At 43.5% G+C, this 57,671-nt stretch carries 51 protein-coding genes (2 of these 51 only partly in view); 20 read left to right on the top strand and 31 right to left on the bottom strand.

The annotated features are described in order from the left end of the window. The 3 genes from ACHUFN_RS06590 to ACHUFN_RS06580 form a co-directional block, all read right to left on the bottom strand. Positions 1-970, bottom strand: the 5' portion of a protein-coding gene (locus tag ACHUFN_RS06590) for a glycosyltransferase family 4 protein (RefSeq protein ID WP_394221514.1). Its footprint begins 110 nt before the window's first position; only the first 970 of its 1,080 coding nucleotides appear in the window; its start codon is at positions 968-970; its stop codon lies beyond the left edge, outside the window. A 219-nt stretch (positions 971-1,189) separates the two neighbouring features. Then, positions 1,190-1,531 (bottom strand): YraN family protein, encoded by a 342-nt coding sequence (locus ACHUFN_RS06585; protein WP_394221513.1) that lies wholly within the window; start codon positions 1,529-1,531, stop codon positions 1,190-1,192. Between the two features lie 4 nt (positions 1,532-1,535). After that, positions 1,536-3,536 carry a penicillin-binding protein activator gene (locus ACHUFN_RS06580; protein ID WP_394221512.1) on the bottom strand — a complete coding sequence of 667 codons (2,001 nt, stop codon included), beginning with the start codon at positions 3,534-3,536 and terminating at the stop codon, positions 1,536-1,538. 141 nt (positions 3,537-3,677) lie between these two features. Here ACHUFN_RS06580 and rsmI point away from each other — a divergent pair, with 141 nt between their 5' ends. Together rsmI and ACHUFN_RS06570 are read left to right on the top strand one after the other, a co-directional pair. Continuing rightward, positions 3,678-4,514, top strand: coding sequence for a 16S rRNA (cytidine(1402)-2'-O)-methyltransferase (gene rsmI, locus ACHUFN_RS06575; RefSeq protein ID WP_394221511.1), 837 nt, complete (start codon positions 3,678-3,680; stop codon positions 4,512-4,514). A 91-nt stretch (positions 4,515-4,605) separates the two neighbouring features. Further along, positions 4,606-4,869: a hypothetical protein gene (locus ACHUFN_RS06570; RefSeq protein ID WP_394221510.1), complete on the top strand. Its 264-nt coding sequence runs from the start codon at positions 4,606-4,608 to the stop codon at positions 4,867-4,869. A 64-nt stretch (positions 4,870-4,933) separates the two neighbouring features. On the opposite strand, the gene ACHUFN_RS06565 is transcribed toward ACHUFN_RS06570, so the two are convergent. From ACHUFN_RS06565 to ACHUFN_RS06545, 5 genes are all read right to left on the bottom strand, one after another. After that, positions 4,934-5,878: a mechanosensitive ion channel family protein gene (locus tag ACHUFN_RS06565; protein WP_394221509.1), complete on the bottom strand. Its 945-nt coding sequence runs from the start codon at positions 5,876-5,878 to the stop codon at positions 4,934-4,936. A gap of 304 nt (positions 5,879-6,182) precedes the next feature. Further along, a complete protein-coding gene (gene nspC / locus ACHUFN_RS06560) occupies positions 6,183-7,313 on the bottom strand; it encodes a carboxynorspermidine decarboxylase (protein WP_394221508.1) in 1,131 nt (376 codons plus the stop codon). Positions 7,314-7,487: 174 nt separating this feature from the next. Further along, positions 7,488-8,690 (bottom strand): saccharopine dehydrogenase family protein, encoded by a 1,203-nt coding sequence (locus ACHUFN_RS06555; RefSeq protein ID WP_394221507.1) that lies wholly within the window; start codon positions 8,688-8,690, stop codon positions 7,488-7,490. A gap of 306 nt (positions 8,691-8,996) precedes the next feature. Next, entirely contained in the window at positions 8,997-9,407 is a 411-nt protein-coding gene (locus tag ACHUFN_RS06550; RefSeq protein WP_394221506.1) for a hypothetical protein, read from the bottom strand. 175 nt (positions 9,408-9,582) lie between these two features. Beyond that, entirely contained in the window at positions 9,583-10,599 is a 1,017-nt protein-coding gene (locus ACHUFN_RS06545; RefSeq protein ID WP_394221504.1) for an AraC family transcriptional regulator, read from the bottom strand. A 98-nt stretch (positions 10,600-10,697) separates the two neighbouring features. Between ACHUFN_RS06545 and ACHUFN_RS06540 the strand changes: the two genes are divergently transcribed. Beyond that, positions 10,698-11,126 carry an SRPBCC family protein gene (locus ACHUFN_RS06540; RefSeq protein WP_394221503.1) on the top strand — a complete coding sequence of 143 codons (429 nt, stop codon included), beginning with the start codon at positions 10,698-10,700 and terminating at the stop codon, positions 11,124-11,126. Further along, positions 11,113-11,940, top strand: a complete 828-nt coding sequence (locus tag ACHUFN_RS06535) for a sterol desaturase family protein (protein WP_394221502.1) — start codon at positions 11,113-11,115, stop codon at positions 11,938-11,940. The genes ACHUFN_RS06540 and ACHUFN_RS06535 overlap by 14 nt, the downstream gene beginning before the upstream one ends. 52 nt (positions 11,941-11,992) lie before the next feature. Here ACHUFN_RS06535 and ACHUFN_RS06530 read toward each other — a convergent pair whose 3' ends face one another. Both ACHUFN_RS06530 and ACHUFN_RS06525 read right to left on the bottom strand, forming a co-directional pair. Beyond that, positions 11,993-12,238, bottom strand: a complete 246-nt coding sequence (locus tag ACHUFN_RS06530; protein ID WP_394221501.1) for a DUF4282 domain-containing protein — start codon at positions 12,236-12,238, stop codon at positions 11,993-11,995. A 171-nt stretch (positions 12,239-12,409) separates the two neighbouring features. Beyond that, positions 12,410-13,384: a 1-aminocyclopropane-1-carboxylate deaminase/D-cysteine desulfhydrase gene (locus ACHUFN_RS06525; protein WP_394221500.1), complete on the bottom strand. Its 975-nt coding sequence runs from the start codon at positions 13,382-13,384 to the stop codon at positions 12,410-12,412. Between the two features lie 107 nt (positions 13,385-13,491). On the opposite strand from ACHUFN_RS06525, the gene ACHUFN_RS06520 reads away from it, so the two are divergent. Together ACHUFN_RS06520 and ACHUFN_RS06515 are read left to right on the top strand one after the other, a co-directional pair. After that, positions 13,492-14,151, top strand: a complete 660-nt coding sequence (locus tag ACHUFN_RS06520; protein WP_394221499.1) for a chalcone isomerase family protein — start codon at positions 13,492-13,494, stop codon at positions 14,149-14,151. A gap of 58 nt (positions 14,152-14,209) precedes the next feature. Further along, a complete protein-coding gene (locus tag ACHUFN_RS06515) occupies positions 14,210-14,767 on the top strand; it encodes a DUF3833 domain-containing protein (RefSeq protein ID WP_394221498.1) in 558 nt (185 codons plus the stop codon). 202 nt (positions 14,768-14,969) lie between these two features. Here ACHUFN_RS06515 and ACHUFN_RS06510 read toward each other — a convergent pair whose 3' ends face one another. Continuing rightward, positions 14,970-15,710: a hypothetical protein gene (locus tag ACHUFN_RS06510; RefSeq protein WP_394221497.1), complete on the bottom strand. Its 741-nt coding sequence runs from the start codon at positions 15,708-15,710 to the stop codon at positions 14,970-14,972. 851 nt (positions 15,711-16,561) lie between these two features. Here ACHUFN_RS06510 and ACHUFN_RS06505 point away from each other — a divergent pair. The 3 genes from ACHUFN_RS06505 (at position 16,562) to ACHUFN_RS06495 (ending at position 20,332) form a co-directional block, all read left to right on the top strand. Next, positions 16,562-16,738 carry a hypothetical protein gene (locus ACHUFN_RS06505; protein WP_394221496.1) on the top strand — a complete coding sequence of 59 codons (177 nt, stop codon included), beginning with the start codon at positions 16,562-16,564 and terminating at the stop codon, positions 16,736-16,738. A gap of 445 nt (positions 16,739-17,183) precedes the next feature. Beyond that, positions 17,184-18,893, top strand: coding sequence for an ATP-dependent nuclease (locus ACHUFN_RS06500; protein ID WP_394221495.1), 1,710 nt, complete (start codon positions 17,184-17,186; stop codon positions 18,891-18,893). After that, positions 18,890-20,332, top strand: a complete 1,443-nt coding sequence (locus ACHUFN_RS06495; RefSeq protein WP_394221494.1) for a UvrD-helicase domain-containing protein — start codon at positions 18,890-18,892, stop codon at positions 20,330-20,332. Before ACHUFN_RS06500 ends, ACHUFN_RS06495 begins: the two co-directional genes overlap by 4 nt. Before the next feature lie 218 nt (positions 20,333-20,550). On the opposite strand, the gene ACHUFN_RS06490 is transcribed toward ACHUFN_RS06495, so the two are convergent. From ACHUFN_RS06490 to aceK, 4 genes are all read right to left on the bottom strand, one after another. Beyond that, complete coding sequence (locus ACHUFN_RS06490) at positions 20,551-21,990, bottom strand: alpha/beta hydrolase (RefSeq protein ID WP_394221493.1); 1,440 nt, start codon at positions 21,988-21,990, stop codon at positions 20,551-20,553. A gap of 222 nt (positions 21,991-22,212) precedes the next feature. Beyond that, positions 22,213-23,640, bottom strand: coding sequence for a sensor histidine kinase (locus ACHUFN_RS06485; protein ID WP_394221492.1), 1,428 nt, complete (start codon positions 23,638-23,640; stop codon positions 22,213-22,215). Continuing rightward, positions 23,637-24,317 (bottom strand): response regulator transcription factor, encoded by a 681-nt coding sequence (locus tag ACHUFN_RS06480; protein WP_394221491.1) that lies wholly within the window; start codon positions 24,315-24,317, stop codon positions 23,637-23,639. Before ACHUFN_RS06480 ends, ACHUFN_RS06485 begins: the two co-directional genes overlap by 4 nt. Positions 24,318-24,554: 237 nt before the next feature. Further along, the gene (gene aceK / locus ACHUFN_RS06475) at positions 24,555-26,285 is read right to left on the bottom strand and encodes a bifunctional isocitrate dehydrogenase kinase/phosphatase (RefSeq protein ID WP_394221490.1); all 1,731 of its coding nucleotides are present in this window, start codon (positions 26,283-26,285) and stop codon (positions 24,555-24,557) included. A 179-nt stretch (positions 26,286-26,464) separates the two neighbouring features. Between aceK and ACHUFN_RS06470 the strand changes: the two genes are divergently transcribed. After that, on the top strand, positions 26,465-26,863 hold the full coding sequence (locus tag ACHUFN_RS06470; protein ID WP_394221489.1) for a response regulator: 399 nt from the start codon (positions 26,465-26,467) through the stop codon (positions 26,861-26,863). 89 nt (positions 26,864-26,952) lie between these two features. Here ACHUFN_RS06470 and arsB read toward each other — a convergent pair whose 3' ends face one another. The 6 genes from arsB to ACHUFN_RS06440 all read right to left on the bottom strand — a co-directional run bounded on the left by arsB (position 26,953) and on the right by ACHUFN_RS06440 (position 31,483). Beyond that, positions 26,953-27,987 carry an ACR3 family arsenite efflux transporter gene (arsB, locus tag ACHUFN_RS06465; RefSeq protein WP_394221488.1) on the bottom strand — a complete coding sequence of 345 codons (1,035 nt, stop codon included), beginning with the start codon at positions 27,985-27,987 and terminating at the stop codon, positions 26,953-26,955. Positions 27,988-27,998: 11 nt separating this feature from the next. Further along, positions 27,999-28,682 carry an arsenical resistance protein ArsH gene (gene arsH / locus ACHUFN_RS06460; RefSeq protein WP_394221603.1) on the bottom strand — a complete coding sequence of 228 codons (684 nt, stop codon included), beginning with the start codon at positions 28,680-28,682 and terminating at the stop codon, positions 27,999-28,001. A gap of 83 nt (positions 28,683-28,765) precedes the next feature. Next, a complete protein-coding gene (locus tag ACHUFN_RS06455; protein WP_394221487.1) occupies positions 28,766-29,233 on the bottom strand; it encodes an arsenate reductase ArsC in 468 nt (155 codons plus the stop codon). A 130-nt stretch (positions 29,234-29,363) separates the two neighbouring features. After that, complete coding sequence (locus ACHUFN_RS06450; RefSeq protein WP_394221486.1) at positions 29,364-29,696, bottom strand: metalloregulator ArsR/SmtB family transcription factor; 333 nt, start codon at positions 29,694-29,696, stop codon at positions 29,364-29,366. A gap of 142 nt (positions 29,697-29,838) precedes the next feature. Next, entirely contained in the window at positions 29,839-30,618 is a 780-nt protein-coding gene (locus tag ACHUFN_RS06445; RefSeq protein WP_394221485.1) for a protein-tyrosine phosphatase family protein, read from the bottom strand. A gap of 94 nt (positions 30,619-30,712) precedes the next feature. Further along, on the bottom strand, positions 30,713-31,483 hold the full coding sequence (locus ACHUFN_RS06440) for a DUF2306 domain-containing protein (RefSeq protein ID WP_394221483.1): 771 nt from the start codon (positions 31,481-31,483) through the stop codon (positions 30,713-30,715). A 175-nt stretch (positions 31,484-31,658) separates the two neighbouring features. Between ACHUFN_RS06440 and ACHUFN_RS06435 the strand changes: the two genes are divergently transcribed. Both ACHUFN_RS06435 and ACHUFN_RS06430 read left to right on the top strand, forming a co-directional pair. Beyond that, positions 31,659-32,909, top strand: coding sequence for a sensor histidine kinase (locus ACHUFN_RS06435; RefSeq protein WP_394221482.1), 1,251 nt, complete (start codon positions 31,659-31,661; stop codon positions 32,907-32,909). After that, the gene (locus ACHUFN_RS06430) at positions 32,906-33,550 is read left to right on the top strand and encodes a response regulator (protein WP_394221481.1); all 645 of its coding nucleotides are present in this window, start codon (positions 32,906-32,908) and stop codon (positions 33,548-33,550) included. Before ACHUFN_RS06435 ends, ACHUFN_RS06430 begins: the two co-directional genes overlap by 4 nt. A 61-nt stretch (positions 33,551-33,611) precedes the next feature. Here the strand turns inward: ACHUFN_RS06430 and ACHUFN_RS06425 are convergent, their stop codons facing one another. Then, entirely contained in the window at positions 33,612-34,769 is a 1,158-nt protein-coding gene (locus tag ACHUFN_RS06425) for an S-(hydroxymethyl)glutathione dehydrogenase/class III alcohol dehydrogenase (protein WP_394221480.1), read from the bottom strand. Positions 34,770-34,957: 188 nt separating this feature from the next. Here ACHUFN_RS06425 and ACHUFN_RS06420 point away from each other — a divergent pair, with 188 nt between their 5' ends. From ACHUFN_RS06420 to ung, 6 genes are all read left to right on the top strand, one after another. After that, positions 34,958-35,836, top strand: coding sequence for a LysR family transcriptional regulator (locus ACHUFN_RS06420; RefSeq protein ID WP_394221479.1), 879 nt, complete (start codon positions 34,958-34,960; stop codon positions 35,834-35,836). Between the two features lie 82 nt (positions 35,837-35,918). Next, a complete protein-coding gene (locus ACHUFN_RS06415) occupies positions 35,919-38,426 on the top strand; it encodes an excinuclease ABC subunit UvrA (protein WP_394221477.1) in 2,508 nt (835 codons plus the stop codon). A 362-nt stretch (positions 38,427-38,788) separates the two neighbouring features. Then, positions 38,789-41,254: a bifunctional aspartate kinase/homoserine dehydrogenase I gene (gene thrA, locus ACHUFN_RS06410; RefSeq protein WP_394221476.1), complete on the top strand. Its 2,466-nt coding sequence runs from the start codon at positions 38,789-38,791 to the stop codon at positions 41,252-41,254. Between the two features lie 78 nt (positions 41,255-41,332). Continuing rightward, entirely contained in the window at positions 41,333-42,277 is a 945-nt protein-coding gene (gene thrB / locus ACHUFN_RS06405; protein ID WP_394221475.1) for a homoserine kinase, read from the top strand. Between the two features lie 47 nt (positions 42,278-42,324). Beyond that, a complete protein-coding gene (thrC, locus tag ACHUFN_RS06400; protein WP_394221474.1) occupies positions 42,325-43,608 on the top strand; it encodes a threonine synthase in 1,284 nt (427 codons plus the stop codon). Next, positions 43,608-44,279, top strand: coding sequence for a uracil-DNA glycosylase (gene ung / locus ACHUFN_RS06395; RefSeq protein WP_394221473.1), 672 nt, complete (start codon positions 43,608-43,610; stop codon positions 44,277-44,279). The genes thrC and ung overlap by 1 nt, the downstream gene beginning before the upstream one ends. Before the next feature lie 169 nt (positions 44,280-44,448). On the opposite strand, the gene ACHUFN_RS06390 is transcribed toward ung, so the two are convergent. The 3 genes from ACHUFN_RS06390 to tal all read right to left on the bottom strand — a co-directional run bounded on the left by ACHUFN_RS06390 (position 44,449) and on the right by tal (position 47,612). After that, positions 44,449-44,625 carry a DUF3545 family protein gene (locus ACHUFN_RS06390; RefSeq protein ID WP_012519516.1) on the bottom strand — a complete coding sequence of 59 codons (177 nt, stop codon included), beginning with the start codon at positions 44,623-44,625 and terminating at the stop codon, positions 44,449-44,451. A 363-nt stretch (positions 44,626-44,988) separates the two neighbouring features. Further along, positions 44,989-46,638, bottom strand: a complete 1,650-nt coding sequence (gene pgi, locus ACHUFN_RS06385) for a glucose-6-phosphate isomerase (protein WP_394221472.1) — start codon at positions 46,636-46,638, stop codon at positions 44,989-44,991. A 14-nt stretch (positions 46,639-46,652) separates the two neighbouring features. After that, the gene (gene tal, locus ACHUFN_RS06380) at positions 46,653-47,612 is read right to left on the bottom strand and encodes a transaldolase (protein ID WP_394221471.1); all 960 of its coding nucleotides are present in this window, start codon (positions 47,610-47,612) and stop codon (positions 46,653-46,655) included. Between the two features lie 383 nt (positions 47,613-47,995). Here tal and yaaA point away from each other — a divergent pair, with 383 nt between their 5' ends. Beyond that, entirely contained in the window at positions 47,996-48,772 is a 777-nt protein-coding gene (gene yaaA, locus ACHUFN_RS06375) for a peroxide stress protein YaaA (protein WP_394221470.1), read from the top strand. Between the two features lie 831 nt (positions 48,773-49,603). Here yaaA and ACHUFN_RS06370 read toward each other — a convergent pair. Next, complete coding sequence (locus tag ACHUFN_RS06370; protein ID WP_394221469.1) at positions 49,604-49,981, bottom strand: hypothetical protein; 378 nt, start codon at positions 49,979-49,981, stop codon at positions 49,604-49,606. After that, the gene (locus tag ACHUFN_RS06365) at positions 49,978-50,295 is read right to left on the bottom strand and encodes a monooxygenase (protein ID WP_394221468.1); all 318 of its coding nucleotides are present in this window, start codon (positions 50,293-50,295) and stop codon (positions 49,978-49,980) included. The genes ACHUFN_RS06370 and ACHUFN_RS06365 overlap by 4 nt, the downstream gene beginning before the upstream one ends. Positions 50,296-50,428: 133 nt before the next feature. On the opposite strand from ACHUFN_RS06365, the gene ACHUFN_RS06360 reads away from it, so the two are divergent. Then, entirely contained in the window at positions 50,429-51,328 is a 900-nt protein-coding gene (locus ACHUFN_RS06360; protein ID WP_394221467.1) for a LysR family transcriptional regulator, read from the top strand. Positions 51,329-51,701: 373 nt separating this feature from the next. Here the strand turns inward: ACHUFN_RS06360 and ACHUFN_RS06355 are convergent, their stop codons facing one another. The 4 genes in view from ACHUFN_RS06355 to ACHUFN_RS06340 are tightly spaced (at most 16 nt apart) and all read right to left on the bottom strand, a layout consistent with a single transcriptional unit that may run on beyond the window. Continuing rightward, positions 51,702-53,288 (bottom strand): class I adenylate-forming enzyme family protein, encoded by a 1,587-nt coding sequence (locus ACHUFN_RS06355; RefSeq protein ID WP_394221466.1) that lies wholly within the window; start codon positions 53,286-53,288, stop codon positions 51,702-51,704. 16 nt (positions 53,289-53,304) lie between these two features. Continuing rightward, positions 53,305-54,177: an SDR family oxidoreductase gene (locus tag ACHUFN_RS06350; RefSeq protein WP_394221465.1), complete on the bottom strand. Its 873-nt coding sequence runs from the start codon at positions 54,175-54,177 to the stop codon at positions 53,305-53,307. Then, positions 54,178-55,998: an acyclic terpene utilization AtuA family protein gene (locus tag ACHUFN_RS06345; RefSeq protein ID WP_394221464.1), complete on the bottom strand. Its 1,821-nt coding sequence runs from the start codon at positions 55,996-55,998 to the stop codon at positions 54,178-54,180. Then, a protein-coding gene (locus ACHUFN_RS06340; RefSeq protein WP_394221463.1) for an acetyl/propionyl/methylcrotonyl-CoA carboxylase subunit alpha crosses the window boundary here: on the bottom strand, positions 55,985-57,671 show its 3' portion. The gene runs 332 nt beyond the window's last position; the window shows 1,687 of its 2,019 coding nt (coding positions 333-2,019); its start codon lies off the right edge, out of view; its stop codon occupies positions 55,985-55,987. Before ACHUFN_RS06340 ends, ACHUFN_RS06345 begins: the two co-directional genes overlap by 14 nt.

Here is a 57,671-nt window from a genome sequence, read left to right as displayed (position 1 = left end):
TATCCGATAGCAGTAAATCCATTTTCTCGGTTACCGATTGTTGATCTTTCGTCGGTATAATATACCCGTCAACTCCTGGCCTAATAATATCTTCCCACGCGCCAGCTTGAGTTGCTAACACTGCTGCGCCTGCGCTCATGGCCTCGGGTACTGTCAGTCCAAACCCTTCGTTATAACTCAATGCACTTACTAGTGACAGTGCACTAAATATATTGGGAATTTGTTCAAAGGGAAGCTCACCAGTAAATACAATGCGCTCGGTTAGCCCAGCCTTAGAGACCTTTTCTTTCAGTTGATTAACAAACTCTTGGTTGCTAGATGAAATAGCACCCACCACAACAGCATTTACTTCGGGATATTTTGGTAATACTTCAATACAGGCTTGAACAAAAAGGTGTACCCCTTTTTGTTCTCTTACTCTGCCTAAAATGCCTATGCCGTATTTACCGCCGAACCCCAAGTTTTGCCAAGCTTCTTGCTTATTTTCAGCTGGCATATAGTTATCAATTTGCACACCATGAAGGTTAATTTTTGCTGGGGGCTTGTTTAAATACTTAGCTGAGCGATTGCTCATGGCAATAACCGCGTCCATTTTGTTGCTTAACCACACGGTAGACGCTGAGCGTTTTCGTTGGGCAGCAGAACTAAATACTAGCTTTATTTTGGCGCGAAACAGGTATTTAAGAATGACACCTTGAATCATTTCATCCACACGGCGTGCGTGAAAAATTCTCCATTTACCGTTGCTTAATGGTCGTCTGCACATTTTAGCCACCTCCCAAAAGGAAATGGTTAATGAAGGGTCTGGAACAAAATGCTTACCCATTATTCGCAAATTAATCATTTCTTTTTGAATGGATGTGACTTGCAGCATGGTAGAAGTAACACCAGAAAAATTAGAGCTTGAATTTCCTACGATTAATTCTATTTCGTCGCTGCTGGGTAAACTGTTGTTGTTAGGATGACTCATTATGTGTGGGAACCTAAGAAACTATCATCAAACCGATGAAGGGTTGTAAATCATAAGATAAAACGTACGGAGCACTACATTGATACCGGTTACTGTTTTTCTATAGTACTCAACGCATTTTCAAATACAGTCGTTGTTATTTTTTGCGTATCTCTGTGAGCAATTATCACTTTAAAACAGGACTAATACTGTCACCGTTTTTTCTATTTTTCGTAATAGCTAGCCAACGTTTTTGAGCCATTGAAGCTCGCTTCCGTCTATCGCAATTACATCTATTCGCAGTGACGTAGATGCCGGGTTAATTCCATTATCTAACAAATAGAAATCAAACGCAGCCTGAATTCGTTGTAGTTTTTTCGCGGTTACAAATTCCAGAGCGCTGCCAAACTGATTTCTTTTACGGTATTTAACTTCAATGCACACCACGGTATTACCGTCTTGCATCACAATATCTAATTCGCCGCGCCGTGTTCGATAATTACGACATAGAAGAGTAAGGCCTTGTTCCATCAAATAATTACAGGCCTTGTCTTCTGCTGCACTCCCTTGCAGTGTTGACATAGGTTTACTCCGAAAGCATTTGTACTTTTTCGTTACGAATAATGGCTTGTGGCTGCTTGCGTATCACTTCACCTTGCTGGTTTAACGACAGTGTGCCTGTTAAACCTTCATAAGTAAGGTAGTTCAACGTGTTAAGCATGCCTAGCTGTGGAAGCAGCTGGTAAGCATCGAACCCGAACGCGAACAAGCGTTTTTGCATGGTGTTTTGGTTTTCCCATGCCTTATCTACTTCTTGTTGCAAGGGCTGCCACTTATGATATGGCATTAACCAAGGCATATCGATAAAGTGAACGTTTTGTAGGTCACGCCATTGGTTTTTACCGCTGTCGTAATCCATTGAGCGAGACGTGGCATATACAGGCACTTGCTTACCATCGAAAGGATTCAGGCTCGCTTCAATAATTGGGTTAAGCAGTTCAGTGTCTTGTGGTGAAGCAAATGCAACGATTGCGTCGATGTCTCGTCTGCTTCGCGGCATGTTGTACACTTCATCGTTTGTCATGTACTCAATTTGATTAATGCGCTGATTGCTCTGCGCTACGTCCAGCGCTTGCGTGATACCTTCTCTTAAAGAGTTACTGTCGTTAAATGTTACCGACGTAATGTTTGTTCGTTGTTTATTTTCTGCGTTGTTAAGGTTTTTCCAGTGCCTTTTAAATGTAGCGTCCATTCTTTGATACAAGCTGCTTTGCGCGGCAATTACAATTGGCGCCCGAAAACCTTTATTAAAAATAAATTCCGCAAGCTGTTTAGCTTCATCTTCTGGTGCAAGACCGTAGTAGTTCAGAGAGGTTGGCAATCCAATTGCTTCAAGCTCGCCTTGCGCACCTTCATTAGCTAAACCTGTTTCCATAGCGCTATCAGTAGTCACTGATTTACTGTCTGTTAACACAATGCTATTCGTGCTGGTTAAAGAGGCATCGATAGGCTCTTCTGGCCTGTTTAGCGCCAGCACATTTACACCAAAGGGTAAATTTGGAATTAAGCTTTCAACCGTGTCTTTTAGAAGCGGGCCAATAATGAATTTGGTGTCGCCAATTTGTTCAATTAACTGCTGTGTGTCTGCGTCATTTGTATCGATAAAGCGCAATGTCGGTAGCCGGCGCTCGTTTTGGCGTTTTTCAACGTCAGTGTAATAGGCGGCCATTATGCCGTTTTTCACCACCTTACCTGTTCTTTCCAGTCTGCCTGATAGAGGTAATAAAACGGCAATGTCATTGGCGCCTGTATCAAGCAGCTGCGCTGCTTGCACGATGTTTTCAGGCATCGCCTTTTCAAGTATGTGGCCGCGATAAACTTGCTTGAATTGCTGAAGGCTTCTGGCGAGTTTTACTGGAGAAGCGGCGTTTTCTTCTGTTAGCTCACGTAAAGTGACAAAAGGTGATAAAGCCGGGTATTCACTTCCAATTGATGATAGCGATTCACTGGGTAGTGAAGTAACCCAGCGCCAAACTTGTTCGACTTTTTCGTCGTCTGGCAACTTTGTTTTCAATATGCTGTTTGCTGCCGCCGCAAAATTGCCCTGTTGACTGTAAAGTTGGGTTTGAAGTTCTGCTTTTTGAAATGCTGTTTCGCCGGTGCCAGCAACATTTTCGAGCATAGCCAGTAATTCGTCTGGTGACGCATTAGGCATACCCGCATAGATTTTCGCCACCAACAAGGAGTAATACGGTTGATTAGCTGCTGCGATGCCGTCTTCTTTTACTTCGTAAAGTACTTGCTGAGCAAGAACAGGCTGTTGATTTTGAATATACAGATCGGCCGCTTGAAGCAGTAGTGTATTGCGCTGTTCTTTATTGAGAGTACGCTCCCATACTTTCTTAGCTTCAAGCAGTTTATGTTCTGGTGTGACGTTCTCTTCAATTTTCGCGGTTTCGACTGGCGCTGATGTTACTGCTGTAGGTCTAGTTTGAGGCGAAGGCGTGCTTCCACAGCCAGATAAAACCATTACACACGCAATGGCTGACAGAGTAAAAAATTTTCCAGTTTGTCCAATATGACGCACAGCTACATTCCTTTTACATCGTTATAGGTCAAGTTTATCTGAACCAGTGTGAAAATCTACGCTTGCCAGCATAATCTGGACTAATGGCGTGATACACTTGCCGCATTATCTTTATATTTAACGAAAAACTTAAGTACTGTTATGACAGACACCGCCACCTTATATATTGTTCCTACACCTATTGGTAATTTAGACGACATGAGCGCTAGGGCCGTCAGTGTATTGAGTGAAGTTAGCTGGATTGCGGCCGAAGACACGCGCCACAGTGCACGGTTACTACAGCATTTTAGTATTGGAACGAAAACGCTTTCATTGCATGAACACAATGAAGATAAGCGAACGGCTATGTTATGCGAACGCTTAAAAAACGGCGAATCGGTAGCACTGATTAGCGATGCGGGCACACCTTTGATAAGTGACCCAGGCTTTATTCTTGTTCGCAAATGCCGTGAGCAAGGTATTCCGGTAAGCGCGCTGCCAGGTCCGTGCGCAGCCATCACTGCACTAAGTGCGTCAGGACTTCCCACTGACAAGTTCATCTTTGAAGGCTTTCTACCTGTTAAAACGCAGGCACGAGAGGGCGTGCTTTCTGCCCTTTCAGATAGAACTTTCACCACCGTTTATTACGAAGCTCCGCGTCGAATATTAGACACAGTTACTGATATTCAGCGCATGTTAGGCGAACGCTCAATTGTGGTAGCGAAAGAGCTAACTAAAACATTTGAAACCTACGTAAGCGGCAGCGCACAAGATGTCATTAATTATTTAACCGCTGACACTGCGCATCAAAAAGGCGAGTTTGTTGTAATGATTGGCCCAGCGCGAGTAAGCGAGCAAGCCATTCCCAGTGAAGCGATGTCGTTGCTAAACGCATTATGCGAACACATGCCGCTTAAGAAAGCTGCGGCTGTTGTAGCGAGCCATTACGGTTTAAAAAAGAACGCGCTTTATCAAGCAGGGCTTGATGCAAAAGCATAGATGAGTTGATCTTAAGTGCTTGGCTATGAATACAAAGAAATGATATTCACGTCGGCTACAGGCAAGTCGCTGACGGCTAACGGAGGCGCAAATGACACAATCACTTAAGATAACTATGTCAGACGGAAAATGGCTGGTGGATATATTTTCTCAAGCGAACGACTCTGGCGTTTATGACCTTATTCACCCCAATGACACCACTGAAGTTGATTTGAACGAAGGCGAAATGTACGGCTTTCGTTATAGCCTACAAGGCAAAGCCGGTACATCATTTAAGATTGAACTAGACGACAAGGTGTTAGCCGAGGGCGAAATAGATAAGACCGAAGCGGCCTCTGGTCGTGGTGTGGTTTAGCGGTAAACCTCCTTTAAGGTAAGTTGAACAACCCCATCTTAATTGCGTTAACACCGAAGAGCGGTTATTGGCGTTGGTCAATAACCAAAGGCTCTTTAAATGTCATTGTGCGGTAAGGGAAAGGTATCTCAATACCTGCTTCATCTAGAGCGCGCTTAACTGAACTGACAACCTCACCCCGAGACTTGCGATGATCTAAGGGAGTTGGATCGGTCCACCACGTAACCTCAATATCTATACTGCTCGACCCGAACCCTGCTAAAAACACTTCAATATTTTTAGACTTATCTACCGTTTCACATTTCTCTAGGGCGCTTTCAATCACAGACACCGCTGCATCGGCGTCTTCATCATAAGCTACGCCAGTCATGATGGTGATCCTACGCAGATCTAAGTCTGTTAATACTCGAATGGGATTTTTAAATAAGTACGAGTTAGGGGTTACTACTAATTCGCCATTCGTCTTGCGAATTGTTGTCATGCGTACAGAAATTTTTTCGACCTTGCCCATAATCGACTCACATTCGACAAAGTCGCCTCTTTCGAATGGGTACTTCCAAAGCAGTAAAATGCCAGCAAAAAAGTTTTCGAAAATTTCTTTAAAGGCAAAACCGACAGCGACAGAAAGTAAACCTAAACCGCCAAGTGCTTTTGCAGGAGTTAACCCAGGAAACATGATAAGTGCAGCTAACAAAAGTCCGAGTGTCCACACGGCTACACTTGTAAATCGTATAACAAGTTCACGTACCGAGTCGCGTTTGACCCGCGACGCCGTTAACTTTTCGATAAAACGCCCAATTGTAGAAGACAGCGCCCAAGTCAGCAAAATAACGGTAAACCCAACAGCCATGTAAGGCAAGTGCTCGATAAAGCCCTGCGTTATACTCACCAGCGTGCTTTCCAGCGTATCCAGTGGTGACAAATCTTCAATGGTGGTTGAAGTGTCGCCGCCGCTAGGCTGCGAGTCTGATTGAAAGTAATTTAACGAACCACTGAACTGAAGAAGCATCCGAAATTCCTTGTTGGCTGCAGAGAAGGCGAATGTTGATTGCCATAGATGGTTACGTTAAGGTCTTGTGTAAGATCAGATTTTAATGCAGAGGCTGTGCCTAGCCTTTAGCGTCTTGGCGACGAGATACGAAAAAGTCAATGAGTGGAAGGCGTCGGCGAGATAGGTGGGTGAAAAGCCATTAAAGCTTTGATGCAACATCATGACATGCCGCATCAAAGCGTTCAAAAATCGTTGCTTAGTCATTCTGACACGTGTGAAAAAGCAACCGTTGTTTTACAAGAAAACAACAGTAAAGGGCATCTTAAGACAAGCGGCCTTTAAAGTCTTCATAGCTAAATTCACGCACTAACTCGAATTCACCGTTCGAACGCAAAATGCCAATGCCGGGATGCTCAACACCATTGAAGAAGGTAGTTTTAACCATGGTGTAATGCATCATATCTTCAAACTGCAAACGATCGCCTGCCTTAAGCGGTGCGTCGAACGAGTAAGTATCAATCACGTCACCTGCAAGGCAAGAATTACCGCCTAGCTTCACGTTATGCGCTTTTTCATCTGGCATACCTGCGCCTAAAATGGCAGGGCGGTAAGGCATTTCCAAAACGTCAGGCATGTGAGCGGTAGCCGAGATATCTAAAATGGCAATGTCACCCTCGTTTTCTACCATATCTACCACTTCACAAATTAGTGGGCCTGTTTGCCATGCAACCGCAGAACCTGGCTCTAAAATTACGTCTAGGTGTGGGTAACGTGCTTTAAAGTCTTTGAGCGTTTTAATAAGGTGCTCAACATCGTAACCTTCGCTGGTCATAAGGTGCCCGCCGCCTAAGTTCAACCATTTTAGCTGGCCAAGCCACTTCCCAAAGCGTTTTTCAATGGCTTCAAGTGTACGTGCTGTTGCGAAAGAGTCGCACTCGCAAAGATTATGACAGTGGAAGCCTTCAATACCTGACAAGTCAACACTTTCTAATTCACTGGCACGTATGCCTAAGCGTGAACCTGGCGCTGCGGGGTCGTAAAGTGGTGTATTGGCCTCTTGATGCTCAGGATTGATACGAAGGCCCAAAGACACATTAGCTAGGGCTTCTTTATGGGCATGCCACTGAGTCAGGCTATTGAAAGACAAATGGTTAACTAGGCCTGCCAATTCTTTTGCGTCGTTCACCTTGTATGCCGGCGAATACGCGTGCACTTCTTTACCCATTTCCGCAGCGAGTTTCGCTTCCCAAACTGAACTGGCCGTCGCGCCATGCAAATACTGTTTGATGATGTCGAAGCACGACCACATAGAGAAGCCTTTAAGCGCAAGAATAATTCGCGCGCCAGACTCGTCTTGAACACGCTTCATCAGCTCAAGGTTTCGTATTAATTTAGCTTCTTCCAGCACATAGCAAGGAGAGGGAATATCAGTGCGTTGAGTTAAATCGGTCAATGGGATAAAGCTCCAAAAAATAAAACTGCTTTAATATCTACTAAACGCCCAATGTATTACATATCTAGCCATAGCTCAAAATCGGTCTCAAAAGCACGATTTTGGCAATTAGGTTGTATGCAAATAGCGGCGTTAACAAAAAGGGCGCTTAAAGTAAGCGCCCTTGAGTATTGATTATTTGGTGAAAGGGCTACCTTCACATTCAAGAACGTGCCATGGAAGGCCGTGCTCGTTAAGCATGTCCATGAATGGGTCTGGATCGAATTGTTCCATGTTCCATACGCCCGCTTCTTTCCACGTGCCATTAAGCATAAGTGCTGCACCAATCATAGCTGGAACACCTGTGGTGTAAGAAACCGCTTGTGCGCCCACTTCTTCGTTACACTTCGCGTGGTCACAGTTGTTATAAATAAAGATAGTCTTCTCTTTACCATCTTTAATACCTGTGATGTACGTACCAATACACGTCATACCGCTGTAACCTTCGGCAAGTGAGCCTGGGTTAGGCAGTACTGCTTTCAGGAACTCTAGTGGTACAATTTTTTGGCCTTGGAATTCAACTGGCTCAATGCTAGTCATACCAATACCTTCAAGCACACGCAGGTGATTAAGGTAAGCATCGCCAAACGTCATCCAGAAGCGCGCACGCTTGAGAGTAGGGAAGTGCTTAACGATAGACTCCAACTCTTCGTGGAACATAAGGTATGACGCGCGAACACCAATGTTTTGGTAATCAAGGTCTTCACGTACGCTTAGTGGATCTGTCTCTTTCCACTCGCCATTTTCCCAGTAACGACCGCGCTGTGTAATTTCACGAATATTAATTTCTGGGTTGAAGTTTGTCGCGAAAGCCTGACCGTGATCACCACCGTTACAGTCAACGATATCAAGGTAGTGAATTTCGTCGAAATAGTGCTTCGCTGCGTATGCCGTGTAAACGTTAGTTACACCCGGATCGAAGCCGCTACCAAGAAGCGCCATAATACCTGCGTTTTTAAACTTGTCTTGGTACGCCCACTGCCACGAGTATTCGAATTTTGCTTCGTCTTTCGGTTCGTAGTTGGCGGTGTCTAGGTAATCAGTATTAGTTGCAAGACACGCATCCATAATTGGAAGGTCTTGGTACGGCAACGCTAGGTTGATTACTAGGTCTGGTTTTACTTCGTTAATAAGTGCTTCAACTTCTTTTGCGTTGTCTGCATCAACAGCGAAAACACCTTTAACGCGGTCTGCACCTACTTCTTCTTGCAGTGCTTCACACTTAGATACCGTGCGGCTTGCTAAGTAAATTTCGTCGAAATGTTGCGGTAAACGTGCACATTTTTTCACAGTTACCGACGCAACACCGCCAGCACCAATAATTAAAACGCGAGACATAATAATAATCCCTAATTTTGCTAATGAATTTTGGGCTGAATGCTAGCAGACCAACGGGATTTGGCAAGCATAGACCGCCCATGACAGTACAAAAAATTTTAATCGTAACAACGAATGTAAAAGGTAGCACACACGATAAGTGAAACTACCTTCAAAAGACTATAGTGCTAACATCGAAGGACACTAGAGGCCACGCTATTAATCAAACTGTGCAATGATACGACCACAACCTAGTTTTTGATTAATTCAATGCGTAAACCGTTTCGCTGTTTGACAATAAATCGTTGATAAAAATTTATTACAACTTTAGCGGGTAACGGTATCAATAGGTGGTGAGATGACTACCTTATCATCAACTTTGTAGTACGGATAAAGAATAAGACGCTCTTCATGGTTTGGTGTTGAGGTGGCAATGGCGATAGCGTCTAACGTTTTGCTGTCTTGAGTATTCACAGCGGCGGCATACACAAGCACGCTGTAGCTATTCGTGTCGGTTGTAGTGTCGATAATTCGCCATTGAAGCTGTTCGATAAGCTGCGATTCGCGCTTTTTACCCTGAGTTTCGTCGCTAAAGATGCAGCCAATACGGCCGTTTTCATAAATGGCAGCGAAAGGGTAAAACACATCACATACGGGTAACATGAGCTCACATAAGCTCAGTGATTTTGATACAAGTACGTTTAGCGGCGCTGGCAATGTAACTGGACGGTCGATCATAGCGTATCTCCTGAAAGTTAGCGTTGCTGGACACTTGCTAATACCTACGCTTTCATTGACACATTAGTTTAATAAATAACATTACGATAGTTAAAACCCGCTATTTAATACTAAATGACTAGGCTTATCGTGTGTTTGGCAACAGTTACCGTCACTTTTGGAGGTGCGTATTTTTTTATTCCTGGCCCTTCAAATCTTTTTGGTATTTCAATGGCGTGGTTGAAAACCAGCTTTTAAAGGCGTGAGTGAACGATGATTGTTCCTGAAACCCCAACAAATCTGCCGTATCAGCAATAGTGTGGTGCAAAAGCAAGTCGTTTAACCGAGCTTTGCGTTCATTGCTAAGGATCTGTTGATAGCTGGTGCCGCTTTGCTTTAGCTTTCTTTGTAACGTACGAGGGCTAATAAATAATGCGTCGGCAACACGCTGCTGATCGCACCCTTTTAATGTGGGCTTCGCTTTTAAAAGCGCCACAACCTTGTGTTTCACATCCTCGTTAGTCGCGGCGTGCGCGCGCGATTTCTCATTGCGCTCAAGTAACTCAGTTTCGGTTACCTTTACTAAGGCGCTAAACATTGCTTTGTTTTCACTGGTAAAAGGAACGTGAAGTAGGTGGGTGGGAAACACTATTGAATTGGCACTGGCACCGCTTTCAACGTCGCAGTTAAACCAATTTTCTAAGGTACTTTTTTCCCACTTATTTAAAGAAAAAGTAAAAGTGACCGCAGTTAACTGACAAGCAGAGCCTAAAATTTTATAAACGGTTGCTACCCATGCTGTTGTATTGCGCAGCACCATTTGCTTGCAGTCTTGGCTTTTGGGAGACCAGTTTATTTGTGTGTTGTCTTCATCAAAAATAACAGAAGTGGTGCCAATGTCGGCCACTAACGCATCAAAACGCGTAAGCGCATTGATAGCTTGCGCTAAATTCTCGCAGCTTTCTACAAGATAGCCCAACACACCGTAGTCTTTAGCCTGAATGTGCTTGCCCAATTCAAAGCCAAACAGCGTGTTGTTGGTTGCTGCTACCCCATGGTTAAGTAATGCTACATATACATCCATAGGCACTCGGGTCGAGTTACCTTCTGGGCTGTGCATATGGGATTGCAAGGCATTGTGGTTGGTACTTACCCCTAAGCTAGCTAAAAAACTAATAATGCTTTGTAAATAAGCAGATGAAACGGTTGGCATATGCTGTCGCAAAATAACAAAAACACTGACGTATTAGCGCAAGATAAAAAGAAAATGTCAAATTATGCTAGAAGGCGTGAAAACAGGGCTGACAAGACATGGTAAATGTTCACTACAAGAGAAACATTGCAGCAACTTCCATACAGTTGCGAGACACGCTGCTAAACCATCAACATTTAAGCGACTTTTTCAATGCATCGTTTCGTGTGCTTAAAAAAGAAAATAGTGGTGAAATAACCGGCGGAAAGGGCTGCGTGAGAGAGGTAACGATTCTAGGTGTTCGCTTTAAAGAAGAGATAGTTCATGCTGATTTAACGCGAATTGAATACCGCGTAGTTAACAACTTTCCGGTTAAACAACACACGGGGCTTATTGAATTTACGCCTCACCAAAATACCACAACCGTTTCTTATCGCATTACCTGCGCTGCACCTTGGTATTTACCCAGTTGGCTGCTTCAACGTCTTTTACAAAACGATATTGAACAGTGTTTGAATAAGTTAGGAGCACGCTTTGATTCCCGTTGAGCTAATTTTATTAGGGCTAAGCCCCGTTTTTCTGTTGTGCGTGTTTGTTGAATTTAAAAAGGCGCGACAGTTTTACAATGTCAAAGATAGTATAAATAACGCATTGTTGGCGCTTTTGCATCAGGGCTCAGACGCGTTAATTCTGCTGTTATTAATGCCTTTTTTTGTGTGGTTGCATCAGTTCTCGCTGTTCAACATCGAGCTTACTCTATTTACGCTAGTGGTAGGCTTTGTATTGCAAGATTTTCTGTACTACTGGTTTCATCGTGCGTCACACAATATTCACTGGTTTTGGTTGGCGCACGTGGTGCACCACAGCTCAACACGAATGAACTTCACCACCGCATTTAGACAAAGTATTTTGTACCCATTTGTGGGGATGTGGCTCTTTTGGGTTCCTATGATTTTAATCGGGTTTTCACCCAGTCTTGTTTTTGCCATTGTTGCCATTAATCTTGCGTATCAGTTCTTTGTGCATACCCAAACTATCGGCAACTTAGGCTGGGTAGAACGTATTTTTAATACGCCTACACATCATCGTATTCACCACGCTACAAACAAACCTTACATCGACAAAAATTACGCTGGCGTGCTGATTATTTGGGACAAGCTTTTTGGGACCTTCGCAGAAGAAGATAAAACCATAACGATAAAATACGGCATTATCGGGAAGACACCAGATGACAATCCACTGAGCGCCAACTTCAGCCAATTGGGCGTATTATTCGAGCAGTTAAAAGAAGCGAAGGGAGCAAAAGCAAAGCTACAGCGACTGTTTGGATACCCCATTGCTAGCAAGGATTTATGTAAATAAAAACATTCCCGGGCTAGCGCCAAATGTGAAAGCGCTAGCCCTTGGTTTTATATCACTCTTTGTCAGCAATTTTTTGAAGGTTACTGTTAATCTTAAACAGTACAATAAGCAGTTCGCACCAGATTCGAGCACCAATACAGCCACCCACCATGGCAAAAAGGCCTACTATGAAATTGGCGTTGTACCCGACAAACATTGCCGACAAGCCACCAACCACTGACCCTAAAAGCAATAACCAATACACAATAGTAATGATTTTAGGGGTTAACATTGAGTCGAAGAAGAATATATTTTTCATAATCATTCCATGATGAAGTTTGCAGGTAGCACGCTTTTACTTTTTATGCCGCATCCTGCGACAAACTTCCTGTTGTTATCGTTGTTTTTTATTGCGCAATCGCAAAGAGCGAGCGCCATTTGCAGTTGTAACACTGAAATGTAGCAAACGCAACGCTCTGTTATACAAGGGCTACCTAGCGCCTTGCAGGCCACCTGTGTGCAATATCACTATGCGTGTGCCATCTTCAAACTTACCTTTGGCAAGCATATCTTTAACTGCCCAAAAAGCCTTTCCTGAATAAACGGGCTCTATTTCAAACGGCATGGTTTGGTTAAAGTTGTTACAGAATGCTTTAAGCTCGTCGGGCGCTTTTGCATATCCGCCAAAATGGTAATTGTGGTCAATGTGCCAACATTGGGGTTGTGTTGGTAAGGTTTCATTTTCTGACTTTTGCCCATCGTTTTGGCTTATAGAAGCTGGAAGAAGCTTCTCAACTAGGCCTTCTAAGTAGCCTTCACCTTTAAGCACGCCAATGCCAATTGCTTTGCGAACAACATCATGTTCGTTGATTGCCATGGTTTTTTCATTAAAACTATTTAACGCACTAGCAATACCCGCTAGCGTGGCACCGCTGGCTACTGGCGTCACCATAACATCAAAGTCGACATCAATTTCTTCAACCATGTGTTGAATGCCTTGCAGCGCCTGAGTTTGACTGCCTCCTTCAGGAATGATCATCGCATTATTATGTTGCTGCTGAAGCTGGTTCAAGTAGGCCTTATCATCTCTTTTTTTGTAGGTGATGCGGTCAACATATTCAATGTTTGCACTCCACTGCATTAAGTCCTGAAGCATTGGTGTAGGGTTATTGCGATAGTCTCCGCGAACAACGGCGGTAAACGGAATGCCAAGTTTGAAACAAGCAAACCCTAACGCGTGAATATGGTTAGAAAAGCCGCCGCCAAAGCTTAGTATTTCGCGCGGTAACGGCGCGATTAACGCGTTGGTAAGCTTGCGCCATTTATTGCCTGATATCACTGGGTGTATAGCGTCATCGCGTTTAACAAAAAGCGATACTTTGCTAGCCCCTTCCCAATTTGGATGAAACGGTTCTAAGGGAGAGGGAAGTGTAAGTGACGATTTGAATGCTTCAAGAGATTGCACTGCGAGAGCCTAGTGTTTGTTGATCAAATGCGAAGTAGCAAGAGTATAACCAGATAGAAATTCATTAAAAGACCTGTAATTTTTATTACGCTTAACAAGAGCTAACTATGGTTATCAATACAGACTGCGTTCGTTGCCTTAAGGCGCCGGTTTACTTTTTAAAATCCCTGTTTATTGCGCTAATCAATTCGGGAAGTTCGGCTACATCGCGAGCTACTTACAAAGCGAATGCCGTTGCATTCATCACTATCGCGTCACTGTCAGTAAGTGGGCTTCTTATGTCTAGCAAAGCAATGGCCCAAGCGCCAGATTCGCAGCACATTGCTGAATTCGTACCCAACGCAAAGCTTGTCGGTAAGGGAATGTTTTCATATTACTTTTGGGATGTGTATACAGGCGAGCTTTTTGCGCCCGAAGGTTCATACAACAACGAACCACCTTTTGCTCTGCGACTCACTTATGAGCGAGATTTAAAAGGCAAGAAAATCGCCAAGCGCTCTATTGATGAAATGAAAAAGCAGGGCGACGTTTCAGGCGACAACGAAAGTGAATGGTTAGCGCTGATGGAAGATATATTTCCTGATGTGAGCGAAGGGGACGTGATAACAGGAATAGCAACAGAAAAGGGAACCAGCGTTTTTTATGTTAACGGTGAAAAGGTTGACGAAATTGAAGATGAAGCCTTTACGCAAAAGTTTTTCGATATTTGGCTAAGTGAAGACACTTCAGAGCCAAAGTTTAGGAAGAAGCTACTAGGGAAAGACTAAGCGCCCTTTCTTGCCGATTCGGACCAACAAATCTATTACTTATTCGGGATATTTTGAAATGATAAAAAGTGCGATGAAACTTGCTTTTGGATTAGGGATTGCTGCTTTAAGTGTGGCGGGCCTCTCTGGATGTTCCGTTTCCGTAGAAGGCGAAGACTATACGTCAGTTAAGCCGGCTTTTAACATAGCGCAGTTTTTTAACGGCGACGTTAAAGCATGGGGTATTGTTCAAAACCGCTCAGGTGAAGTAATTCAACGATTCATTGTTGATATTGACGGTTCGGTAAATGGCGATACGTTAACGCTAGATGAAACCTTTGAATATGGTGTGGGCGAGGGGCCAACGTCGCGCACTTGGACCATTGTAAAACAAAGCGATAACACGTTTGTAGGGCGCGCAACTGATATTGAAGGGCCAGCTAAAGGCACAAGTTATGGCAATGCCTTTAATTTTCATTACGAGATGGACTTGCCCGTTGACGACACCACCTATTCAGTAACCTTCGACGATTGGTTTTGGGCATTTGATGACAGCACCATGATGAACCGTTCTTATATCCGCAAGTTCGGCATTGTTATGGCGGAAGTCACTATCTTCATGCAAAAGCAGCCTTAATTGGCTGTTTTTACATGGTAGTTGCTTATATCTGATTTGATGTATATTGCCGAAAGCCCCGGCGTGACTTGGCTGACAGCAAAAGACAAACAACGGACGTTCGCATTCTATGTGTAGGATAGGACCCGTTACACATTTTTATAGAAGCTGCTGCAACGATTAAGGTGGTGGCGAGAGTTCCAATATACGAAGTTTAATCAGCCTATCGTGTATCAAATTTAGCTACTTCATCTTTCAAACAGATTTTTAGTTGGTCTCTACACATGCTTTCATTATCCAGACCGCATTCATAATAGTTTCTTAAACAAACTAAACCTTCCACATCCTCTGTTTTAGATTCATCAACGAGTTGGTTCAATCCTAGCGCCATAGCTACACAGCACGAAAAAATGATAACAATCAAAATTAGTGGGTAAGAAGACTTGTCTCCAGCATCAAGCTTATCGTAATCCTTTAGAAAACCGCCGAAAATTTCATGTTCGAGATTGCGAAACTGTCCCCATTTGTTTGACCAAAAAAAGAGATAAGCGGAAAAAGCTAGAAACATCGCACCCAAAAAAATGTACATACTATATTTAGCATCAATTATCTGATTAGGCATTATCCATGTACCAAATTTGCCGCTGAAAACCGCCACAATAAATGCCGCTAGAGCGATAAACAACTGCATGAACACTTTGAATGAATCGTGGACTTTATCAAGAGAAAAATGAATGTGATAACTAGTATTGGCGTAGCGTTGCTTGTTTAGTTCAATCCAATAAGTAAGTATGGTTTTTTCAGAGTCTGTGTAAGCATGTTTGGAGTTTGGATCTTGCTCTGCATTTAAACCTTCAGTCTTATCCTTAATATTTTTGAGCGTTTCGGCAGATAATATATCAAGCCGATTATTCAACCACTCAATACCAACCTCTTTCGCTGCTGCTTCTTCGTCTTTAGACATACGAAAATCCCTTTATTCATGAGCTGATTTGCAGTGCAACTTAGCTATTACTATAGAACACGATTCCAACAAAAAAGTCACGTGAATTTCAGTCAAAGATTTCATTCTAGTTTCTTTTCAGTCGAATGTCGGTGCTTTCTTCCAATTTGAGCTTATACAGTCGAGTGTCCAGTTTACGTACTTTTCAGCTCCACAGGCAGCATTGAGCTGGCATCAGAAGACAGTGAGCTGAACTTCAAAGTTTAAGATCTGGAAAGCGGTTCTGCGAGATTAGTTTAGGAGAGGTGGTGAATATTCAAACCACTTGACGAACGATGTATATAGTCTTTTTTATTAATTGACGTGCCTAAATCTCACGGGCATATTTGTGTTCTGCACAACTAAATCAGTTTCTACACTGTATTATTCTCTCAATCGTTGCCGGACTTTGGGAAGTAACAAGGAAAAGGCGAAAAATGATATCTCGAAACAAGAAAGCTATTTTGATTTTGTGCGTATTAACGATTATCAATATTTTCGTTTTTTCTCGTGTAAGCATGATTAGGTATTTAATTCCGTATGGGAATGTTTATCAAGTACATGGATTTAAGATTTTTAATTTTAATGAAAATGATCCGCAGTTTACAAAATGGACAAGTAAGAATAATGTCGATTTTTCTATTGAATTTAACGCATTCGATTCCAGTGGTGAGACATACTTTTCCGACACAGTAACGTCATATATAAAAGAATATAACAATGAAACCTATGTCTATATGGAGTGGGAGTGGCGAGCTAAACTGAAAAAATTCAAATATATCAAACTAGTACCATCGACCCGAAAACCTAACATTGCATGCCAGGAAGTTGATATGAAAATATCTACGTGTCGAGCACAGTTCGACATGGGCATGCCATTTAAGTTGGTCCACTATTATGGTCCCGTGGTAACAAGTTCGTTTGACCCTCTAGAAGAGCTGGCAAGGATCGAGTCTGAGTTGTTCGGTTTTTATTACCCATACCCATTGTTATTTAAACATGAACAATAGTGATCTAAACAAGTTGGCTACACCCTAGCACACCAGACACTTAAATGATCATCACTCACATAAGTATTGAACGGCAGCAACACGTACGTTTCAGTCCTTCAGCGTGAGGGGCATCTTGAGACAAAGAACGGACGTTCAGATATAGCTCGTTTCTGCCCCCAAAATGAGCTAAAGCCATTAGTTGCCCACTTCACAACAATCCAATCTGACTTACTTGGTGTAATGCTTTTTTGTGCACCTACATTGGCATTAACCGCCCCCAACGGATGACTTAGAATGGATCACCGATACATCTCAACGGAGTGAGATTCAAGTTACTAGGAAATTTTGAAGTTCACAATGGCCTTGATGAGGGGCTATTTTTTCGTCTAAGTCTGTTTCAGCCTACATTGTTTGATGCTAACTTTATGAAAATGAGAACAAACAATAACTACATGGAAGATAAATGTACATTCGTACAGTTGAAATTGAAAACTATCGAGCCTTCAAAAACTTCGAGATCAAATTTTCACCACTAAGTGTCATTATTGGTGAAAACGAAGCAGGTAAAACTAACCTATTCGATGCTCTTGCCTTGCCACTTAACAACAACGACATTAGCTTCAATAAGAAACGTCTTTCAGTATCGGATATCAACCGCGAAGCAATCAAAGAGTTTTACCAAGCGATCATCAACGGTAAGGACGATGATGAGATAAAGCTTCTGATTCCCAAGGTTCGAGTTGAAGTCGAGTTTACTGAGCCACAGAACATTATTGAGGAAGGCGTTATTGGTAAATGGGTAATCGGAGAAGAAGCCGACGATAGTTACAAGATTCGTTACGACTTCAAGCCCAAAGATACAGAGCAATTTGTTAAGGCAGCCAAGGAGCTCCTTGACGGTATCGGGGACATAAAAGATACACGCTGGTTTAACCTGCCAATTGAGCTGTACGATTACGACATAACACAAAGTAACAATGGGTTGAGGGTTAGCTATTCTGATTTAAGACTTATAGGCATCAACTCGTTCAACGCTGAGCGTGATGACTTTGCCGAAAGTAACACTCAGAAATCAAACGACATTCTGACCAAGATGTTGATTTCCGCTCTCGAAGACTCAGACAAAGCTAAGATTAACAGCGCATACACTTCTTTTTTCGATGCAATCGAAAACACCGAGACCTTCACAAAAATCGTTAAACCTGATCCAGACTTCGAGAACTTCTTCGACGAGATTGTTGATAAGCTTGAATGTATCCCGAACCTGCCTAATTTAAAAAGCATCCTATCCAACATTACTCTGAAGTCTGGTGAAAGCTATCTGTATCAGCGTGGTCTTGGATATCGTAACCTCGTGTACATCTATCTATTATTTGAGTTCTTTAGGGGCAACAAAAATGCACTCAACCTATGCTGTATCGAAGAACCTGAAGCACACCTCAGCGTCAACAACCTCCGCTTCGCAACTGACTTTATATACAAAAGCACACAAAAAGGCGGCTCGTCTCTACAAACGCTAATTAGCTCCCATAGTCCACTGGTCATCAATAAACTTGAGCTAACCAACGTGATCGTTCTATCTGGAAATAATGCGATCCACCTAATTGATAGTAAGAAACATCTTACTAATTACCTTCGTAAGCGCCCAAACTTCGACATTCTAAAATTACTGCTGAGCAACAAGACTATTCTCGTTGAAGGCACTACTGAAGAGATGCTGATTAACGCTATCCTATATCGCAATAACGAAAATGTTAGCAGTCTTGAAGTTATTTCTATCGAGCAAACGGGCTTTACAACTTTCATAGACATTTGGCTACAAGTCAACAAAGGCAATGCTAAGAAGAAGTTAAGCATAATTCGAGATTATGATGACAATAACTCAACCAAAAACAAGCATCAAAAGTACGATACTGATAACGACAATATTCGAGTAAGAACCACTTCTAAATATACGCTCGAAGATGATCTTGCGGAGGCTGATGGAAACCTTGGCCGCTTGAACATACTTTTCAACAAGGAGTGCAAAACCTCTGGTGATATGGCTGAGTACCTGAAGAAAAGCAAAGCTGAAAGGATGCTCAGGATAGCTGATTCCATCTTAGATGAAGAGAACAACGATCCGATCTCGTTACCCAAACACATTCAAGAAGCCTTGGATTTCATGAAATGATTGAAATTCAGATAGCTGGAGCTGGCGCAGGTAAAACTCATAGTCTGGCTGAGAAGATCATCGCGCACTACGACTCAACATCGCCTAAGAAAATCTTTGCGATTACTTATACCAACAATGCCACGCAGAACATCTCTCAGGCGATTATCAGACAATTAGGATACTTGCCAGACAATATCGTAGTTTGTACAGTTCACACGTTTCTATTGAATGAGGTCATTTACCCTTATTCTCCTTTTGTTTTAAATGAAGTACACACTACCTCTTCACAATGCAAAACGTTCTCAAACTTTCCTGCTGGAAAGTCTGCTGAAAAAAAACAAAGAGAAGCCAAGAGTACCATTTCAAGGCTAAAGAAAATTGGGGTAATACATGTCGATGAAACATATTCTGCGGCGTGGAGAGTTGTCGATGAAAACTATTCAAAACACAACAGCCAGAAGAAAAAATCTAAAGTTAGGAAAGTTCATAAACTTCTAAGCAGTGCGATCGACAAGATTTTCCTTGATGAAGCTCAGGATCTTGACGAAACCGCTCTTAAAACTTTTCAAAAAATCGGCGAGAATTCTGCTGATATCTACATGGTAGGCGATCCCAAGCAAGCAATTGACTATCCAAAAGATTTCAAAGGTTGGTTAGCAATAAACAAACACAACAAAAAAGTAAAAGTGCTGCCGAATATCACGACATCTCGTAGGGTTCCACAGAAGATTCTCGATCTATCAAATACGTTCTGCCCCAAAGGGCAAGAGCAGATCAGCTTGTCTGAAGTTGAAGGACGCCTCACATACATCACTACAGAAGATGACCATTATGACGCTGTACTTAGCCATCACATTGAGAATGGAAGCTTAGTTAGCATTTTCAGAAAAGAAGGTAACTACTCAACTAAACAAGCGGGAACACTACCCGAGTTTGACCCTGAGGTAGAAGAACTACTTACAGTAAAATTTCTCGAATATGAAGAAGGGGTGGTCATATATTCATTACAGCGTTTCTTTGCATCTTTGTTGTCCAAAAATGACAACAACGGTTCCATACGTAAATTTCTTTCCAAGCTCGAAATTCCGTATGAAAAAGAGTTATTTAAAAGTCTTTGCCGAACTGCTGAGCAATATAGTTCATCCAAGGACAACTCGGCTAAGTACACAATAAGCAGCATCCAGCGCACTAAGGGCTTAGAGTCTAAGGTCTGTGTATTAGTCTTAACACCAGCGATTTTCAAATGCCTAATGCAGGATGCTGTAACCAAGTTCAACAAGACTTGGAATATAGTTTACGTTGCATTAACGAGGGCTGAGTCAGAGCTTGTTGTTGCAGTGGACATGGATTTACTTGGCAATAAATACAACCACGATGACATTGTTAAAAGCCTTGAGTCTATTGGGTTCCAAGTGTTGAACCCAAATCATCCAAACCACAAGAATAAGAAAAATTAGAGTGAATATAATATCAACCAAAGATAATTGCCAAAACCCTGATTTGTCGAGATTTTCCATACCTTTAGTTATTCATGAATTACTAATATAGGGAAGTCTCTAACACTGAATTATCCAAAAATGAGTTAGGGCGACCGTTTGCTTGACGTACTTTGCCGTCGTACACAATTCTCTAAACGGTACGATGAGACAAATAACGTGTGCTATGAAAAAGATATTTATTGTCGCTCACCTTTACCAAGTATCCAGTCCAAACCTTGTATAGCTATGGTCGGAAAAACGGTTGCGTGCGTAGCTCCATCGACAACGACATACTTTATTTCGACGTTACCGTCTGATTGTGTTGAGATCTTTTCTGCAAGCATGTTACTCCCTTTAACCATATTTTCTCTCTCTCCAAACTCAGGTGTTTCCAAGGAACCGACAGATAAGTAAACTTTTGATACTGATGTTGTTTTTTGAGGAGTCATTTGTAGCAAATAATTGTCATTAAACCAAACTGAAGGACTACCCAAAATGTAGGATGAGAATGTATCTGGGTATTCAAATAGAATATATGCGCCGAGAAGGCCACCAAGTGAATGGCCTATAAAAATGCGACTATTCGTGTCCGTTCTGTATTTCGATTCAATGAAAGGAAAGATATCAGTATTAAAAAACTCTATATGAATATCTGCATTTCCCGTTTCCAACTTCCAGCTATCAGCTTTTACGGGCGTATAGTCTCTTACTCGACTTTGAACACCTCTTGAGTCAGTTGAATATGCAACACTGACAATGATTGCTTCTTCCATAACACCCGAATACATTGGATTTCGAGTAGCTCCAACAAGTGTGGGAAAGCTATATGGGGCATCGGTTGTGTATATTACAGGGTACTTTTTGTTTGGCGAGGTGCTATAAGTGCGAGGCAGCTGAACATATATCGGATAAATTCGTCCAGTAGCCGATTCCTCTAGCTCGATGATAGAACTTCTTTGCGGTCTATATGGTACCGATGAAACATGTGTCTCAAGCCATGACTTAATGGGCGATATCCAAGCCTCAATGGGGCGATAAAAAGCGCCGTGCTCCAAACCCGTAGAGATTTCTATTTCCTTGAATGAGCTTACTGCCTTTGGATTTCGTTTAACGACCTTATGACAAGAGCCAACAGAGTCTGAGCTTTCGTGAATAGACAATACATGACCAGTTAACACAATATCTTCATCTCGACTCAAACTCGTAGTACAGGCAGCAAGGATCACGTAATTGATGTCCGTTTTTTGAATGGCATTTGACGCCAAAGCAGTAATGTAGCCACCACGTGAAAACCCTATCAAAGTGATATTGCGTTGAGGAACTCCCATTTCTAAAAGCGAGCTTACTTGGTTCTTTAATTTTTCAGCATGTTCGGTAGGGCTACTTTTTGCTTTTCGATGTTCGGATATAACTACAGCGCCAAAATCAGTCAGTTTTTCTAGTATCGCCGGATAGTCGTACATGCCCAAGCTCGGATGAACAGGCGTCGGGTTCTCGCCTTCGACAATGTAGCCATGAGAGTAGAAAATATACTTTGCGTTCGGATTAATTTCGTCAGGTATTTTATCGAAAATTGAGCTGGCGAATGCATCGCAAAAGGCGAAAAAAATAAGGAAGAACAATAAGGTAAAGCGCACTCTAACAATTCCTTGTTTTTTTTTAGTCTGGGAATCCTAGCTGCTAGACCATTAAAGTAAAGAGAAAACGAAGCAAAATAACGTTAACTATTCCGAAAATGTCAGTTGAGCATAAAGGTGAAGGTCAGCAAAACGTACAAAAGGCACTATCAGATTAGGTCCAGCCCTATCCCTGAAAGTACCAAGTTAAAGCGACGAACAATCCATTAAATCTCGTCAGCATCACGATTTAAACGGAAAGCAGAAGACCACGCCTAATCCATGGCCTTTCATCAAGGGGTCATGTACGAACCAAGTTTGACCATCGTGCAGTTTGACTATCGCCGATACCAGGGACAATCCCAGCCCGTTCCCTTTGCTGGTTCTGCTGCCATCGGCTCGATAAAATCGACGTTCTAAATTTACTATTTCGTGCTCGCCCACACCAATGCCTGCATCGTTCACTGCAATAACAATATGTTTAGACGTGGTGGTAAGCTGAACGGTTACATTACTACCTTCGTTTGAATACTTAATTGCGTTATCCAGTACGTTTGCTACTGCTTGAAACAGCAAATTGGGGTCGGCAGTCATGCTAATAGGCGCTAGGTGGCTTGATAATGTGATGTGACGCTCTTCCGCTAAAGGGTGATACAAATCTACTACGTCTTCCACAATGGCGCGTACATCCGTTGAACAAAACCCTTCTTTTTTATTTGTGGTTTCAAGGCCACTTATACGCAGCAAACTATTAAACATGTTAAGCAGGTTGTCGGCTTCTTGGGTAGTTTCCTCACGAAGCTGGTCATTTTCTATTTTTTCTAGTGTATTTCGCAGTCTAGAAAGGGGAGTACGCAAATCGTGGGCAATACTGTCGGTGACCGACTTAATGTTGTTTACTGAATTTTCAATGGTATCCAGCATTTGATTAAACACAAAAGACAAGCTGCTCAAATCATCCCAGTTGCTGTCAATGTGAAGCCGCTCTTGAAGGCTGCCCGTTTTGATTATTTTATCTGCCGTCTGAGACATGCGATTAATGCGGTTAACAACATAAACAGCAATGGCAAAGCTTAAAACGCTCAATGTGCAAAGCAAAACAACAATAATCCAGCTAAAGGTTTTGCCAAACCATTGGGCGCTGTATAGGTCGTCAATGCCTCGTCCTACATACAAAACAAATTCACCAAGTACAGCTTCTCGCATAAGCGCTTGGCGCAGTGTTTTACGCTCTGTGCTGTTGGGGCGAAGAATGACAATTTCGGCGGTATCAAACCTAGCGCCTTTATGGCGTTCAAGTACTAAAGGAATAGATGAAAGGTTACCTGCCACAACTTGTTCATTTTTACTTAATACGACAAAAGAACGCAGCTGGCTGAACGCGTCAGACTTGGCCTGATCGTTTGTTGATGTGGTAGGAGCAGTGGAAGTCGGGGAGACTTTACCCGTTTCAATAGCCGCTTTAACGGCTTCAATACCTAAATTCTCATACAGGGTGATGAGGGCATTGGTTTTGGCGTTAACGGCGGCATTCGATTCAGATATGAATAAATCGCTGCTCGTTAATCGCCAAAAATAAACAATAAGAACAATGGCAATGCTAGCTAGGGTGGTGAGCAATACGCCTACGCGAAAACTGGAGCTACGCGTAAAGTCGCGTATTGCTATCATGCAAGCCCATCCGCTATGCGGTACCCCGTGCCTCTTACAGTCTCGATAAGCGGAACGTTAAACGCTTTGTCCACTTTCTGACGTAAACGACTAATATGTACATCAATTACGTTCGTTTGAGGGTCGAAATGATAATTCCACACTTGTTCTAACAGCATACTGCGGGTCACAACTTTGCCCTTGTGGCGCAACAAGCATTCTAAAAGTTGGAATTCTTTTGATTGTAAGTCGATTTCTTGATCGCCACGCAATACTTTGCGATTCACCAAATCAAGGGTGAGGTCGCCAACCTTAATCAGCGTTTTATCTTCACTTTCTTTATTGCGACCAGCAAGGCCTTCAACGCGCGCCAGCAACTCTTCAAACGCAAAAGGTTTGGTAAGGTAGTCATTTGCCCCTGTGCGTAAGCCCTTTACTTTATCTTCCACTTGGCTTTTAGCGCTAAGTAATAATACGGGGGTTGTATTTCCTTCTTCGCGAAGTTTTTCTAACACCGAGAAACCGTCGAGTTCAGGAAGCATGACATCTAATATCACAGCATCTAACTCACTATTAGACGCCTCTTGGTAGCCCGATGCTCCATCGCCTACAGTAATACATTCATGCCCTTCACCCAATAGTCCGTTAGCGATGTGCGAGGCAACCTTTGGATCATCTTCTACAAGTAGCACTTTCATTATTACGCTTCTTTTGTTCATCAACAATAACACGCTTGTTTGGCGTTGCCGTAGCCGTTATGTGGCGATACATTGTCAGCAGGCGAAATCAAGCAGTCGAAAAGCATTATCGCTTTCACATGCTTTTACGAGTGTTATGTAATGAAACGATCACTTTTACGCGTTTTTACACAATGCATTTAGTTTAGAAAGTATCCTCGAAAAAAGCGCTCTACAAGCGCTAAGTAGCTATCTTTATCAGCCTCTATCAAAACTTATACTGGCGTTGTAGGGCGTAAAGTGTTGTACGTCACCTCGCTCACACTTTCTTTGTACTTCGTGCCAGTATTCGGGCGTCATCAAGTCGCCGTGCAGCGACTTAAGAATGTCTTTGAATTTACGTTTACCAACAATGAAATGTTCGAATTGTTCTGGGAATACATCGTTTGGTGCAACAGAAAGCGTGTCAATGGCGTAAGGGTCGTCAGATTTTGGAAGTGCTCTGAAGTTACGCTCATTCATTAAACAGATTTCGTCGTAGTCGTAAAAAATAACGCGGCCATGACGTGTAATACCGAAGTTTTTGTGAAGCATATCTCCAGGGAAAATATTGGCCATCGCAATTTGCTTTATGCAAAGGCCCAATTCATCTAGCGCGCGCGTAATTTTATCTTCGTCTGTTTCTTCTTGAAGATACAAATTGAGCGGTGTCATTTTTCGCTCTATATACATGTGTTTAATGATAAGTTCGGTTTCTGTAAACTCTAAACTTGAAGCACAGGTTTGTTTTAGCTCTTCAATAAGCTCTGGCTCTATTCTGTCTAACGGAAATCTGAAATTAACGTATTCGTGAGTATCAGCCATGCGCCCAACCCGGTCTGACATTTTTACCAGTTTGTAGCATTCTTTAACGTGGTCACGAGTAATTTTCTTACTTTCTGCAAATTCATCTTTAATTATTTTAAACACCACGCCGTAAGAGGGCAGATGGAATACCATCATCACCAAGCCCCGAATACCTGGTGCCGCCTCGAATTTGTCGTCAGACTCGTCCATATGCTGTAGGAAATTACGGTAGAAAACGGTTTTACCGTGTTTGTAATGCCCCATCGACATATAAAGCTCGAAATGCTTTTTATTCGGTAGAAGCTCTTGAAGGAACGCGGCCACCTCGGCTGGGTTTTGGGTATCGGCCATAAAATAGCTGCGCGCAAAGCCAAAAATAACGCTTAGGTCTTTGCGGTCGGTAAGCAGAGCGTCGACGAACATATGGGGCTTGTTGTAGCGTCGCATGGCAATCACAAAGGGCAGGGTTTCGTCAGGCATGCAGATTCGCCCAATTAAATAAGCGGCTTTGCCTCTAAAAAACGTAGGCTTAAGTATTTCTACGGCTTGAACGCTTGCCAATTGTTCTTTGTTCAAGCGTGCGCGAAGAGCGTTTTCAAGGTTTTGAAGGTCGCGCTCGAAGTTTTCAAACGGAATATTGTATCGATATATTTTGAAGATCGACTCATACATTTCACGCACCGTGGTCGTGGTGTCGAAACTATTGAGCACTTTGTGCCTGTCTTGCCCCGGCAGGAAACAGCGGCTGGGTAGAACAAACATCATGTCGTTGTCGATTTTTCTGTGCTTAAAAAAGCGCCCAATAACTGAATTGTAAAAGGTTTCGGCTAATTCGAATTGCGGGTGGCCTTCAAGTTGTAAAGCAAACACTTTTTTAAGTTCTTGCCAGAAAACGTCTTCTTGTTGATGTACCTCGGTTAACTGGTAAATTTCGGCTACCGCATCAGACAAGCTTTGCTCATAAATAGTAATGCGCTCTTTAGATGCCAGCTGGGTTTCTTTCCAGTTTCCCTTTTCAAACCTTTCTTGCGCCCCGCGTGTTATGCGTGTGAACCACCGATAGCTTTTATCGAAATGAGATAAAATTTGGTAAGCAACTTTTCTCACCAAGCTCTTATTTTGGCTAGCGGTTAACTCTTGCATGGGTAACGGTTCCTTCTTTGAATACACGTTATATCTATCACAAAAAGAACCGCTTGAAGAGCGAAGTTTGGTGCAGATGGTTAATAAGTTACCAATAATCAGCTACTTTTTTGTTTTCTTATACTTTTGTTTACGGTATTCTGTTGACCGATTAATAACCAATTATAAGTTTGTATTTGATGGGTTTTAATATTCTGATATGTGATGACTCGGCGCTTGCGCGAAAGATGGCAAAAAATAATTTGCCTGACGGATTTGCTGAAACTATTTATGAAGTGTCTAATGGTATGGACGCTTTAGAGGTATTAGCACATCACACGATTGATTTAGTTTTACTTGACCTAACCATGCCTGTAATGGGCGGTATTGATGTGTTAAGTGAAATAAAACGTCGTCAGTTAGAAACGTTTGTAATTGTTGTTTCTGGCGATATTCAGCCCATGATGCAGGAAAAAGTTATGTCTTTAGGCGCTCTGGGTTTTATCGAAAAGCCAATTAACCGAGAGCTTCTTAAAACGGTTTTACGCCGCTTCGGTTTTATTCTGCCAGATACCTACAAAGCGGCCATCGCGGTTTAGCACAAGAGATTTATTAGAAAGGGCGCACCATGGTGCGCCCTTTCTTGTTGTGGTCTGTTCAATTGGCTTTTTTCAAACCTTCTCGCGAATTAGTCAAACCAATGACGAGTTTTATTCGCAAACCATACTAACGACAGCATAACAGGCACTTCCACTAATACGCCTACTACAGTGGCAAGTGCTGCTCCACTATGTAAGCCAAAAAGTGAAATTGCCACGGCAACAGCCAGTTCGAAAAAGTTCGAAGTACCTATCATACATGCTGGTGCGGCAATATTGTGCGGCAACTTCATGCGTTTTGCTGCAAAATAAGCAATGGCGAAAATACCGTAAGTTTGTATAAGCAATGGTATTGCAATAAGCACAATATCTTGAGGCTGCGCCAAAATGGTTTCGGCTTGAAGGCCGAACAAAATTACAATAGTTAGCAGTAATCCAACTACCGAGAACGGTTTAAATTTGCTTACAAGCGCATCAATTGCCCCAGTGCCCAATTCATCAGCTGCCGTTTTCTTGTTTTCTAACGCTCGGCGGGTGATGTAACCCGCAATTAGTGGCAAAACCACATAAAGCGCAACAGACAGTAATAGCGTATCCCAAGGTACAGTGATATCAGTTACGCCAAGTAGCATTGCGGTAAGCGGTGCAAAAGCCACTACCATGATAAGGTCGTTTATCGATACTTGTACTAGGGTGTAATTGGCATCGCCTTTAGTAAGATGACTCCACACGAAAACCATTGCCGTACATGGCGCTACACCAAGCAAAATCATACCTGCTATGTATTCGGTAGCGGTTTGTGGGTCTACCCAATCGGCAAAAATACCTTTAAAGAAAAACCAGCCTAATAGCGCCATAGTAAAGGGCTTAATAAGCCAGTTCACCACAAGCGTTAGCACAAGCCCCTTTGGCTTTTTACCCACATCCTTAATGGAACCAAAGTCAATCTGCACCATCATTGGGTAAATCATGAGCCAAATAAGCAATGCCACCACAAGATTTACATGGGCATATTCAAGTGCTGCGATAGACTCGAATACGCCGGGCACCGCATAACCTAAGCCAACTCCAGCAACAATACACAGGCCAACCCACACCGATAAATAACGTTCAAAAAATCCCATTACATCAAGCCTTATATCGATTTTTGGTTAACGCGCTTACTTACTTCTTCAGCGCTTTCAACGCGTTCAGAATAACGGTCAACTAAAAACGCTTTGTTGTCTCTGGTTAGCAACGTAAATTTCACTAATTCTTCAACTACATCCACAATGCGGTTGTAGTAGGGCGAAGGTTTCATTCGACCGTCTTCTTCAAATTCAAGAAAAGCTTTGGCCACAGACGACTGATTGGGAATGGTGAGCATGCGCATCCAACGGCCCAAAATACGCATTTGGTTTACCGCATTGAAAGACTGTGAGCCACCTGAAACCTGCATAACAGCTAAGGTTTTGCCCTGTGTTGGGCGCACGCTACCTAAGCTAAGAGGCACCCAATCTATCATGCTTTTCATAATACCCGTCATGCTTCCATGTCGTTCTGGCGAGCACCAAATCTGGCCTTCAGACCACATCATAAGTTCGCGAAGCTCTTGAACCTTTGGGTGCGAGGCATCTTCTGTGTCAGGTTGAGGTAAATCGCGAGGGTCAAAGATTTTCGCCTCAGCTCCGAAGTATTCTAGTAAGCGAGCTGACTCTTCTATTACAAGTCGACTGTAAGAGCGTTCACGTAACGACCCGTAAAGTAACAATATGCGCGGCTTATGCTGTGAAAACGATGAGGCGAAGTTAGCCATAATTGGCTTGTGCATTTGTTCCATTACTGCGTTGTCAGACGGCGCCTCGGCTGACGAAACGTATTGGTTCATTGATGTTTCTTTGTCTGGTGATACATCTTGGCTCATTAGTGCGCCCCTAACTCTGATAGTGCTTCTTTAAGCGCTGCTTTATCTAAATCTTTTTCGGCTAGTTCAGCGATGGCGGCCACACGCTTTTCGATAATGTCGATGGTTTTGTTGAATGCATCGGCCTTTTCTTGTTCCGAGCCTTCAATTTTGGATGGATCTTCCAATCCCCAATGTACTTTAAGAGATTTGCCGAAATACACTGGGCATGATTCGCCAGCGGCAGAGTCGCAAACCGTTACGACCAAATCGGCATTGTAGTCTTCAAATTCATCCCACGACTGGCTTTTAAGGCCTTCAGTGTCAAACCCACGTTCCGCTAAATATTTTAGAGACAGCGGGTGCACTTCACCGACAGGCTGACTGCCAGCGCTACGTGCTTCCAGGTTACCTTTTGATGCATTCGTGATGGCTTCGCAAAGAATGCTGCGGCATCGGTTATGAGTGCAAATATATAAAATCTTCATAAAGATCCTTGTTGATTGTGTTGATGCTACCAACGTAGCCAACAGAAAAATGAAACCCTGATAAAAACGAGACTGTTAGTGTGCCCTTACTACCATTTAGAACGGCCTACTAACGCGTTAAAAATGGTTGTTAACAATCAGCGCATGACAGATTAGCCAGCGCTTCGCTGATGTATTCATCATTGCTTTTGGCGGTGTTATTGATGACATCAAGTGCCCATGTGGGAAGCTGAGGGTGAAGTTGGTAATACACCCATTTACCTTTGCGTGTATCAAGCACCAAACCGCATTTTCTTAAATCTGCAAGGTGACGGGAAATTTTGGGTTGGCTTAGTTGCAGTGCATCGGTTAAGTCACACACGCACAGCTCGCCTTTTACGCTTAGCATAAGTAAGGTTTTTAGGCGGGTGTCTTCAGACAGACACTTGAAAAATGTTAATGGCGAAAGTGAACACGTAGACATAAGTACATCATATATGGAAATTCGTATGTGATGTATCGTATATGAAATTTCGTATGTGTCAATAATATATGTGAAATTTCATATGTGTATTTTAAAGTGCGATCGAATTTTCGAAGCAATTTATGCTTGGGTTTCTGAAAGCCTAGTGGTTTTCAGGAAGCGCTGCTTCAAAAGACATCGCCACTTGTGTGTTATTTACTGCGTTATAATGGCTAATTACGTCGTTCATAAAGGCATACCATGTTGGGTTAGGGTGCCAAATGGCCATTAAGTCCTTTTTGGCAGTTTTCTCGCTTTCACCAAGCACATTCACCCTGTAAAGGTAGGTAAAAGCTGCACCGCGCCAATTCAATTTGCAATGAGTGAGTACCTTGTCTTCTTTGGAATCAACGCTTTTCATAAATGCTGCGTAATTTAAAAAGTTTGCAAGAGTAGGGCCTTCCCAATCAACGGGTACATTAAAGTAGTCAAGGCCTAGCTCTGAGGTAGTGATAATTTCATCAGCGCGATTTCCAGGAATGAGATCGATTACATGAGTCACACCTTTACCTTTTAGTTGCGCCAATTGCTCGGCGTCAGGCAAACCAGATGAAAACATAAACGACGCGTTTTGCTGAAAGTTTGTCAGCGTCGCCAGGCTTGATGGCGGATTTGTCTGAGCGTGGTGATTTTTGTGTGCGTCGTCACTCGATTGCGGCATTGTTTTATTTTCCTTATTGCCTGCTTCGCTATGGGGCGATGTTGTTAAGTCAAGCGCCCACGCTGGAGCGCTTATTCCTAAAACTAATGTTCCTATTCCCAACGCCTTTTCCAACGCCTTTCGTAGTGCCCGCAGGCTGATTGTGCTAAGAAGTGTTTTAGGCTGCGTCTTCATCTTTAAAGCTTCACAAATGGCTATTGCACTTTTTTTAACGGTTTTCATGATCATCACCTAGGTTCCTTGCGCTGATATTCGTCATATCTGTACAAATCTATTTGTTGCGAGCTTCTAAGTTACACGTTTGACCGCTTTTTGTTCAAGAGTGCTCTTTGATTAAATCGCGTTCTGTTTGACGTCTTTTAATCGCTGCCTTTGGTTTGTATTTACAGCTAAGCCAAATTGAGAAAGGAACACCTATTAAGCTTGGCAATACCCAGCTGGCAATTTGCAGTGAGGGAATGCCTTCAAACAGTGTGCGACCACCAAAAGCAAAGAATGCAGTATAAGCACCAATACCAGAGCCAATAATGTGACCAATGTGCTCGGTAACCCATTTTCCAGCAACCATGTCTTTTTGAAACACGTAGCGCAAAATGCCAATGGCATTAAAGAGGGCGATAGGCGCGAATATGCAAGTAAGGGTAATACCGTACGTTATGCCTTGATATAGCGCAATTGAAGCCACAACTAGCAGCGTTACGGGCAGCCACAAATAGCTTACAGTGCGCAGTTTACTAAGGTGTTTTTTTACTTCTAAGACCGCCACCGAGTGTCTGACATTATTCCAAACTAAGAAGCTAAGCATTAATAAGAAGGTATATTGACCTCGAAGGAACGCGGTGAAGTGCTCAGCAGATTCGAAACCTTCTGGAATGGTTGGGTAAATAACGAGTGGGTTGATTAACGCCATTGAAGAACTAATAACACCACTAATCGAAGTGAACAGCATGGCTTTAATGTAGTAGTCGCCATATTGTCTGTGTATTTTACCGCCTTTTTTAGTGAGGGTGGGTACCCAAAAAAGTAACAAAGACAAAGCGCCGGCTACGATGTGAAACGCCACAATTAAACCGTGAATTGATTGCATCTTGTTTTCCTTAAGCCATAAAAATGAATGTGGAGCTAGTTTGATGCTTCTGCTTTTTTTGCATAAGTGCCAAAGGTCATTAAATAAAAAGTGACTTTTGGCCTATGCATAGTGGTAACTTTTTTGTCACAGTAGAGGGAACGAGAATAACAGTGATAAAGGTAGTAAAAAGCGAATGAAGGTTTCTGAACCAGATTCCTCGCCAGCAAATTGGTTGGCAACAATGGATATAGAGCGTGCATCAGCATGCATAACATGGATGTTTGTTAGTGGTTCTGCACTTTACTTCCTATCGAATCACTACACGTTTATGCATTGGCGCACGCTAACGGCAGCAATCATCTTCATAGCGCTAGCGGTAAGCTTTGTAATTGTGAGTCGACACGAGCACGACCTGCCAACATGGCGCATGCCCACGCTATGTGTCATGTACTTACTAGCACTTGCCAGCCAGCTGGTGGTTCCCTATGTATACCTTGCTATTTTTGTTGTCATTTGGTCAGCAATGCTGCCGTACTACTTATCGTGGAAGACGTGTATTGCGCTGTCTATTCCTTTGGCGTTTCCCACCGTGTTCATTCAATCATGGGTTTGGCACGAGAATCAGGCACTACTAACAGGCGCTTTGTTTTGGACGTTTAACTTGTTCGCTATGATCATGTCGAACACCGCCATTAAAGAAGCGAAAGCGCGGGAAGAGGCCGATGCGTTAAATCGTCAATTGCTGAGTACTCAGCAATTGATGAAGCAAGCCTTAACCCAAGACGAGCGCCTTCGAATTGCGAGAAATATTCACGATGTATTGGGGCACCACTTAACGGCGCTTACTATTAACTTACAAGTAGCCTCGCGTAAGGCTGGCTTGCTGAATGACAGTGAATCGCAGGGCATTAAACAACACGTTGACAGGTCGCACGGTATCGCCAAATTGTTGCTTTCTGATGTGCGAGAAGCCATTTCCGATATACGAGAGAACGCCGCTATTGATTTTAATTTAGCAGTAAATGCACTTATTAAAGACTTGCCAAGGCCACATGTGGATTTACATATCGATAAAAACTTGTCATTAACCAACGTTCGCATTGCTGACTGTTTGTTGCGAAGTATGCAAGAAGCGCTGACTAATGTGATTCGCCATACGCAATCACCGTACTTTTTGATGGTGCTAGCGCAGCGAGAAGGGAAGTATTACCTGCTGCTGCAAGATAGTAATGTTCGCCAGAACGAGGGAGCGAATAAATCATTGCACCACATCATAGAACACGCCAAAGTACAGCAAACTAACGTCGATAGCTCAAACCCTGTTGTTGCGGGAAATGGCCTTCAAGGAATGACAGAACGTGTGAACGAGTTGAATGGAACAATTCATTGGCAGAGAAGTGCCGAGGGGTTTTGTATTGAAATTGAAATTCCGGAGGGCGAATGAAAACACGCCTCATTTTAGTTGAAGATCAAATGCTGGTGCGCGAAGGCATAAAATCGCTTCTTAGCTTAGACGATGGCTTAGAAGTGATTGGTGAGTATGAAAACGGGCAGCAGCTGATAGACAGCGAAAAAGCAGCAAGTTGCGATGTGATATTGATGGATATACGCATGCCCATATTGTCTGGCATAGATACGCTGCACGCACTAAGTGAAAAGGGCATTAATACGCCAGTGCTAATGTTAACTACCTTCGATGATCACGAACTCGTAAACAGCGCCATGCGTGCTGGTGCAAAAGGCTACTTGCTTAAAGATGTGTCGCTAGAAACCTTGGTAGAAACCATTGCGCAAATTAAAAGCGGTAAAACGCTTATTCAACCAGCGGTAACCCAAAAAGTGCTTCAAGGCTTGCAGGGCTTAAACGTTGAGTTTGAATCATTTGAAAACCCAGAGCCGCTTACCGAAAAAGAAGTCGATATTCTTCGCTTAATTGCAGCGGGTTACAGCAATAAAGAAATTGCCGATGCCATGTTTAAATCAACGGGCACCATTAAAAACCAAGTTTCGTCAGTAATGGCAAAGCTTGGTGTGAGAGACAGAACCAGAGCGGTACTGAAAGCCTTGGAGCAGGGCGTAATCTAGTCTAAACCAATAAAAAAGGAGAAGCATGGCTTCTCCTTATTCTTCTTATTGATACTTTTTGTTACCTGTCCATATGAACAACAGAGCGAATGCTTTCACCCTTGTGCATTAAATCAAATGCGTTGTTAATGTCGTTTAGCCCCATGGTGTGAGTAATAAACTCTTGAAGACCAAAGTCACCGTTAAGGTACTGTTCGACAATGCCTGGAAGTTCTGAGCGACCTTTCACGCCACCAAATGCCGAGCCGCGCCATACACGACCAGTTACTAGTTGGAATGGACGCGTTGAGATCTCCTGACCTGCACCTGCTACACCGATAATTACCGATTCGCCCCATCCTTTGTGGCAGCATTCAAGGGCAGAACGCATAACGTTCACGTTACCAATGCATTCAAATGAGTAGTCGACACCGCCATCAGTCATTTCAACAATGACTTCTTGAATTGGCTTGTCAAAATTCTGAGGGTTAACAACGTCGGTTGCACCAAGCTGCTTTGCTAGGTCGAACTTGCTTTCATTAATGTCGATACCGATTATGCGACCAGCACCTGCCATTCGCGCACCAATAATGGCAGATAATCCAATGCCGCCTAAACCGAAAATGGCAACCGTATCGCCTTCTTGTACTTTTGCCGTTTTAAGTACTGCGCCCATACCTGTAGTTACACCACAACCAAGTAAGCACACTTCTTCTAGCGGCGCCGATTTATTTACTTTTGCTAGAGAGATTTCGGGCAGTACCGTGTACTCAGAGAACGTTGAGCAACCCATGTAATGATAAATTGGCTCACCGTCTTTAGAAAAACGGCTTGTGCCGTCTGGCATAAGGCCTTTGCCTTGAGTTTCGCGAACCGCTTGGCAAAGGTTAGTCTTTCCTGATTTACAAAACTTACACTCGCCACACTCTGCGGTATAAAGCGGGATCACGTGGTCGCCAACCTCTACGCTGGTCACCCCTTCACCCACCATTTCCACAATGCCGCCACCTTCATGACCTAAAATGGAAGGGAAGACGCCTTCTGGATCGTCACCTGACATGGTAAAGGCATCGGTGTGGCACACGCCCGTTGCCACAATACGAACCAACACTTCGCCTTTTTTAGGAAGCTCTACATCAACTTCTTCCATCTTCAGCGGCTCACCCGGGCCCCACGCAACTGCCGCTTTCGACTTAATGTGCGTTTGACCTTCTTGCAACGAATCTTTAAATGACGCCATGAAATGACTCCTTAATCACAATAACGATGATGTTTTATAAGCCAAAGTATAGGAGACGGATTACCAATGATAAATACGATTTTAGTAAATCACTTTTGCATATTTGTAATAATTGTGGAGAGTATTTAAGATAATCTCCTGACACAGTACGGTTTCGACAATAAGTGACAAGGTCAAAAGTAGCGCTTATGAAATATTTAGAGGGTATTGCAGAATTTTGTGCTGTGGCTGAGGTGGGAAATTTCACAGGGGCCGCCAACAAACTCGATACATCAGTGGCGCAAGTAAGCCGGAAAGTGGTGTCGCTAGAAAAACAGTTAGGCGTAAAGTTGCTGCAACGTACCACGCGCAGTGTATCGCTTACGGAAGCGGGCAGTTTGTATTTTCAACAAACGTTACCCGCGTTAAAAGCATTGGAAGATGCACAGCTTTCAGTCAGCGCATTACAAGACTCACCACAAGGGCTAATTAAGCTTACCGCGCCTGTGGCTTTTGGTGAGGCCTTTATTGCACCGCTGCTTAATACCTTTATGCAAAAGTATTCAGGTATAAGCGTACAGTGCACATTTTCTAATGAAAAGCTCGATATTGTAGAGCTTGGGCTCGATCTTGCCATTCGCATAGGAAAGCTGGAAGACTCAACGCTTGTGGCCAAAAAGCTGGCGACACGTCATTTATATGTGTGTGGCAGCAAACAATACCTTCAAGAACAAGGCGAGCCAGAAAGCCTAGAAGATTTAAAACATCAATCGCTGCTTGTTGGCTCTAAGCCCAATTGGCGCTTTTCAGTAAATAATAAAATTCAAACTATTCCAGTGCAGGGGCGCGTTCGTTATAACAGTGGCAATGCATTGTGTAACGCTGCCATCGCAGGTTTAGGTTTGACCCAACTGCCCGGTTTCTATGTGCGCGAAGCGTTGTCGACAGGCGAGCTTGTTGAAGTATTGCCTCAATTTAAAGACAAGCAAGAGGCAATATGGGCGGTGTTTCCGTCAAATCGTAATGTAGCCCCTAAAATAAGGCTTCTGGTAGATTTTCTAGCACAACACATTGTTTCTGATAGCTAACGCCAACTTACCAATGTTAGTGATCGAAATTGTGGTTTGGCATTTAAACAACTTGTAATGAAATCAAACTACAGGTGATTTGGTGCATAGCGATGAAGGTCGAATTACAGTGCGTGGCGCCCGCGTACACAATCTAAAGAATATCAATGTTGATATACCACGCAACGAGGTTGTGGTTTTTACTGGCGTTTCGGGCTCGGGTAAGTCCTCTTTGGCTTTTGGCACCTTGTACGCAGAAGCACAGCACCGCTACCTAGACTCTATTTCTCCCTACGCACGACGGTTAATTGAACAAGTTGAAATGCCAGACGTTGATGCCATTGAAGGGCTGCCCCCTGCAGTTGGTTTACATCAACGTCGTGGCGCACCTTCAATGCGTTCAACGGTAGGAAGTATAACCACGCTCTCGAACAGCTTACGTATGCTGTACTCGCGAGCGGGCGACTACGGCGCAGGCCAATCAATTATTTATGCGGATGGTTTCTCGCCAAATACGCCAGAGGGAGCGTGCGAGCAATGTGACGGAATAGGAAAAATTTTCGACACACAAGAAAGGCTTTTAGTACCTGATAACAAATTATCGATAAGAGAAGGCGCTGTTGCAGCCTGGCCGGGAGCGTGGCAGGGCAAAAATTTGGTGCGTGTTTTATTGTCTCTTGATATTGATGTTGATATTCCATGGCGTGATTTGCCTAAGAAAACAAAAGATTGGATTTTATACACGGATGAAACGCCCCAAGTGCCTGTTTACAGGAATTACAATCTTGAGCAAACTCGCAAGGCATTAAAAGAAAACGAACCCGCTAGCTACAAGGGAAAGTTTATAAGTGCTAAGCGCCATGTTTTAGATACTTTCAAATCTACTCAAAAAGAAAAGGTAAAGCAGCGAATAGCACGTTTTCTATCAGTGACTTTGTGCCCACAATGTGGTGGTAAAAAGCTAAAGAGAAAGGCGCTAAATGTCACTATAGACGGACTGGATATCATTGATTTTTCTCGGCTTCCTTTACATGAAGTCGAGAAGAAATTGCGACAGCTACAAGCGTCTGTGGCCGAGCATTCTACAGAACGTGCACAAGTCATAAAGAGTATTTCAAACGACGTTCTAGATAGGATAAAACCAATTCTTGCATTGGGTCTGCATTACCTTTCACTAGATAGAAGCACTACAACCATTTCGGTAGGTGAGCTTCAGCGTTTACGGTTGGCAACCCAGCTTAAGTCCAACTTGTTTGGTGTTGTCTTTGTTATGGATGAACCCTCATCTGGGCTTCACCCTCGTGATGTTGAGTCGTTGGTTCAGGCCCTTCATGAAATTACAGAGGCGGGGAATTCGCTTTTAGTGGTTGAGCATAACCCTTTTGTCATTAATGGCGCGAGTTGGGTAGTAGATGTTGGTCCTAAAGCGGGGAGAAATGGTGGGCAGCTTATGTTCAATGGCCCTGTGAATGAGCTTGTTAACGCAGAAAACTCGCCAACAGCTGAATTTGTTTTCCAAAATAAGTCGTTAATTTCTCGAGAAAAGCGTTTGTCGTCACGTACGTTGAGCTTGAAAAACATGACAAGAAATAACGTAAAAAGCGTTGATTTAGCGATACCACTTGGCGTGATGACAGTCGTAACCGGGGTTTCAGGTTCTGGGAAATCTAGTTTGATAAGCCAAGCGCTTGTCGATTTAGTAAAAGAAGAACTAGGCGGTGGTAAGGGGCACTCTAAAGAGAATGTAAGCGAAACATCATTACTTGATGCTGAAACGGATAGTGGCTCGCAAACGGGTTACATCGATGAAGGATTAGAGCAGATAAGTCGTATTGTGGTTGTCGACCAATCTCCTATTGGCAGAACACCGCGCTCGACACTGGCAACGTATACGGGGCTCTTCGACCAAATTAGAACAATTTTTGCGTCTACCGATAAAGCTAAAGCCCAAGGTTACGATGCGGGCCACTTTTCTTTTAACGTAACTAAAGGTCGCTGTTCCAACTGCGAAGGGTTAGGCGTAGTATCGGTAGAATTGTTATTTATGCCGAGCGTGTATTCACCGTGCTCGGTATGCAATGGAAAGCGATATAACGATGATGTATTGGCTGTTCATTACGAACAACATTCAATAGCTGACGTTTTGTCGCTTACTGTGGAAGACGCTCAGCAGGTCTTTAAAGACCACAAGGTGATAATGCGCGGGCTTGAAACATTGATCAAAGTAGGACTTGGCTATCTTACTTTGGGGCAAAGCGCTACTGAGGTATCCGGTGGAGAAGCGCAGCGAATTAAGCTGGCTTCAGAGCTAAAGCGTGCACAAAATGGTAACACTTTATATGTACTGGACGAGCCCACCACGGGCTTGCACCTTGCAGACACCTCGCTACTTATGAAGCATTTAAGTGCGCTGGTAGATAGCGGTAACACAGTACTAATGGTTGAGCATAATATGCAAGTGGCCGCTTTATGCGATCACATCATTGATCTTGGGCCTGGTGCCGGTGAAGACGGTGGCCAGATAGTCGCTCAGGGCACACCAGAAGAGGTAGCGAAGCATAAGAAAAGTGCAACCGCTCCTTTTTTAAAGCAAGCGTTGCAACGCGCCTAAAAAAGTGAACGAAGACCAGAAGCGCCTTAAAGTGCTAAAAGCAGAAGAGTGCGCAGTTAAAATAGAGCTAATTTCATTTCACCTCTCAAGTTTGTACCTTAAAAAGAAATATTTTCTAAAGAGTGTTTCATATATTGCAATACAGTGTAGTGAAAACTGCGGTTGACATATAGACGTCTATACGGCAAATTGCTTGTATGAAAAAGATTCTACTTATCGGCACCACCATGATGTTAATTACCACCTTAAATAGGGCGGTCGGTGGCTAGTGCAAGTAAGCAAAAGACAACGAAAGCCCGCCTAACAAAGAGCGGGCTTTTTTTTACTCACGTTTTAGCAGGCGTAACCTTAAGGAGCAGCATATGAAAGTCTTAAAGTTTGGGGGTTCTTCTTTAGCCGATGCACCGCGATACATGCGCGTAATGGAAATAAGCACGGCAACCCACCAAACCGAAGGTGCTGCGGTTGTGCTCTCTGCCCCAAAGGGGGTAACGAACGCGCTTTCACTTCTATGTGAACAAGCAGCCGCGGGTGAAGATTTCCAGCCATTATTCAACAAGTTGAACGACACGGTTACCGGCATTGCTAATGAGCTAAATGAAAAGCTCGACGGATTTGCCCACGCCAGCGTGGTAGATTTCATCGATAGCCACTTATCGGTATTAAAACAACACCTTCAAGGTATAAAGCTACTAGGCGTTGCACCTGATAATGTTGCTGCTGGCATTCTAAGTATCGGTGAGTACATTTCAGTTACGCTTTTCAGCGCAATGTTATCTGCTAAAGGTATTGCCAATAGGGTTATCGACCCCGTTAAATATGTACTAGCCGAAGGTGACTATTTAGACAGCATTGCCGACGTGTCGTTAAGTAAGGCGCGTTTTTCTGATGTACCAAGCGATGGCAGCGAGTTTCTTGTTATGCCTGGTTTCGTTGCTGCAAATGAAGCGGGCGAGAAAGTAACCCTAGGACGCAACGGCTCAGACTATTCAGCGGCAATTCTAGCGGCGTGTATAGACGCAAGCTGTTGCGAAATATGGACAGACGTAGACGGTGTTTATAACGCCGACCCGAACCAAGTTGAAGGAGCTGTGCTACTTGATAAGCTAACTTATCAAGAAGCGATGGAACTGTCGTACTTTGGTGCGAAAGTGCTGCATCCTAAAACCATTGGCCCCATTGCTCAGCACCACATTCCTTGTTTAATCAGAAACACACTTAATCCAGCAGCGCCGGGTACGCTAATTAGCAATGAAAAAAGCGAAGTTTGGACGTCGGTTAAAGGTATTTCACAGCTTGATAATGTAACGATGTTTAACGTTGCAGGCCCGGGTCTTAAAGGCATGGTTGGCATGGCAAGCCGTGTGTTTGAGGTTATGTCGAACGCCAACATCTCTATCAGCCTTATCACACAGTCTTCTTCTGAATACTCAATTAGTTTCTGTATACAAAGTAAAGATGCTAGCCGTGCGCTAACGCTACTTGAAGATGCTTTCGCGCTAGAGCTACAAAACCAGCTGCTTGACCCTATTGAAGTGCGTAACGATTTAGCCATTGTGACCTTGGTGGGTGACGGTATGCGTCAAACCAAAGGTTTGGCGGCGCGTTTCTTCAACTCGTTAGCACAAGCGCGCGTTAATAATGTGGCAATTGCTCAGGGGTCTTCAGAGCGTTCTATTTCCACCGTTATTGAAAGCAAGCGTGCTAAGAAAGCGGTAAAGGTTATTCATCAGAATTTTTTCTCTGACCGCCATACCATTGATGTATTCCTAGTAGGGTGTGGCAATGTGGGCACTGAACTGCTAGGTCAAATTGAAAAGCAACAGCCAGCCTTGCTTAAGCGCAATGTACAGCTGCGAGTTTACGGTGTTGCAAATAGCAGAAAGCTACTTCTTAACAGCCAAGGCATTGACCTAGCTGGCGACTGGAAGGCTGCACTTGAATCTGCAAGTGAAGGCCTAAGTGTTGAACGCTTGCATCAGTTTGCGAACGACAACAGTTTAGTAAACCCTGTTATTGTTGACTGCACCAGCCACGAAGCCATTGCCGAGCAATATGTAGACATGATGGAAAGCGGTTTTCACGTGGTAACGCCAAATAAAAAGGCGAATACCAGCGCCATGTCTTACTACCGTAAGCTTCGTAAGACAGCGCAAACCACTAACCGTCAGTACCTTTATGAGACTACTGTTGGGGCAGGTCTTCCGGTTATCGATAATTTGCAAAAGCTATTTAGTGCAGGCGATGTTCTGCATCGCTTTGAAGGTATATTGTCTGGCAGTTTGTCTTATGTATTTGGAAAACTTGAAGAGGGCATGAGCCTGTCGCAAGCTACACAAACAGCAAAAGACAACGGTTTTACCGAGCCAGATCCACGCGATGATTTAAACGGCATGGACGTGGCACGTAAACTCCTTATTATGGCCCGTGAAGCAGACTTAGCGCTTGAGCTATCAGATATTGAAATAGAGTCAGTATTGCCTGAAGGGTTTGCTGAAGACTGTTCGATAGATGAATTTATGCAGCAGCTGCCTGAACTTGACGCATCTTTTAGTGAAAAAGTAGAAATGGCTAAAGCAGAAGGCAAAGTACTTCGCTATATTGGCAGTATTGAAGACGGCAAGTGCAAGGTAAGTGTTCAAGCCGTGCCAGCAAGCAACCCGCTTTCACAGGTAAAAGACGGTGAAAATGCGTTGGCTATAAACAGTGATTACTACAGCCCCATTCCTTATGTGATTAGAGGCTACGGCGCTGGCGGTACGGTAACAGCAGCAGGTGTGTTTGCAGATATACTGCGAACCATGCCGTGGAAACAAATGGCCCACTAAGAGGCGCTTAAGCAGTCATTCTATGGCTACACAACTGGCTTACATATAAGCTGGGGTGTAAGAAGTAAGAGAAATATTATGAAAGCATTGAAGGCCTTTGCGCCGGCATCAATTGGAAATGTAAGTTTGGGGTTTGACGTTTTAGGTGCAGCGTTAGCGCCTGTTGATGGCACCAAGCTAGGTGATGAAGTTGAAATTAAGCAGGCTGACTCATTCTCGCTAGACACCGTGGGCCGTTTCGCTCATAAGCTTCCAGGCGATGCAGATAGCAACATTGTGACCCAATGCTATCACTATTTTTGCAAACAATTGGAGAAGACAGGAAAGCCTGTTTCTCCCGTTGCGCTTACACTACATAAAAACCTCCCCATCGGCAGTGGCTTGGGCTCAAGCGCAAGTTCAATTGTAGCGGCATTTGCAGCGCTCAATGCTTATTTCGACAATCCGTTTGATGAAGATACGCTGCTTATTATGATGGGAGAACTTGAAGGTCAAATAAGCGGCAGCATACATTATGACAATGTTGCACCTTGTTATTTAGGTGGTATGACATTAATGACGGGAAGCGATGCGCCCGTGACCTTGTCATTGCCGCTTAACGATGACTGGTACTACGCCGTTTGCTATTCGGGGATTAGTGTATCTACCGCAGCTGCACGCGACATATTGCCTAAACAGGTAGATATGGCGACGGCGCTTACCTTTGGTCGACAGTTGGGCGTGTTTGTTCATGCTTTACACGCAGGTAATTTTGACTTGGCGGCGTCGGTAATGAACGATGTTATTGCCGAACCTTACCGAAAATCGCTATTGCCTGGCTTTGATGAAGCGCGCGCATTCAGTGAAAAAGCAGGCGCACTCGCCTTTGGTATTTCAGGTTCAGGGCCTACAGTATTTGCGGTGTGCCCGAGCCAAGCACAAGCAGAGCAAGTCGCAACATATTTAACACAGAACTACATTCAAAATGAAGATGGCTTTAGCCATGTGTGCCAAATACCGCGTAAGGGCACAATAGTTTCTTAAAAGATAATAAGGGCAGCGAATTCGCCCAGTAAAAAAGGTAACAGCAAGTGGAATTGGTAAATTTAAAAGATTCATCGGACACAGCAAGTTTTTCTGAAGCCGTAAAGCGTGGCTTAGGTAAAAACCAAGGGCTTTACTTTCCTGAACACATTCCTACGCTAAATAATATTAACGAATTGCTAGAAAAACCGTTTGTAGAACGCAGCATTGACGTGCTTCGCGCGCTTATTGGTGATGAGCTAAATAATGGCGAGCTAGAAGAGATTGTTCAAACTGCCTTTGCGTTTGGTGCACCGGTTGAGCAGGTTAACGACAAGGTATATAGCCTAGAGCTTTTTCATGGCCCAACGCTGGCATTTAAAGACTTTGGTGGTCGTTTTATGGCGCAAACGCTTTCGCGCATTAGCGAAGGTAAGCCAGTAACCATTTTAACCGCGACTTCAGGTGATACGGGCGCAGCGGTTGCACACGCTTTCCACGGAATTGACAACATCAACGTGGTTATTTTATTTCCAAAAGGCAAAATTAGTGCGCTACAGGAAAAGCTATTTACTACGCTAGGCGGCAACATCCATACGGTAGCAGTAGAGTCTGATTTTGATGCGTGCCAATCGCTAGTTAAAACTGCGTTCGACGATCCAGACGTTCGCGAGGGCCTGCATCTTAATTCAGCCAACTCGATTAATATCAGCCGATTGTTAGCGCAGGTTTGCTATTACTTTGAAGCTGTAAGCCAATTGCCGAAAGAGAAACGCGATCAGCTTGTTATTTCAGTGCCTAGCGGTAATTTTGGCAACTTAACTGCAGGCATGATAGCCAAAGCACTCGGCCTGCCTATTAAGCGTTTTATTGCGGCTACCAACTTAAATGACACCGTACCTCGTTATCTTAAAACAGGCGAATGGAACCCTAAAGCGACCGTTGCAACCATGTCTAACGCTATGGATGTGAGCCAGCCAAATAACTGGCCACGTATAGAGGCGCTTATTGAGCGTGGCTACATCGACAAAGCGTGTTTAAAAGGTGAAATGGTAGACGAAGAATACACTCAGCTTGCCATGCGTCAGTTAGCTCAGCAGGGCTACACCAGTGAGCCACATGCCGCCATTGCCTATCGTGCGGTGAGTCACGACTTAGAAGAGGGCGAAATCGGTTTGTTCTTGGGCACGGCTCACCCGGCTAAATTCAGAGAAACCGTAGAAAATGTATTAGGTAACCCAATAAGCTTACCAAAAGCCTTGGCTGATGTAGCGGGCGAAGACAGCCTAGCGGTAGATTTACCAGCATCTTACGATGCACTTAAACAACACATGATGGAATTACTTAAGTAATGCCGTTATCAAGCTTAACGTGGAAAAGCGCGCTTAGTGATGAAAAGCAAAAAGACTATTTTGTTGAGTTGCTTGAGCGCGTGAGTCAGGCTCGCGAAGCGGGTAGTGTTGTTTATCCGCCTCAGCCAGACGTGTTTAACGCACTTAAATACACGCCCCTAGATCAGGTTAAAGTGGTGCTGCTTGGACAAGACCCATACCACGGGCCTAATCAAGCTCACGGCTTATGCTTCTCTGTAAAAGAAGGGGTGAAAACGCCACCTTCGCTTAAGAACATGTACAAAGAGTTAACTAGCGATATTGAGGGTTTTAACGAGCCAAACCACGGTACACTTACCTCGTGGGCTGAACAAGGCGTTTTATTGCTTAATACTGTGCTTACTGTAGAGCAGGGGAAAGCGCATAGCCACGCTAAGTGGGGGTGGGAAACCTTCACCGACAAAGTTATCGATGTGATAAATGAGCACTGTCACAACGTTGTGTTTCTTTTGTGGGGTAGCCATGCACAAAAGAAAGGTAAGCACATTGACCGTGAAAAACACAAAGTCTTGCATGCGCCACACCCATCGCCGCTGTCAGCGCATCGAGGCTTTTTAGGTTGTAAACACTTCAGCCAAACTAATGAATACCTAGTTGAGAAGGGTAAAACCCCGATCAACTGGCAGGTATAAAGTTAGCTATACAACAAGCATAATTGTTACGTTTAGCTATTAGGGCGCGACCTGTGCGTGCACAGATCTCACCAAAAAAAGCTAACAAACATTCATCATGCTTGCACGTGAAGCATTTACCGCACGCTAGAAAGTAAAAAGGCCGCCTGTGTAACAGGCGGCCTTTCTTTTATCTTTCCAGTGTTTCTAGCTCGTACTCGAAACCACAATCGAGTTCAGCAAGTTCTTTTTCTAATTTGTAGCGATCTTGTAGCGCTTCGATTTCTCTCCACTTACGTTTTTTGCTTTTGGTTTTTGCTGGGCTTGCTTCGATGTCTAACATGGCAAATAGATCTGATTTATCCACTGGGATCTCCTTTTTATACCACTACAACTAATACAGAGTTTTTGTTTTTAATTCCCTCTGTACAATTTTGTATCACAGCCGCCACTAAAATAAAATACTTAAATTTACCTTTTATTAACAAATTGTGACGATATGATGACAACGGTAAGGAAATGTCCAGTGTGTTTAAAGCGTAAACAATATCTGTATATCATTGATCCTATTTGTATTATTAGTGATCAATTGAACAGTGCTACGGTTATCAAAAGTGTCTGTCGTATAGTTGATGAATACCGCAACAAAAAACGGCCAGCTTTTACGAAAAGCTGGCCGTTCAGTTTGTTATTTGCACCAAGTGGGTGATTTTAAATCACCTCGCATTCCTTATTTTGGTGCATTCGCTGCTCTGAATTTGGCAATCAATTGCTGTGTTGAAGCGTCGAAGCTGTCTTTGTTAGCTTCACCTTGAATGCCTGCAAGTGCTTGGTTTCCTAGTACTTTACCTAACTCTACGCCCCATTGGTCGAATGAGTTTAGGTTCCAGATAACACCCTGAACGAATACCTTATGCTCATACATTGCAACCAACGCGCCAAGAGTTTTCGGCGTAAGGCTATCGAACAAGAAAGTATTGCTTGGCTTGTTACCCGGCATGGTTTTGTGAGCGGCTAAACGCTTGCGTTCTGCATCGTCTAGGCCTTTACCGTCAAGGTCTGCATAACACTCTTCAAAGGTTTTCCCCTGCATCAATGCCTGCGTTTGACCAAAGCAATTAGACGCTAACATAGCGTGATGCGTATCGTCTTGATTCGGTACATTTAACGGTAGCATGAAATCAGCAGGGATAACGCCAGAACCTTGGTGAATAAGCTGGTGGAAGCTGTGTTGACCGTTTGTACCTTCACTGCCCCAAATAATTGGGCCAGTAGGATAGTCAACGTTTTCACCTTCTTGGGTTACTTCTTTACCATTACTTTCCATGTCTAGCTGCTGTACGTAGGCAGGCAAACCGCGAAGGTAGTGGTAGTAAGGCAGCAGCACATGAGACTGTGCATCGAAGAAGTTTCTGTACCAAACGCCTAAAAGCGCAAGCAATACAGGCATGTTTTCTTCAAGTGGTGCGGTTGTGAAATGGGTATCCATTTCAAATGCACCTTCAAGCAAGCCTTTAAAGTTTTCAAAGCCTAGGGCCAGTGAAATTGGCAGCCCAATAGCAGACCACAGTGAATATCGACCGCCTACCCAATCCCACATTGGGAAGATGTTGTCGGCGCTAATACCAAATTCAGTGGCTGCTTTTACGTTTGAAGACACCGCAACGAAGTGCTTGGCAATATCATCTTGCGTGCCGCCAGACTTTAAGAACCACTCTTTAGCCGTTAGCGTATTTTGAAGCGTTTCCTGAGTAGAAAATGACTTCGACGACATAACCACGAGAGTTTCTTCAAAATCAACGCCAGACAGCACATCGTGAATGTGACAACCGTCTACGTTGGCAACAAAATGTACTTTAACGGCATCAACGGTATGTGGCTTAAGCGCCTCGGTCATAATTTTAGGGCCAAGGAACGAGCCACCAATTCCGATAGCCACAATGTGTTTGATAGGCTTGCCAGTATAGCCTTTGTGTTCACCGCTGTGAACTGAAGCGGTGAAGGCTTCAATTTTATCTAGCGTAGCGTGAACCTCTGGCATTACGTCTTTGCCATCTACCATCACTTGGCGGTCTGAAAAGTTGCGAAGTGCGGTGTGAAGCACTGCGCGCCCCTCTGTCGAGTTAATGGGCTCGCCAGAAAACATGGCGTCGCGAACGGTTTCTAGTTTGCACGCACGGGCAAGGTCGAAAAGGCTTTTAAGGGCGTCTTCGTTTACGCGGTTTTTCGAGTAATCTAAAAAAATACCACACGCTTCAAGCTTCATGTTTTCCGCGCGATTTGCATCTTGTGCAAACCACTCGCGCATGTGCGCTTGTTTAACCGATGCGGCCAGCTCAGACAGCTTTTTCCATTCTGGAAGAGACGTTAAAACACTCATGGTTGTAATTGCCTTTATGCGCTAAGTTTTTCGCGAAGCAGGGTTTCAAGTTTCACTTGGTCTGCAGCGAAGTTGCGAATACCTTCAGAAAGTTTTTCAGTCGCCATTGCATCTTCGTTCATTGCCCAGCGGAATTCGTTTTCAGTTAAACGAGCACCTGGCGTTTTTGTTGCGCCGTTGTCTTTTAGTTTAACTTCTAGGTCACCAGGCTCGTTGGCAAGTTCTTCTAATAGCGCAGGGCTAATAGTTAGGCGATCACAGCCTGCTAGCGCCTGAATTTCGCCAATGTTGCGGAAGCTTGCGCCCATAACTACCGTGTTATAGCCGTGCTCTTTGTAGAAGTTGTAAATTTTAGTGACTGATACAACGCCTGGATCTTCATCAGGGGCATAAGACTCAGTGCCAGTTGCTTTTTTGTACCAATCTAGAATGCGACCCACGAAAGGAGAAATTAGGTAAACGCCAGCTTCAGCACATGCTTGGGCTTGGGCGAAACTAAATAGCAAGGTAAGGTTACACTGAATACCTTTCTTCTCTAGTGCTTCCGCTGCCTGAATGCCTTCCCATGTTGAAGCAATTTTTATAAGAATGCGTGACTTATCAATGCCAGCATCTTCGTACAGTTGCACTAAACGTTCTGCTTTTTCAATAGTTGCTGCTGTGTCGAACGATAGGCGTGCATCTACTTCGGTAGAAATGCGACCAGGGATAGTCGCTGAAATTTCTTTACCAATTGCCACTGCAAGTTTGTCGGCTGCATCGGTAAGTTGCTGTTCAGCGTCGTTAGACTGAAGCTTTGCCCACGCAACAGCATCATCAATTAGGCTAGCGTATTGAGGAAGACCAGCTGCTTTTAAAAGTAACGAAGGGTTAGTAGTGGCATCAACTGGCTGATACTTTTTAATGGCATCGATGTCGCCCGTATCGGCAACTACGGTAGTGATATCACGTAATGAAGCTAACTGATTGCTCATAATTCTCTCTGTTCTTTATCAAAATAAGTTTGTACAACTCGCTGAAAGAGCCAGTTGAATAAAACGATTCGCTTGCGCGTATATTGAGTTGAGCGCCTACGGTTGAGTTCTTTGCTTTTTCACTATTTCAAAAGAAATGAGCAAAGAAAAATACAGCGCTTTGGTTATTCAGACACACCTTTGAAGGGGGCATCGGAATATTTGTTTGAATAATTATTTGTAACCCTATTTATATCAAACCCGTGTGACAATTCATACATAGAATAATGACAAAATGGCTAATCGGATTTCTCTGTTAAGCCAATTTGCGTCTTTCTTATGCCATTTTGCTTTTTAAAGCGTATCAGGTGGTACAATAAGCGCGTGAAACCTAAGGAGTCGAAATGTTAGTTGTAGTATCCCCAGCAAAAAATTTAGATTTTGAAAGCGAAATTCCAGTTAATCAGTTCACCCAGCCAGAAATGCTAGAAGATACTGAAAAGCTAATGGAAGTGTGCCGAACTTTATCGCCGGCTGACCTTTCATCGTTAATGAAAATCAGCGATAAATTAGCCACACTTAACGCTAACCGCTTTGCTGAGTTTTCAACGCCGTTTACTACAGATAACGCTCGCCAAGCTATGTACACCTTTAACGGCGACGTATACACAGGGCTTGATGCTTATTCGCTTGATACCGACACGGTAGAATACGCTCAAAAACACCTACGTATTTTATCTGGCCTTTATGGTTTGCTTCGTCCGCTCGATTTAATGCAAGCTTATCGCTTAGAAATGGGGACAAAACTGGCTAATCCCAAGGGCAAAGACTTGTACGCGTTTTGGGACGACCGCATTACTTACGTGCTTAATAAGGCGCTAGAGGCGCAAGGCGATAATGTGTTGATAAACCTTGCTTCTAACGAATACTTTAAGGCAGTGAAGAAAAAGTCGCTAGACGGCATGATCATCACACCAACTTTTAAAGATTGTAAAAACGGCCAGTACAAAATAATCAGCTTTTTTGCAAAGAAAGCGCGCGGGCTTATGGCACGCTACATTCTTGAAAATCGCGTAGAAGACGTGGAAGGGTTGAAAAACTTTGATGTAGATGGCTATCAATTTAGCGAAGAGCAAAGCTCCTCAACTGAACTTGTGTTTCTTCGCAATCAGGAAAGCTAAGAGAAAGCCCAGTAACAAGGCAAGTCGATACGGATAATTGGGTCTAAGGATTTGGGTTAGGCAAATAAAGTGCTATATTTGCTGTGTTTTTATACAGGTGTGGCGCTTTTTTATGAGAAAGAAATTTTTCCAAGAAAAATCAAAATGGATTCCGCTTGCTTTCAGAGGAGTTCAGGTCAATTGTTGTAAGTTTGCGAAATGTAGGAACATCGGGCTAACGCCAGAAGATATTCATAAGCAGTGTCTGGCCTTCGTTGGTGAGCGGGAGCGTCGCTTGTCTAAGTAACAGTACGAAAGAATGTATCTGTGTACTGATAGGCAGGTTTTATGCAAATTCGGAGAAAGGTCAGCGTCTTTGAAAGACCAAAGAAAACTGGCAACCGGAATGCTGGTATTTGGTAAGGTTATCAACCCTATAACCCTGAGTTATTCGTTAAGTTGGGGGATATATTTCGTGTCTTTTATAACTACTGTTTACCTGATGAAAAAAACAAAAAGCTTCCTGCTATGAAACTGGGCCTTGCAAAAGGGTCAGTAAAAGTTGAGAAGATTATTTACTTTGATCGTTATAAATAGATATGAAGTGTAGTAGCTCATATCTGATCTTACAGTTTAGATGAGTAATAGATGCGTTTTCTTTGTTTCATGGCAACATTCCTCCTTAACTGAGGATAGCGTTGCACTCACCTATTGAACTCAAGACGTATTCCAGCCATTGATGGGGCAAAAAAGGCACGAAAGCTTTGAGCGAATAGCGGTCCTTCATTTTTATTTATTGAACTATTCATAAGCGAGAGCTGAAAAACTCACGCTTAGTTTAAGTGATAAAATCTAACTTTTATATTTCTTGAGTTGCCAATAGCTTAATACTGTCAATATCGTGAAGAAAGCAGGATCGCTCCAACCAAATCCAACAAATATCCCTGTTAACCCCGCGTAGCTTGTAATTATCATCCCAAGAAAGTTAGTGATAATCAGGGCTTTAAGTATTTGTTCAACCGCTTCGCCATCCTTAATATTTCTAAATAGTAAACTAACCGCACCTAATCCGCCTAAAAATATACTCGTATGTTGTGATAAAAAATAAGAATACTTATCGTTTATCTCAACGCCATACATAGGCCAAACCTGTGTAGGTAAAAAGTACAATACCAAAGCAAAAACAAAGTAAATACCGGCATGTAATGTTAAGAATGTTTTACTATTCATACAGTTTCTCCTTTAAATACAGGACCTTGATTAATTTTGGTCAATGGTAAGTTTATGTCAAAGATTATTCCCCTAACGTTAGGTACTCCCATGCCCTTTAAGCGAGCTGTATGCATTTCTAGATATGACTTCGCACTGGCTTCATTTTCAAAGAGGTAAATGCCTCCTCCAAGCTTATCTGATTCATTTTCAGTCCAAATTTTCCATATTAAGCCTTCTTCCTGATTAATTGACTCTGCTAGACCAACAAGGGCCTTTGACATTTCATCACCCATTGCACCTTGATATTCAAAATCAACTTGTAATAGTTTCATCGTATAATCTCCAAATATAACGCTTTAAGCGCTGTGTTATATACTAAACTCATTATTCACTACAAAATTTACACATTAAAGTTCATAATGTTGCCAGTAACTGTGTAAAAAACTGACAGGTAATACATTGAGATTGAAAAGTACACTGGAGCAATGGATTACACTCCAAGAAGTAGACAAATCTGGCAGCATCCAAGCTGCTGCTGTATCACTGAATAAAAGCCACACTACTTTAATCTACTCAATAAAGAAGCTAGAGGCTCAATTGGACACAAAGCTGTTGGAGATAAGTGGACGTAGAGCAATACTTACCAAACACGCTAAGTCCTTACTCAGAAGGGCTGAAAGCATGATAGAGCAAGCTAGAGACTTAGAGGAAATGAGCCAACAACTGTCCGTTGGTGTTGAATCAGAAATAACTGTAGCTATGGATCATTTATGTGACCCTACGTTGCTTTATAAGCCAATGAAAGAGTTTCTAAAAGCTAACACAACTACATCTATTCAAGTTGTCGAAACATCGCTGTCGAAAACCTCTGAAATGGTTATCAACGAGGAGGCTGATATAGCGATTATAACTTTGCCAGTGACGAATTATCCCGCACAGGTGTTCTCTCTTACCGCAATGATTCCGGTGGTATCTATTGCCCACCCACTTGCCGAGCAAGACAATATACGTACCCAAGATTTAGCAGTGCATAGCCAAATCGTTATCCGAGATTTAGGTAACGTTACATCTACTGTCGAGGGAAAAAATGTAGGCTGGTTAAAAGCAAATCAAAGAATTACTGTTGATAACTTTGATCATGCAGTTAGAGCCACTGAACAAGGGTTAGGATTCTGCCGTTTGCCTGAACATATAATAAGGCAAAGAAATGATGAGAAGCTGAAAATTATCAAGATAGAGCAAAGCGAAAAATACCAAGTGCCTTTACATATTACTTTACCTAAGAGGAGTAAAACAGGACTCGCAGCCAAGACTTTTTATGAAATATTATTGCGTGAAACAAATGCGCCTGAACATAAACAGTGAAATAACAGATATATGTACTAGCTCAGACTTGATCTGACAGTTACCCGTTTCTTCAGTTGCCGCTGTCAGATTTGATTGAGTTCTACTAATCGAATCTGAAAGATCAATTTAAGACTTATTCATATGAGGGTGTTCATATGAGGGCTATAAGTCATCTCAACACCATTTGTTCATTTTCGTATTCTGAATTAGAAATCTCTGACTCAGCATACTTTCTAACTTTATCATAAAGAATAAATGTAGGTGAAAATACAAAAGCCTTACAGTTTCCTGTAAGGCTTTACGGTGTGAGTTTAGATATCAGACCCAATTATCCGTATCGGCTTGGTAACAACGTGGTCTTTTCAAGCAAGCTTACCCACTTTTAGTTTACTCACTGCATAAAAAAGCTTTTATATTGCTCTCTTAGCTCTACTTTGCGAATTTTCCCAGTACTTGTCATCGGTAATGCCTCGCAAATAAAGATATGCTTGGGTACTTCAAACTTGCCAAGCTTCTCCTTACAAAATGCATTGATGGCTGGCAACATCTCATGTGTAACATTATTACCCACTATGCATGCGCAAACCGCTTCACCCCAGTGAGGATGAGGCACGCCTATCGCAGCTGCAGCTTCTATTTCTTTCATTAAACAAAGCGTTTGCTCCACTTTTTGAGACGACACATTTTCTCCGCCAGACTTAATGGTATCTTTTACCCTATCGATAAACATTAGTTGGCCTTTACTATCAATAAATCCTAAGTCTCCCGTGTGGTGCCAACCAAATTTATAAGCGGCTTTGCTAGCGTCTTCATTTTTATAATATCCATTCATGACTTGCGGGCCTCGCCAAACTATTTCACCTGTTTCGCCCTGTTCCACTTCAACACCTTCCTCATTTATCACTGCTTGCTCGTTAAAACACAGGGGAACCCCCCAGTAATTACCCTCTGCAAATTCAGTTTCACAACCGTCTTTAAACAAACTAGAAACAGGGCTAAATTCTGTTTGCCCGCTGCCTAAGTGGACTTTGCAGCCAAAAGCATCGCGAATTTGCTGACGATTCTGTTCACTCATTGGCGCCATTCCGTAAATGGCTAATGTAAAGTGGCTGAGATTTCGTTCGTGAAAGTTATCTGTTGCCATTAATGCATTCCACATCATAGGTAAAAGCACCGACGTTTCTATTTTTTCACTTTCTAAGCTGTTCGCTATTTGAATAGGATCGAATGTAGCGTGAAGCGTACAGCATCCACTTCTTAAAAACGTTGGGTAGAGTATTGAAAGGGCGGTACAGTGAAATAGCGGAAGAACGAGTAACATTCTGCACTGTGCGCTTAGTTCTAGTTCTATTGCCGCAGTAAGTGCTGCAATGGTTAATGAAAGGTGAGATGTTTCAACCGCTTTGGGTTTCGAGGTGGTCCCAGACGTGTAAATCATATGGGCTGTGTCTCTGTCGTTTATTATCCTGTCTTCAATTTCTGCGTCGCTACGCTCTTTGATAAAGGGCTCAAATGCGAACGTAGCCTTGCCCTTATCTTGGCCTAATTGAATAGTAAAACGTATGTCGTCATTATTACTTGTGCTGGCAAGCACGAGATCTGAGAGTTGGGGGTCGAAAACGACTACTTTTGAACCGCTGTGTTCAAGATTAAAGGTCACATCGGCAACGCTTTGCATAAAGTTAATAGGCACTGCAATAACGCCTAGTTTGTAGCAGGCAAAGTAAGTAACAACAACATCTATCTGGTTTACCGCTAATATCGCCAACTTATCGCCTTGCTTAATGCCTTCGTGCATCAGCGCATTGGCCAATTTATTAACCTTTTTGTTGAGCTCGTTATAGGTTACGCTGCGGCGTTCATTGTGATAAAAGTCGACTAGTGCAGGCAGGCTACCGCTGTCTCGTGCGCGCCTGCGCAACAAATCTCCCATGGCTACGCGTTCTACCAAGTTTTTTTCTAATTGTTGTGTACTCATGTTTTTATCCTTGTCGTTAACGCAAAACCTCAGGTGTAATGCTTCTGTGGAAGCCATCCCATGTTTCGCTGGCAGGCTGATTAAGTTTCTGCAAAGGGAAGAGTGCTGGAGCCGACCCCATGCTGGCACCACCGTCTACAAATAGTGTTTGCCCAGTGATGAAGTTCGCTCCTTTGCTTAGTAGAAAGCACACCGTAGAAGCGATTTCAGCTTCGCTGGCAATTCGTCCTAGCGGAACCGCGTGTTTCAGGTTTTGAATAGCGTGTTTCATCTCTTCGGGGTAGGTGTCTAGCCCTGACGATGCTACCCACCCAGGCGCAATAGCATTGACCCTAACGCCAAATGAACCCCATTCCCACGCCGCGGTTTTAGTGAGGTTTTCAACGCCTGCTCGGGCGGCACCAGAATGTCCCATACCCGGCATGCCATTTTTGTTGTCAGCGGTAATGTTGACAATATTGCCGCCATGGGTCTTGAAGTGCTTATTGAATAGGGCTTTCGCCATTAGAAAGCCACCAATTAAATTAGTCTGAATAACGCGTTCAAAGCCGTTTTGGGATATGTGCGAGAGTGGGGCGCGAAACTGGCCGCCCGCCATGTTTACTAACCCGTGCACGCGTTTATGCTTCTCAAGCAATGCGTTTACGGTGTGTGTTACGTCTTCTTCATTACGTATATCAAGCGTGTAGTAACATGCAGTGCCCCCATCGCTTTTGATTTCAGCAGTGGTGTTTATAAGCTTATCTTCACTTCGGCCAATCAAAATAACTGTTGCACCTAATGAGGCAAGTTCATGGGCAGTACATCGTCCTATGCCGCTGCCTCCTCCGGTGATAACAATCGTTTGTTTTAAAAAGCTTCCTGCTGCTAAGGTTGATTGATAGGGCATTCACTCACCTTTGTGTTTGGTAAAAGGGATCAACGACACTGGCACGCTAATAGGCATGGTTAATAACGTTTGCGCGGCTGATTTGCCCTGGCTATCAGTGCGAAGAGATGCGGTGCCGCCGCCTCCTAATGCGTCAGTGAGTAAAAAATTAAAGCTGTTAATGCCAGGTAGGGCATACCGAGAAACACTTCCTTTTACTGAATAAGCAAAAAAATGCTTCACCACATCAGCAGTTAGAGCCCGATTTAAAAAGGGAAAGAGCTTTGGATGTCGCGCGATCACCCCAATGTTTAAGTTGTTACCTTTGTCGCCGCTTCGGGCACAAACCAACTCAACTAGTGGAAGAGAGACTGAGTGTTCATTTTCAAGCTGTACTTCTTGAGTCGGTTCAGAACGGCATTCTTCTTTCTGCGATTGAATGGGAGCAGCGTCAGTTTGGTAAGTAGTGTGCGCCACAATGACGTCATTTTTTTGAATACTAACCGAAACCTTATTCTTGTTGATGAAAAACGAGTGCACCCGAATAAGAGGTTGCGGCTTAGGTCGACCAGCGCCAAATCCCGCCATTCCAGGCGCAGCCGATGTAGCCAAATACGCCATTTCACTGGCACAAAAATAAAGGGCTTTACTATTACTGTGATGAAGTGTGAATTTGGCAATGACCTCTCGTGTATGCTCTGCATTGGCATGGGGGCCGAAGGTTGCTTCGCTGCCTAATATTTCAATACAGGTGTCTTTAAAGGGCGGCATACCTCTCTCTTTGAGCGCGCGTTCGGTTCGTGCAACCAGCGCATGAATATTGGTAAGCGCTTTTTGTTTTGCGTTAGAGCCTGCAATAAAAAAAGCGCCAGTAAGTTTATAGCCGTCTATGTATGTTGCGCAGACTTTATAGTAATTACTAGGCGCTGAGCCTTTTGCACCAAACACACGCACGGCGTTGCTATGCGTTTGCTCTAAAGATACGTGGGTAAAGTCGCAACAAACATCGGGTAGAAGATAATTTGCAGGGTCGCCAATTTCGTACAACAGCTGCTCGGCCACTGTGAAGGTTGTTACCAGACCACCTGTGTTTGGCGGGATCACAATAGTAAACTCGCCGCTTGGTTCAACCTCGGCAATGGGGTAGCTCATGTCTGAAAAGTCAGGCACTTGCTCCCAATCGGTAAAGTTTCCCCCGGTGCACTGAGCGCCGCACTCGAGCAAATGTCCTGCAAGCGAACCTTGCGAGAGCGCGTTGTAATCGTCATGGCTCCATGAGAACTCATGCATTAAGGGCCCAAGCACGAGCGCGCTGTCTACCACTCTACCTGTAATCACAATATCAGCACCGGCAGCTAACGCATCGGCAATTGGCTGGGCGCCTAAATACGCATTCATCGACGCAAGGGTATTAGGTAATTCATTGCCATTATCAAGGTCATGGGTGTTAGTTTCAGCTAAAGTTTCGCGGTGCGTCTCGTTAAGCAAGTTATCACCGTACACGCCCACAATATTCAAATTTAGGTTGAGCTGTGCACACAGCGCATTAAGCGATTCTATGCAGGCTGGCACATTGACTCCCCCCGCATTTGCAATTACTTTTATGCCTTTTTGTGCACAGTCTTGCAGTACGTCTTTCATGGCCACGGTTACAAAGTCGACGGCATAGCCTAGCTTTTCATTCTTTGCTTTGGCTTGCGTTAAAATGGCCATTGTCACTTCGGCTAAGTAATCAAAAACAAGGTAATCGATGTCACCTTTTTCAACCAGCTGCCTTGCAGAAAGCTGACTGTCACCATAAAACGCTGACGCACCGCCTATACGAACCTTATTTTTGTTCATGGTTAACCTCATCGGCTTGAAGTATGGTGGCTATGGTTTGTTTAGATTTAACCTGATCGCCAGGTGTAATTGAAGAAAGGTGAACCGTACCTTTTATGGCTGCTTTAAGGGGGTGTTCCATTTTCATCGCTTCCATAATGGCCACCGTATCGCCTGCATTAACGGTATCACCTTGCTCTGCAATAAGAGCAACGATGACACCGTCCATCACTGCATTCACTTGCGCTGTACCCTGTGTTTTTTGGCTATCTACTTTACTGTGCGTTACGCAGCTAAACGTGAAGTGACCTGTGCCATCGTCAATAAATAGCGTATTACCGTTCGCAGAGTATGAGGCTGTGCTTCGCAACTTATCTGCTTCTACTACTAGGCTTTGTGGCGTTAAGTCTAATAACGTAAGTGTTACTTCTGTTTTAGTACCTGTATCGCAGATTCGATAGTGATTAGTGAAAGGCGTAACAGTCATTGATGCGGTGACATCGTTGCAAGTAATAATGATGGGGTAAGCAAAGCCCATGGTATGTTGCCAAGTGGGTGTGAGCTTATTTAATGCATTACCATAAACCAATGTACTGGCATGTTTGTTTTGCGTTAACGCAAACAGCAGCGCAGCTTTCGCTAATAACGAAAACGATGGCGAAAGGCTGCCTTTCATGTTGTCGTTTTGTGCGTGTTGCTCAATAAATGCCGTTGTTACATTGCTTCCCAAGAACGCAGGGCTTTGCACAAGGTTTTGTAAAAAGTGTTTATTGGTATTTATTCCAATTATCTGTGTTTCGCGAAGCGCTCTCGCCATTTTTCTAACCGCGCTCGCCCTGCTTTCAGCTTTAACAATTATCTTGGCAAGCATGGGGTCGTAATGACTGCTTACTTCCATGTTCTGATAAACGCCGTGGTCGGTTCTAGCGTTCGTGGCAGGTTTCCATACTTTTACCTTCCCAGTTTGCGGCATGAAGTTTTGGCGCGGTTCTTCAGCGTACAGGCGCACTTCAATGGCGTGACCGCTTATTTGAATGTCTTGCTGTGTGAAGGAAAGCGATTCTTCACAGGCTACTCGCAGTTGCCATTCAACTAAATCTAGCCCCGTCACTAACTCTGTAACCGGGTGTTCTACCTGTAAGCGTGTGTTCATTTCTAAAAAGTAAAATTGCTTGTCGCTATCAACTAGAAATTCTACCGTGCCTGCACCACAGTAGTTACAAGCCTTTGCAGCAGCCACAGCCGCCTCTCCCATGCGTTTGCGCAATTGCTCATCCACGAACGGGGACGGGGCTTCTTCAATCACTTTTTGATGCCGGCGTTGAATTGAGCAATCTCTTTCACCTAAATAAAGCGTGTTGCCGCAGCCGTCTGCAAAAATTTGAATTTCTATATGCCGAGGCGCAATTAACGCGCGCTCTAAAATAAGTTCGTCATTTCCAAATGCGTTCAAGGCCTCAGATCGAGCCGTAGAAATATGAGCTGCCAAATCACTGGCTTCATGCACTAAACGCATACCTTTGCCGCCACCACCAGCGCTGGCTTTCACCATTAAAGGAAAGCCAATGTTTTTGGCATTTTCTATGAGTGCCGCATCACTTTGGTCGCTACCTTCATAACCTGGAATACAGGGAACATTAGCTTGCAGCATGGCTATTTTTGACAAGCGCTTGCTACCCATTAAGGCTATAGCG

The organism is Alteromonas gracilis (assembly GCF_043642145.1).
Lineage (GTDB): Bacteria > Pseudomonadota > Gammaproteobacteria > Enterobacterales > Alteromonadaceae > Alteromonas > Alteromonas gracilis_B.
The sequence above is the reverse complement of the archived record's forward strand: the minus strand, read 5'-3'. Positions and strand labels throughout refer to the sequence as shown.

What these genes read in the sequence shown, in the direction of transcription:
- ACHUFN_RS06585 (WP_394221513.1), bottom strand. Translation starts at nt 1,531, where the DNA reads ATGTCAACACTGCAAGGGAGTGCAGCAGAAGACAAGGCCTGTAATTAT.
- rsmI (WP_394221511.1), top strand. Translation starts at nt 3,678, where the DNA reads ATGACAGACACCGCCACCTTATATATTGTTCCTACACCTATTGGTAAT.
- ACHUFN_RS06570 (WP_394221510.1), top strand. Translation starts at nt 4,606, where the DNA reads ATGACACAATCACTTAAGATAACTATGTCAGACGGAAAATGGCTGGTG.
- ACHUFN_RS06565 (WP_394221509.1), bottom strand. Translation starts at nt 5,878, where the DNA reads ATGCTTCTTCAGTTCAGTGGTTCGTTAAATTACTTTCAATCAGACTCG.
- ACHUFN_RS06555 (WP_394221507.1), bottom strand. Translation starts at nt 8,690, where the DNA reads ATGTCTCGCGTTTTAATTATTGGTGCTGGCGGTGTTGCGTCGGTAACT.
- ACHUFN_RS06550 (WP_394221506.1), bottom strand. Translation starts at nt 9,407, where the DNA reads ATGATCGACCGTCCAGTTACATTGCCAGCGCCGCTAAACGTACTTGTA.
- ACHUFN_RS06545 (WP_394221504.1), bottom strand. Translation starts at nt 10,599, where the DNA reads ATGCCAACCGTTTCATCTGCTTATTTACAAAGCATTATTAGTTTTTTA.
- ACHUFN_RS06540 (WP_394221503.1), top strand. Translation starts at nt 10,698, where the DNA reads ATGGTAAATGTTCACTACAAGAGAAACATTGCAGCAACTTCCATACAG.
- ACHUFN_RS06530 (WP_394221501.1), bottom strand. Translation starts at nt 12,238, where the DNA reads ATGAAAAATATATTCTTCTTCGACTCAATGTTAACCCCTAAAATCATT.
- ACHUFN_RS06520 (WP_394221499.1), top strand. Translation starts at nt 13,492, where the DNA reads ATGGTTATCAATACAGACTGCGTTCGTTGCCTTAAGGCGCCGGTTTAC.
- ACHUFN_RS06515 (WP_394221498.1), top strand. Translation starts at nt 14,210, where the DNA reads ATGATAAAAAGTGCGATGAAACTTGCTTTTGGATTAGGGATTGCTGCT.
- ACHUFN_RS06510 (WP_394221497.1), bottom strand. Translation starts at nt 15,710, where the DNA reads ATGTCTAAAGACGAAGAAGCAGCAGCGAAAGAGGTTGGTATTGAGTGG.
- ACHUFN_RS06505 (WP_394221496.1), top strand. Translation starts at nt 16,562, where the DNA reads ATGAAAATATCTACGTGTCGAGCACAGTTCGACATGGGCATGCCATTT.
- ACHUFN_RS06500 (WP_394221495.1), top strand. Translation starts at nt 17,184, where the DNA reads ATGTACATTCGTACAGTTGAAATTGAAAACTATCGAGCCTTCAAAAAC.
- ACHUFN_RS06495 (WP_394221494.1), top strand. Translation starts at nt 18,890, where the DNA reads ATGATTGAAATTCAGATAGCTGGAGCTGGCGCAGGTAAAACTCATAGT.
- ACHUFN_RS06485 (WP_394221492.1), bottom strand. Translation starts at nt 23,640, where the DNA reads ATGATAGCAATACGCGACTTTACGCGTAGCTCCAGTTTTCGCGTAGGC.
- ACHUFN_RS06480 (WP_394221491.1), bottom strand. Translation starts at nt 24,317, where the DNA reads ATGAAAGTGCTACTTGTAGAAGATGATCCAAAGGTTGCCTCGCACATC.
- aceK (WP_394221490.1), bottom strand. Translation starts at nt 26,285, where the DNA reads ATGCAAGAGTTAACCGCTAGCCAAAATAAGAGCTTGGTGAGAAAAGTT.
- ACHUFN_RS06470 (WP_394221489.1), top strand. Translation starts at nt 26,465, where the DNA reads ATGGGTTTTAATATTCTGATATGTGATGACTCGGCGCTTGCGCGAAAG.
- arsB (WP_394221488.1), bottom strand. Translation starts at nt 27,987, where the DNA reads ATGGGATTTTTTGAACGTTATTTATCGGTGTGGGTTGGCCTGTGTATT.
- arsH (WP_394221603.1), bottom strand. Translation starts at nt 28,682, where the DNA reads ATGGAACAAATGCACAAGCCAATTATGGCTAACTTCGCCTCATCGTTT.
- ACHUFN_RS06455 (WP_394221487.1), bottom strand. Translation starts at nt 29,233, where the DNA reads ATGAAGATTTTATATATTTGCACTCATAACCGATGCCGCAGCATTCTT.
- ACHUFN_RS06450 (WP_394221486.1), bottom strand. Translation starts at nt 29,696, where the DNA reads ATGTCTACGTGTTCACTTTCGCCATTAACATTTTTCAAGTGTCTGTCT.
- ACHUFN_RS06445 (WP_394221485.1), bottom strand. Translation starts at nt 30,618, where the DNA reads ATGAAAACCGTTAAAAAAAGTGCAATAGCCATTTGTGAAGCTTTAAAG.
- ACHUFN_RS06440 (WP_394221483.1), bottom strand. Translation starts at nt 31,483, where the DNA reads ATGCAATCAATTCACGGTTTAATTGTGGCGTTTCACATCGTAGCCGGC.
- ACHUFN_RS06435 (WP_394221482.1), top strand. Translation starts at nt 31,659, where the DNA reads ATGAAGGTTTCTGAACCAGATTCCTCGCCAGCAAATTGGTTGGCAACA.
- ACHUFN_RS06430 (WP_394221481.1), top strand. Translation starts at nt 32,906, where the DNA reads ATGAAAACACGCCTCATTTTAGTTGAAGATCAAATGCTGGTGCGCGAA.
- ACHUFN_RS06425 (WP_394221480.1), bottom strand. Translation starts at nt 34,769, where the DNA reads ATGGCGTCATTTAAAGATTCGTTGCAAGAAGGTCAAACGCACATTAAG.
- ACHUFN_RS06420 (WP_394221479.1), top strand. Translation starts at nt 34,958, where the DNA reads ATGAAATATTTAGAGGGTATTGCAGAATTTTGTGCTGTGGCTGAGGTG.
- thrA (WP_394221476.1), top strand. Translation starts at nt 38,789, where the DNA reads ATGAAAGTCTTAAAGTTTGGGGGTTCTTCTTTAGCCGATGCACCGCGA.
- thrB (WP_394221475.1), top strand. Translation starts at nt 41,333, where the DNA reads ATGAAAGCATTGAAGGCCTTTGCGCCGGCATCAATTGGAAATGTAAGT.
- ung (WP_394221473.1), top strand. Translation starts at nt 43,608, where the DNA reads ATGCCGTTATCAAGCTTAACGTGGAAAAGCGCGCTTAGTGATGAAAAG.
- pgi (WP_394221472.1), bottom strand. Translation starts at nt 46,638, where the DNA reads ATGAGTGTTTTAACGTCTCTTCCAGAATGGAAAAAGCTGTCTGAGCTG.
- tal (WP_394221471.1), bottom strand. Translation starts at nt 47,612, where the DNA reads ATGAGCAATCAGTTAGCTTCATTACGTGATATCACTACCGTAGTTGCC.
- yaaA (WP_394221470.1), top strand. Translation starts at nt 47,996, where the DNA reads ATGTTAGTTGTAGTATCCCCAGCAAAAAATTTAGATTTTGAAAGCGAA.
- ACHUFN_RS06370 (WP_394221469.1), bottom strand. Translation starts at nt 49,981, where the DNA reads ATGAATAGTAAAACATTCTTAACATTACATGCCGGTATTTACTTTGTT.
- ACHUFN_RS06365 (WP_394221468.1), bottom strand. Translation starts at nt 50,295, where the DNA reads ATGAAACTATTACAAGTTGATTTTGAATATCAAGGTGCAATGGGTGAT.
- ACHUFN_RS06355 (WP_394221466.1), bottom strand. Translation starts at nt 53,288, where the DNA reads ATGAGTACACAACAATTAGAAAAAAACTTGGTAGAACGCGTAGCCATG.
- ACHUFN_RS06350 (WP_394221465.1), bottom strand. Translation starts at nt 54,177, where the DNA reads ATGCCCTATCAATCAACCTTAGCAGCAGGAAGCTTTTTAAAACAAACG.
- ACHUFN_RS06345 (WP_394221464.1), bottom strand. Translation starts at nt 55,998, where the DNA reads ATGAACAAAAATAAGGTTCGTATAGGCGGTGCGTCAGCGTTTTATGGT.